Here is a 57,048-nt window from a genome sequence, read left to right as displayed (position 1 = left end):
ATGCGTTCCTGGCCTTCACGGGTGGTGTAGTGCTGCAGGGTGATCGCCAATCCGTGTTCCACATCGCGGCGAGCCTGGCCGAGGCGGGTGCGGAAGTATTCGTAGCCGGCCGGGTCGATCCACGGGTAATGCTGCGGCCAGCTGTCGAGGCGTGACTGGTGGATCTGCGGCGCGAACAGTTCTGTCAGTGAGCTGCTGGCGGCTTCTTGCCAACTGGCGCGGCGGGCGAAGTTGACGTAGGCATCTACCGCGAATCGTACGCCGGGCAGCACCAATTCCTGCGAGCGCAGCTGGTCCGGGTCGAGGCCAACCGCCTGGCCCAGGCGCAGCCAGGCTTCGATACCGCCGTCTTCACCGGGGGCGCCATCGTGGTCGAGCAGGCGCTGAATCCACTCACGGCGGATCTCGCGGTCCGGGCAATTGGCCAGGATCGCAGCGTCTTTCAGGGGGATGTTCACCTGATAGTAGAAACGGTTGGCGACCCAGCCCTGGATCTGCTCACGGGTGGCGCGGCCTTCGTACATCGCCACGTGGTACGGGTGATGAATATGGTAGAAGGCGCCCTTGGCGCGCAGGGCGGCTTCGAATTCAACGGTGGTCAATGGCGTGTCAGTCATTTCGATCACTCCTACAATTCAATGCTCATGCCGTCGTAAGCCACTTCGACATTGCGCCGCACCAGCTCCGCTCGCTCGGGAGAGTCTTCATCGAGGATCGGGTTGGTGTTGTTGATGTGGATAAGTACCTTGCGCTGCTCGGGCAACTGTTCCAGCACTTCAAGCATGCCGCCGGTGCCGTTTTGCGCCAGATGGCCCATCTCGCGGCCGGTGCGGGTGCCGACGCCACGGCGTTGCATTTCATCGTCATCCCACATCGTGCCGTCCACCAGCAGGCAGTCGCTGCCGGCCATGATCTCCAGTAATGGCGCGTCGACCTTGCCCAGCCCCGGCGCGTAGAACAGTTTGCCGCCGGTGCGCAGGTCTTCGACGATCAGGCCGATGTTGTCGCCAGGGTGCGGGTCGAAGCGATGCGGCGAGTAGGGCGGCGCTGCACTGCGCAGTGGCAGTGGGGTGAAACGCAGGTTGGGGCAGGCCGGGATGGTGAAGCTGGCGTCCAGCTCGATGCGGTTCCAGGCCAGGCCGCCGTTCCAGTGGGTGAGCATGGTGAACAGTGGGAAGCCGGTGCTCAGGTCTTCATGGACCATGTCGGTGCACCACACTTGGTGTGGGCAGCCTTCGCGCAGGCTCAACAGGCCGGTGGTGTGGTCGATCTGGCTGTCCATCAGGATGATCGCGCTGATGCCGGTGTCCCGCAGGGCGCGGCCGGGTTGCATCGGTGCAAAGCCTTGGAGTTGCGCGCGGATATCCGGCGAGGCGTTGCACAGTACCCAGTTCACACCGTCGTCGGAGAGCGCGATGGACGACTGGGTACGCGCCTGGGCCCGCAGGCTGCCATCACGAAAACCTGCGCAGTTCACGCAGTTGCAGTTCCACTGCGGGAACCCACCGCCGGCGGCGGAACCTAGAATCTGGACAAACATGGCAGCTCCATCAAGCTCAAAACAAAAACGCCCCGGGCGAACCGAGGCGTTGTATTACCCAGCGGATTATCGGCTGGCGAAGTACATGGTGACTTCGAAACCGATGCGCAGATCAGTGTAAGCAGGTTTGGACCAGGTCATATTCTTACTCCTACGAAGGGATGGGACGTTTACTACCAAGTAATACATATAGTCCACCTCCAGTCGGAGATGTTCAGATGTGTGCGTAGGAATGTTACTCAATTCTTTTCAAGTTAGCGCTGTCTTGGTGGAAAAAGCTTTTTGCAAAGGCGGCAATGATCAGTCTGGCGCTTGCCAGATAGCCGAGCGGCGCGGGCCGTTGGCGACGCAGCGCCAGCCGCCTGTAGCGTCGTTCAATTGCTGGGCAGCAAGCTGCAACGCTTCGCGGGTACAGGTTTTAATGTGGAATTGCAGTTGATCCAGATAACCTGACGGATGGCCTGCCAGGTGGGCGTGCCATAGCAGTTCGGCGGCTTGGGCGTTGGACAGCGTCTGGGCCGAGAACTGTTGTGCCAGGGCCAGGTAGCCCGATTCGCTGCAATCGATCAGCTTAGGCAGTTGTTTCAGGAAGGTTTGCAGGTGGTCGGCAATGCCTTCCAGCGTCACACTGGGAGATTGCACGCCGAACAGCAGGCCGGTCTGGCCGTTTATCTGTCGGATGCTGCTGAACACGGCGTAGCCGATTTGTAACTCTACCCGCAGGCGATGGTAGAACGACCCCTGGAGCAAATGGCCGAGCAGTCGCCATGCGGCTTCATCGGCCAAAGACTGTCCGGGTGCAGGGCAAAACAGCAGCAGGGCGGCGTCGGTTGAGTCGGTTTCCACCTCATGCCAGATACGTTGGCCGCTTAGGGATGGCTCGACGTGAATAAGGTTTGCGGGTTGCCCGGGCAGTCGTGCTGCTGCGGTTTTGATCGCGGCTTCGTGCGCGGCGCAGAAGCCCAGCGCCAGGCCTTGCCAGCGCGCGGTGGCCCAGGATGTCGATTCGGGCAGAAGCGGCGTGCAGCAAGCGGGCAGCGCCTTGAGCAAGGTTCGGATGGCAATCATGGGCGGCGAGACAGTTCGGGCGGCTTGAGGCTCGCTCAGGCTTTGCGCCAATACGTCCAGCACCGCTGGAATGGGCTCCTGTAGCCCAACCATCTTCACCAGCGCGTTGTTGCCCAGGCTTTCGAACGACAAGTCGACGCCCGCCTGCCGGGCATTTTCGCGCAACGATTGCACGGCGCTTTCCAGATCGGACGGTGCAGACTGCCATTGCAGATACAGCGCACCTTCATCACTGTCACTCGCCACTGCCTGGCTGAAAGCCAGCGCCGACACATCCCGACGCCCGCGGGAGCGATCCTGGGCAAAAGTGCGCAACCCTCGGTGAGCGCTGGTCTGGCCGCGAATCAGGCCGGCGCGTTCTTCCTTGACCGGTGGGCGCAGGAAGGGATTGCTCAGCGGCAGTTGCCATGAGTGCTCGGAGGGCTGCAGGTTCAGCGAATCAAGCATGGCTTTGAGGGCGACGACGTCCTGTTCCGATAGGCCTTGGCTGTCGTTTTGGGCCAACGCAAGGGCACCTCGGACCTGCTGTTGACGAGCCGCCAACAGCGCGAATTCTTCCCGCAGAGAAGTCCAGTCGCTCTGTGCGAAAAAGCTCAGCCAGTCGTTCAGCAATGCCTCAATCCGCGTGGCTGGTTCGTCTTGGGTGGTGAAGTCGATATCCAACACCGCTTGCCCAGCGAAGTCGTAAAGCACCGACGCCTGCAGTGAACTGGCCAGCTTTTGTGCCTTCAGCTCAGCCAGCAACCCGCCGGGTGCCGAAGCCTTAAGCCAGGTGCAGAGAAACTCCAGCGCTTCCCGTGGCGCGCCACAGGTGATGACGTGGTGCAGGTGATTATCGGCGATGTGCCGATAGCTTTGCGCGGGTCCCTGCATCAATGCCGGTGGCGGGGATTGTGGGCGTAGAGACCCTGAGGCCAGTTGTTCACTGAACCGCTTTGCCAAGTCTTCCAGCGCTTCCAGCGGCTGAGGGCCAGCCAGGCTCAAGGTCATCTGCGCGCTCTGATAGAACTGCGCATGGAACTCCCGTAACGCCTGCTGAAATGCCTCCCGCTCGACCGGCAGGCTGTCGCGGTTGCCTGCGTGAAAACCCCGTAGCGGATGATCCGCCGCCAGGCCTTGCAGCAACGCAACCTGCTGCTGGGCCTTGGCATCCTGGGACCAGGCGACGAACTCCGCGTGCAGCACCTCGCGCTCGCGCAGTTGATCCTCCAGCGCCAGGCGCGGGTGGGTCAGCATGTCCGTCAACCGCTCCAGCCCACCGGCGAACGTTGCAGCCGGCAGTTCAAAGAAGAAGTCCGTGGTGCGCTCACGGGTGCTGGCATTGACCTGGCCTCCATGACGTTGCACGTAGGCCATCAACCCCTCGTCTGTGGGAAAACGCTCGGTACCGAGGAACAACAGATGTTCGAGGAAATGCGCTAACCCCGGCCACGCCAGCGGCACGTCATGGCTGCCTGCCGCCACCCGTAGAACGGCAGCGCACCGCTTCAAACGCGGCGCGTGCTGCAAGGAAACCCGCAAGCCATTGGCCAGGGTCAGATGGAGAGGATGAGGGTGGGCCGGCGCAGGCATGGGCACTTCCAAAACGTGGGATGTGCCTATGCTAACAAACCGGCTGGATCAGGGCTTGTGCAGCGCGCCGTACAACTCGGGGCGACGGTCTTGCAGGTAGTGATTGGCGGCACGGGCGTCCAGTATCGACTGGCGATCCAACTCCCCGACGATCAGTGCTTCGTCCAATCCGGCCTGGGCAATGCGCTGGCCATTCGGTGCGGCAATACTGCTTTGCCCGCAGTACTGGATCTCGCCTTCGTGCCCGCAGTAATTGGCGTAGGCCACGTAACATTGGTTCTCGAAGGCCCGCGCCCGCACAGTGACGTCGGCGACAAAGTCGAACGGCACCATATTGGCGGTAGGTACCATGATCAATTCGGCACCGGCCAGGGCCAGGCGTCGGGTGTTTTCCGGAAATTCCAGGTCGTAGCAGATCAGGAAGCCGAGCTTCCAGCCGTTGAGCTCCACCAGTGGGAAATCATCGTCGCCGGTGCTGAACATCGAGTGGTCCAGGTCACCAAACAGGTGAGTCTTGCGGTAGTTGCACAGCTGCTGGCCGTGGGCGTCGATCAACTGCACGGCGTTGTAGATCTGGCCATCCTCGGCCCGCTCCGGGTAACCGTACAGAATCGCCAGCCCAGCGCTTTTGGCCAATTCGCCAATCGCCTGCGCCGACGGCCCATCCTGCGCCTCGGCCAGTGCGCCAACAGCTTCGGCACCGATGTTGTAGCCGGTGAGGAACATCTCCGGCAGCACCAGCACATCGGCGCCGGACGCCTCGTGCGCCAATTGGTGTAATCGCTTGAGATTGCCGGCTACATCCAGCGGCAACGGTGGGCATTGGTACAGGGCGACGCGCATGTTCACCTCCTTAATCGGCCAGGGCGATTGGCCCGATTTGATCGAAGACATCACCCGGCCCTGGGTTCTCCGGGGGAGTGCTGCCACCGAAGTGGGTCATGATGCCCCACACCGCGTTCAGCGAGGTCTGCACCGCGCCTTCGACCCAGGCCGGGGTCCAGGACACATCATCACCGGCGATAAAAATCCCACGTTGTTCGGCGGGCATGTCCTTCTGCATGAAGTGCGCATACATCCGCTGGTTGTAGCGATAGTGGCCCGGCAGCGCGCCTTTGAAAGCCCCGAGGAAGTGTGGGTCAGCCTCCCACGACACGGTGATGGGGTCACCGATGATGCGCGCCTTGATATCAACCTTCGGGTAGATCTTTTTCAACGCGTCGAGGGCCAGTTTTACGCGCTTGTCGATGGGCTGCGGCAGCATCTTGAGCGCGTCGCTCATCCACGAGTACGACAGGCAGATCACACCTGGCTTGTCGTCGCCGTTATCGAAAAGATAGGTACCACGGGTCAGGCGGTCGGTGAGGGTCATGCTCATCAGGTCGCGGCCGGTTTCCGGGTCTTTGTCTTTCCAGAACGGGCGGTCGACCATCACGAAGGTTTTCGACGATTGCATGTAGCGCGTGCGGTCCAGGGCCATCCACATCTTTTGCGAGAACAGGGTTTCGTCGCATTCGATCTGGGTGGTCAGCAGCCAGCTTTGGCAGGTGGTCAGCACGGCGGCGTATTCGCGGGTGTCGCCGTAGTTGTCGGTGACGGCGAAACGACCATCGGCGGCATGGGCAATGCGCTTCACCCCGGCCCGTGGCGCACCGCGATGCAGCGAACTCAGACTGGTGCCCGACGGCCAGTGGGCGCAACGCTCCGGTACATGGCGCCAGATGCCCATCGGCACCTGGGCCACGCCGCCGACGACCAAGTGCTGATGGTCGTCGCAGTTGGTCATCACCACGCGGAAGATTTCCAGCATGGAGTTGGGGAAGTCCGAGTCCCAGCCGCCAGTGCCGAAACCCACTTGGCCGAACACTTCACGATGATGAAACGACAGCTTGGCGAACGCCTTGGAGGTGGCGACGAAGTCGTAGAAGGTACGGTCGTCCCACAGCGGTATCAGCTTGTTCCACAGCGCTTTGAGGCGCGGCACATCGCGGTCGCGAATGGCTTGCTGGATATCACCGAACTGCGACCCCGTTTCCAGCGCATCCGCCCAGGCGTCAGCGACTTCCTGGAAAAGCGCTGGCAAATCGGAGAGTTTTTCGGCGTAGTGGGTTTGGCCTTCGAGGTCGATCACCGTGCTGCCGGATGCCGGGGTCAGTGGGTTGGGAAAGGGTTTGGTTTCCAGCCCGAGCTTGTCGACATAGTGATAGAACGCAGTGGACGACACCGGGAAGCGCATGCCGCCCAGCTCGGCAATGATGCCATCGGCGCCTTCAAACGCTTGGGAGCGCAGGCGGCCACCCATTTTAGAGGCTTCGTACACCACGGGCTTGAGGCCCAGCTTCATCAGCTCATAGGCGGCCACCAGGCCCGCGATCCCGGCACCGACAATCGCCACTTCGGCACCGTGGTGGGCGGCGGGGATGCTGCCCAGGCCGGCGGGGTGCTCGATCCAGTCATCAAAGGCAAACGGGAAGTCCGGGCCAAAGATGGTGATGGGTTTCTTGCCGTCGGCGGGGTGGCGATTGGTCTTGCTGATGGTGCTGGACGGAATGCTCATGGCTGACCCTTACTGGCGACCTGGCGGCGTGACCCGCTGAGTATAGGAGAAGATGGCAGCCAGTTTAGGGAGCGTAGCGTTCGTTAATAAGACGCAAAGTGTCGTCGGATTGATCTGTTTTTAGTCGGAGTGACGAACATGTTGATCAGATTGGCTGTCCTCGATCCAATTTGTTACTCAGGATGATCGAAGTCGTGGTTTTTTCCACGCCGTCCACACTGCCGATCTGATCGAGCAATTGGTCCAACTGCTCCGGCGAGTCCGTGCGCAGCCAAGCGACGTAATCGAACTCACCACTCACCGCGCACAACTGCTGCACCTGGGCCATGGCACTCAACCTTCGCAACACGTCCTTGCCCGAGCGCGCTTGTACGGTGATCCCGACGTAAGCCTGCAACCCCCCATCGACCACTCGTTGCCCGAGGCGCACGCCATAACCGGTGATCACCTGGGTTTTCTCCAGGCGTGCCAGGCGTGACGTCACCGTAGTGCGTGCGATGCCCAACTGCCGGGCGAGCATGGCCACGCTTTCGCGGGCATTGATCTGCAGGGCGGCGATCAGTTGGCGATCAATTTCGTCTAGGGCGGGCAAGGCGAGGGCTCCGATACGGGGGGGCAATGTGCGTGCATCTTACAGGTTGGTGTCGGCGAGCAGGCAGCGGGTAAACCGTGGCCTGGCGCCCGGTACGGTCGAACAACTGCACGCCAAGCGCCTGCTCCAATTGACGAATCTGCGCACTGACCGCTGACTGCGTCAGCCCGATATGCATGCCCGCCGCAAACGTGCCGTGACGGGTTACCGCAATAAAGGTCTTCAGTTCGCGCAGCATGAGCGTCTCGACTGATCGAAATAATTTGAGCTCGGCGCAAAAACTATCGTTTTTTCATCGCCAGGAGCAAGGCTAAACTCGGGGGACTTAATGCCCACAGAGGTTTGACCTGATGACACGCGCACCTTTTCACCTGGCAATTCCGGTATACGACCTCGCCGCTGCGCGGCATTTCTACGGTGAAGTCTTTGGCCTTGAAGAGGGACGTTCCAGCGAGCACTGGGTAGATTTCAACTTCTTCGGGCATCAGTTGGTCATTCACGAACACCCGAAAACCGCCTCCCAGACATCAGCCCACACCAACGCGGTAGACGGCCACGACGTGCCCGTGCCGCATTTTGGCGTAGTGCTGGGCTGGGAAGATTGGCATGCCTTGGCGGAACGTCTGCAGGCCAGGGAAACCCGTTTTGTGCTGGAACCGCACATTCGCTTCAAGGGGCAGGTGGGGGAGCAGGCGACGTTGTTTCTGTTTGATCCGTGCGGGAACGCGCTGGAGTTCAAGGCATTCCGGGATATTGGGCAGTTGTTTGCGAAGTGAGGCTGCCAGACACACAAAAGCCGCGCAATGCGCGGCTTTCTTGTTTGGTGGGCCCACACGGACTTGAACCGTGGACCAAAGGATTATGAGTCCTCTGCTCTGACCAACTGAGCTATAGGCCCTGTAACAGGTCGCGGATTATAACGATGGTTTCCCCGCTGTGCCATCCGAATAATCCTCAATGCTCATACGAAGAAACGTCGCGGCAAAAAGCTCGGGCGGTAGTGGCAGGCTGACGATGTAGCCTTGCATCTGTTCGCAGCCTTCGGCGGCCAGGAAAGCTTGCTGTGCGGGGTTCTCTACGCCTTCGGCGATGATGGTGAATTGCATGCTGTGGCCCAGGGCGATGATGGCGCGCACGATGGCGGCGTCGTGGGGATCGTCGGGCAGGCCGCGGACGAAGGATTGATCGATCTTGAGGAAGTCCAGCGGCAGGCGTTTGAGGTAGCTGAGGGATGAGTAGCCGGTGCCAAAGTCGTCAATGGCGAGCTGTACGCCGAGCTCTTTGAGTTGGTGCAACACCTCCAGTGCTTCTTCGGCCTGGCTCATGATGAAGTTTTCGGTGATTTCCAGTTGCAGGCGGCCGGGGTTGAGTTGGTAGTCATGCAGCAGCTGTTCGATGCGGCCCAATAAGCCGGGGTGGCGCAGCTGGGCGCCGGCCAGGTTGACCGACAGCGGGCCGAAATCGTCGAAGTGTTCTTGCCAGGCGTCCATTTGCCGGCAGGCCTGCTCCAGCACCCAGTCGCCAATCTGCAGGATCATGCCGTTCTCTTCGGCCAGAGCGATGAAGTGTTCAGGTGGCACGTCGCCAAAGGTGGGGTGGCGCCAGCGAATCAATGCTTCGGCACCGATCAGTTCGTGGGTCGCGAGGCTCAGTTTGGGCTGGTAATACAGGCTCAATTCATCACGCTCGATGGCGCGGCGCAGCTCGTGTTCGAGTGCCACGCGTTCGTTGGCCTGGGCGGTAAGGTCGCGAGTATAGCTTTCGACGCGGTTGCGTCCTTTGGCCTTGGAGCGGTACATCGCGGCGTCGGCATTTTTGACCAAGGTGGCGACATCGGTGCCGTCCTCTGGGTATAGGCTGGTGCCGATGCTGGCGCTGATAAAGAACTCGTGCTCACCCGCCTGAAACGGCGGTGTGAAGCAGGCCAGCAGTTTATTGGCCAGGTACTCGGCATCGCTGGCGTGCTGCAGGCCGGGGAGCAGGATGATGAATTCGTCACCGCCCAAGCGAGCCACGGTGTCGATGTCGCGCAATTGTTCCTTGAGACGCACGGCAATGTCTTTGAGCAGCAGGTCGCCGATCGGGTGACCGAGGCTGTCGTTGATGTGTTTGAAACGGTCCAGGTCGAGAAACAGCACGGCACCTTGTTTACCGGTTTCCTGATGCCCATTGAGGGCAGCCTGCAATCGGCTTTCGAATAGTGTGCGATTGGGCAGGCCGGTCAATGGGTCGTGGTGCGCCTGGTAGTCGAGGCGGGCCTGGGCCAGCTTGAGGCTGGAGATGTCAGCGAACACCGCGACGAAATGGGTGATCAACTGCTCGCGGTTGCGCACGGCACTGATCGTCAACCAGCTTGGGTACAGCTCGCCGTTCTTGCGTCGGTTGGAGATCTCGCCCTGCCAGTGACCCTGGGCAGTCAATTGGTGCCACATGGCAGCGTAGAAGGCGCTGTCATGCAGGCCGGAGGCGAGCAGGCGTGGAGTCTGGCCGAGGGCCTCGGCCTCGCTGTAGCCGGTGATCTCACTGAAGGCGCGGTTGACGGCGCTGATGTTCTGCCGGGTGTCGGTGATCAATACGCCTTCGGCTGTGCTCTCAAACACAGTGGCGGCCTGTTGCAGTTTTTCCTGCATCAGTTGGCGTTCGGTGATATCTCGGGCGATGGTCAGCATGCAGTCTTCATCGCCGATCGGCAGTGGGCGGCTGGAAAGCTCGCACAAGCGGATCTGTCCGTCATTGCGGCGTATATGGCAGATGTAGTCACGCACAAAGCCATCGCGCTGCATCAGCTCCAGCATGTGCTTGCGTTCGTTGAGGTCGACCCAGATGCCCAGGTCCAACGTCGATTGGTCGAGGGACGTGGCGCTGGTGAAGCCTGTGATCCGGCTGAAACCATCATTGACTTCAATCAGCAGGCCATCGCGCTGTCGGCTCAGCAGCAAACCGTCAGGGGAGGCGTGAAAGGCCTTGGCGAACTTCTCTTCGGAGGTCTGCAGCTGTTGCTGGGTTTCTTTGAGCTGGGTGATGTCACGCACCACCACCACAATGGCTTCAATGGTATCGAGTTGAAACGGCTCGGCGGAAATCAGTCCGGTGAAGGCCTGGCCATTGCTGCGCAAAAAGGGCATTTCCAGGTTGCGGATGCTGGTGGTCTGCACCCGTTGTAGCAGGTCGGGGCTGACGTCTTTTATGTCCCAGATATTCAGATCGGTGGCGGTTTTACCGACAACCTGCTCGGCTGTCAGGCCAATTTGATCCTCGAACGCCTTGTTCACTTCCAACAGGCGGCCATCCGACAGTCGCGCGATCACCAGCATGTCCGGGCATTGCTGGAATACCGAAGCAAATTTTTGCTCGGAAAGCTGCAAGGCTTCTTCTGTTCGCTTGGCTTCGCTGATATCGATCATCAAGCCACGCAGTACAGGCTCATGGCCGTGCTCGATAAGGCTGACGATGTCGCGCACCCACAGGCAGCGTCCGTCGGCTGTGATCACGCGGTAATCAATGCTGTGATCACGATTGGCGCGGGTCTCGCGCAAGCAATAGGCTTCGGTGCGTGTCAGATCAGCGGGATGAATAATGTTGCGCCAGAAGCCCGGAATCAGCCAATGAGCTCGGGGATAACCGAGTAACTCCTCGGCATGCGGCGACACATAGCTGTAGGTAAAGTCGGTGATACTGGCTTCCCATGCGATGGCGGACAGGCTCTCTACCAAGCCGCGATAGTGGTACTCGCTGCTGCGCAGTTCCTGTTCGAGGGCGACGCGTCGGGAAATTTCCGAGCTGAGCCGGCGATTGATTCGAATCACCACGGCCAGGACGCTGATCAGTAACAGCACTGCGGGCAGGCCGTATATCAGCAGGTCCGTCCAGAAGGTGCGGTGGTCGGTAAAGCTGCCGACCCAGTGTTGCTGGATGGCGTCGGTTTCTTGTGGGCTGAGGTCGGCGAGCACCTTGTCGAGGATGCCTACCAGCATTTTGTTATCGCGCGGTACGCCCATCGCCAATTGGTAGCGGTAAGGTGTTTCGCCGCTGACGTACAAGCCGTCGAGCTTGAGTTGGCGCAGGCTCCAGACGCTTGAGGCCAGGTCGCCGACCACGGCATCCACCTCATCGGTGGCCAGGGCCTGCAGCGTTGAGCTGACATTCGGCATGGCAACCAGGTTGAGGTCGGGATGGTGCGTACGCAGTAACTCATGGGGAGCGTAATTTTCCACCACGGCAATCTTCAACCCATAAAGGTCCTTCAGGGTGCGCGGCTTGGCGCCGCCTTCGTGGGCCAGGATGACGATGGGAAAGTCCAGGTAGGGGCGGGTGAACGCTATGTAGCTTTGGCGTTCCGGCGTGGACATGATGCCGGGCAGCAGGTCGAGCTGGTTATTGCGGGCCTGCTCCAGCACCGCGCTCCAGTTCACTGGCTCGATCTGTTTGACGCGTACGCCCAGGCGATCCTGGATCAGGCGCACGTAATCTGCCGCCAACCCCTGGTAGCGGCCCTCTTCGTCACGGTATTCAAAGGGCGGCCATGAGGCGTCCACCCCCAAGCGCAACTCCTGATGGTCCGCCAGCCAGCCACGCTCATCATCGCTAAGAGTCAACGCGCCAGCCGTTGCGGTCCAGGTCAGCAGCCACAGCAAAAACACAGCTGGCAATCTGGGCATAACGGTCTCGTTATGGCACGGGGAATGTTTCGAGTGTAGACGGGCATTGCAGGGGAGGGGGATTGCGCGAGGTTTTATCGATACAAAACAAAACCCCCGGCCTGGGCCGGGGGTTTTGGTGTCACTCGTCGAGGAAGGAGCGTAGATGCTCGCTTCGCGTCGGGTGGCGCAGCTTGCGCAGTGCCTTGGCTTCGATCTGACGGATCCGTTCACGGGTCACGTCAAACTGCTTACCGACTTCCTCAAGGGTGTGGTCGGTATTCATGTCGATGCCGAAACGCATGCGCAGTACCTTGGCTTCACGGGCAGTGAGGCCGGACAGTACGTCGCGAGTCGCTTCTTTCAAGCTCTCAACGGTGGCGACATCGATTGGCGACTGCATGGTCGAGTCTTCGATGAAGTCACCCAGGTGGGAGTCTTCGTCATCACCAATCGGGGTTTCCATGGAGATCGGCTCTTTAGCGATCTTCAATACCTTGCGGATTTTATCCTCAGGCATTTCCATGCGTTCGCCCAGCTCTTCCGGGGTCGGTTCGCGACCCATTTCCTGCAACATCTGCCGGGAAATACGGTTGAGCTTGTTGATCGTCTCGATCATGTGCACCGGAATACGGATGGTGCGGGCCTGGTCGGCGATCGAGCGAGTGATCGCCTGACGGATCCACCAGGTGGCATAAGTCGAGAACTTGTAACCACGACGGTATTCGAACTTGTCCACAGCCTTCATCAAGCCGATGTTGCCTTCCTGGATCAGATCGAGGAATTGCAGGCCACGGTTGGTGTACTTCTTGGCGATGGAGATCACCAGACGCAAGTTGGCTTCGACCATCTCTTTCTTCGCGCGGCGGGCCTTGGCCTCACCGATCGACATGCGACGGTTGATGTCCTTGATCTCGGCAATCGTCAGACCGGTTTCGGTCTCCAATGCTTGCAGCTTCTGCTGGCAACGGATGATGTCCGGCTGCAGGCGACCAATGGCTTCGGCGTACTTCGCCTTGCCCTTGGCCAGTGCGTCGGTCCAGCTTTCGTCGACTTCATTGCCTGGGAACTGGCGCAGGAAGTCGGCGCGCGGCATGCGCGCATCACGGACGCAGAGCTGCATGATCGCACGCTCTTGTGCACGCAGACGCTCAAGGGCACTTCGAACACGCTCAACCAGACCTTCGAATTGCTTCGGTACCAGCTTGATCGGCATGAATAGCTCAGCCAGGGCCAACAGTTCGGCAATTGCCTGCTTGTTGGAGCGACCGTGCTTTTTCAGGGCCTTACGGGTGATTTCCATTTGATCGGAAACCGCGCCGAAACGCTGGGCAGCAACGACCGGGTCTGGGCCGCTTTCAACTTCATCTTCTTCGTCGCCGCTGGCTTCAGCGTCGTCGTCTTCGGAGTCGTCGTCGGCTTTCGCAGCCTTGGCGTCGACAGGTGGTGGCACTTCGGCGGCAGGCGGCGCGATGCCGTCGTCCGGATCGATGTAGCCGCTCAGCACGTCGGACAGGCGGCCACCTTCGGTGGTGACGCGGGTGTACTCGGAGAGAATATGGTCAACCGTGCCAGGGAAGTGCGCAATTGCGCCCATCACTTCACGAATACCCTCTTCGATACGCTTGGCGATTTCGATCTCGCCTTCGCGTGTCAGCAGCTCGACGGTACCCATTTCACGCATATACATGCGCACAGGGTCGGTGGTACGACCGATATCGGTCTCCACAGCAGCCAGCGCGGCAGCAGCTTCTTCAGCGGCAGCCTCGTCGGTATCGGCGTCCGCCAGCATAAGGGAATCCTTATCTGGCGCAGCTTCGAATACGTTGATCCCCATGTCGTTAATCATGCGGATGATGTCTTCCACCTGCTCTGGATCTGAAATATCCTCAGGCAGGTGGTCGTTGACCTCTGCGTAAGTCAGGTAACCCTGCTCACGACCGAGAACGATCAACTCTTTGATACGAGACTGCTGTTGCGCTTTTCCGGACATAACACCCTATCCACTGAAGGTCTTGGCGGGCAAAAAACAAGCCGAGGATTATACCCGAGCTATGACCTCACACGCCAGCTGAGGTCGGGTTTGATGTGCAAACGTTCTGTTTTAAGAGGTCGCGCATCTGTTTTGCTATCTGAATCTGCTCTTCAGCCGACAATCCCGGCTGTTTTGCTCTCTTGATGAGCTCGTCGAGGGTTTGCGTGTGCTGACCCGCGGATAACCTAGTAATGGTGTCTAAAAACTGTTGTTCAAGGTTATCGCCGTCAATTAGCCACTCCTTTTCCGCGAGGGCTTTCAACAGGCGGCCTTGTTCAGTGCCATGCCAGCGCGCCATCAACTGGATTGAGTTTAGCTTAGGATTTTTCTGTACCGCCTCGATCAAGGCGATCAGTACCTGGGCGTAAGTATTGCTCGCGTTGGCAAAGTGATCGGCGCTCTCGACCTTTTCCGCCAATTGTGGATGGTGGATGAGCGTGCGTAGGGCAATGAGCGTTGGTGCTTCCACGGCGACAGGCGTGCGCGGGGCATAAGCCTCATCGCGATCGCCGCGCTTGCCGTTCTTGCTCCAGGGTTTCTTTTCCCATTTCTTGCCGTCGTTGCCAGACTTTTTCGGTATCCACTCCTGCTGGGGCGCGTAGGCCTCCTGCGGTTGATGGAAGTCGGAATAGTCCGGCATGGCGTCGTAATCCATGCCTGGGTCGTAGGCCGGTGGCGGCGCATCCTGCGGCGCGTTGTGCACCAGTTGGCTGACGGCTTCGCCGCTTAACCCGGTGATTTCCTGCAGGCGCATGCGCATCAGTGATTTCAGGTTGGCGCCGGGAACCTTGTCGATCAGCGGCGCCGCGAGGGTGGCCATGTGGGCCTTGCCTTCGAGGGAGCGCGGGTCGGCTTCTTCGGTCAGCTGCTGGAAGAAGTAGTCGGCCAGCGGCTGTGCATGCTGGTTAATGCGCGCGCGGAAGGCGTCGGTGCCTTCGGAGCGGATCAGGGTGTCCGGGTCTTCGCCTTCGGGCAGGAACAGGAAGCGCGCGCGACGCCCGTCCTGCAGGCTCGACAGCGTGGCTTCAAGTGCGCGCCAGGCAGCATTACGGCCGGCCTGGTCGCCGTCGAAGCAGAACAACACGCTGGGCACCACGCGAAACAGGCGCTTCATGTGTTCTTCGCTGGTGGCTGTACCCAGGGTGGCAACAGCGTTGCGCAGGCCCTGTTGGGCGAGCGCGATCACGTCCATATAGCCTTCAACCACGATGATTTCGTCGAGGTTGCGGTTGTTCTTGCGCGCCTCGAATAGGCCGTAGAGTTCCTGGCCTTTGTGGAACACCGGAGTTTCCGGGGAGTTCAGGTACTTGGGCTTGTCGTCCCCCAGCACGCGGCCACCAAAGGCGATGATGCGGCCTCGGCTGTCGCGGATTGGGAACATCACGCGGTCGCGGAAGCGGTCGTAGCGCTTGCCGGTTTCGGCGTTTTCCACCAGCAGGCCGGCATCGATCATGGCTTTTTGCTGGAGGGCGTCGCTGCTCAGGTGTTTGTACAGGTTGTCCCAGCCGGGCGGGGCGAAACCGAGGCCGAAGTCGCGGGCGATTTCACCGGTAAGGCCGCGACCTTTCAGGTAGTCGACGGCGGCTTTACGCTGCGGATGGCTTTTAAGCGCCTGACGGTAAAACTCGGCCGCAGCCGTCAACAGCGGGTACAGCGGCGAATCGGTGGGTTGGCGCGGTTTGTGCGGACGGCCACTTTCTTCGCGGGGGACTTCCATGCCGGCGGCTTTTGCCAGGTCCTCGATAGCCTGGGGGAAATCCAGGTTGTCGTGGTCCATGAGAAAGCCCAGGGCATTACCACCTGCGCCGCAACCAAAGCAGTAGTAAAACTGCTTGTCGGGGCTGACGCTGAACGAGGGGGTCTTCTCTTTATGGAACGGGCAGCAGGCGGTGTAGTTCTTGCCGGCTTTTTTCAATTGCACGCGCGAGCTGACAACATCGACGATGTCGGTGCGGTTCAGAAGGTCGTCAATAAAGCTCTGGGGAATCAGCCCGGCCATGGCGTTCTCGTCATCACTGCGTGTAAATGAGGGCCCATCAAGTGCTCAAGCGCAGGAGTCCGCGGCTCGATTCTCAATTATCTGCTTGGGCTTTCAGGAAGTGTATCTGCCGTTCATTCACTGACGTTAATTTCAATCAGGTTTTCGGCATTGAAATGTTGCCCCGGGCTCCGGTCTTGGCCAATGGCAGGCCTCGGAAGCTTATGGTTGGGCGCAGTCGATACAGTTGATCGCCTGATTGAAGAATAAGTGTGCTCGTCAGTAGCCTTGTTAGGCTCGTCAGAAGAGACGTGCACCGCTGGCAGAAGAGCCAGTCCTGACGTGTGAAGCAGTTGTTTCGGTCGCATGTGCGGCGTCAACAGTGAAGCATCAAGCGATATCCGCAAATGCCATTAGCCCGGCTGAGGGCCGGGCTTGGCAGAAGCTTGCTACAGACGTCTGTGTATTAGTACAGACGAACGGCGCGGCGCTGTTCGCGCTGAACTTTCTTGGCGTGACGCTTAACAGCGGCTGCTGCTTTGCGCTTACGCTCAGAAGTTGGCTTCTCGTAAAATTCGCGGCTACGAACTTCAGCCAGTACACCGGCTTTTTCGCAGGAGCGCTTGAAACGACGCAGAGCTACGTCGAAGGGTTCGTTCTCTTTAACTTTGACGGCTGGCATCCAGAGCTACCTTCTTTCATTACCGGGATCAACGTTCTCGTCGCAAAAAATTCGCGGCTGAGGTCGTCGGTTTTTAAGGGTTGCGGATGTTAACCCCTCATTGCCCGGAATGCAAAGCCTCTGATCGAAAACCGCTAGTCGGGAGGGGGAGTGGCGACTATTATGCGCGCCTTCGAATTCAGCCTCTACAAGGCGCAAACCCATGCTAGTACTGGGACTTGAAACCTCCTGCGACGAAACCGGTGTCGCACTTTACGACAGTGAACGCGGGCTCTTGTCCGATGCGCTGTTCAGTCAGATCGACCTGCACCGTGCCTATGGTGGCGTGGTGCCGGAGCTGGCCAGCCGTGATCACGTCAAACGCATGCTGCCCCTGATCCGTCAGGTGCTGGATGAGGCCGGCTGCGTGCCGACCGAGATTGACGCCATCGCTTACACCGCTGGCCCCGGATTGGTCGGAGCCCTGTTGGTTGGGGCCTCTTGCGCCCAGGCCCTGGCCTTTGCGTGGGGCATTCCGGCCCTTGGCGTGCACCATATGGAAGGCCATTTACTGGCGCCGATGCTGGAAAAAACACCACCAGAGTTTCCGTTCGTCGCTTTGTTGGTTTCGGGGGGGCATACGCAGTTGGTTCAGGTGGATGGCATCGGCCAATACACCCTTTTGGGTGAATCCCTGGATGATGCTGCCGGTGAAGCTTTCGACAAGACCGCGAAGATGATGGGCCTCAACTACCCTGGTGGCCCGGAAATCGCCCGTCTCGCCGAAAAAGGCGTTGCTGGCCGCTATACCTTCCCGCGCCCGATGTGCGATCGCCCGGGCCTGATGTTCAGCTTCAGTGGTTTGAAAACCTCTGCGTTGAATACTTGGCAGCAGAGCGTCAGCGCCGGAGACGACAGCGAGCAAGCCCGTTGCGACATCGCGCTGGCGTTCCAGCAGGCTGTGGTGGAAACTTTGACCATCAAGTGCAAGCGCGCCCTTAAGCAGGCGGGCATGAAGCGCCTGGTGATCGCAGGTGGCGTCAGTGCCAACAAGGCCTTGCGCGCTTCGCTGGAAAAAATGCTCGGCGATATGAAGGGCGATGTGTTCTACGCTCGACCGGAGTTCTGTACCGACAATGGCGCGATGATCGCCTATGCCGGTTGCCAGCGCTTGCAGGCTGGGCAGCACGAAAGCCTGGCGATCAGCGTACAGGCGCGCTGGCCGATGGAGCAGTTGTCGCCGTTGTAAGGCCGCAAGATGGGCCGGGGCCATCGACGGTATTTAAAAATGCCGTTCGCGCCCGGCAAACAGGTCGCGTAAATTGCCCCGGTGACGCCAGACGATCAGCAGTGTCAGCGCGCTCATCGGCAGCAGTGCCGCCGGTTCTTGCCAGGCCAGTAGCGGCAGGGTGAGTGGGGTGGCGATCAGCGCGGCGAGTGAGCTGGTGCGGGTCAGGTAGAACGTCAGCAGCCAGGCGAGTACGGCCAGCAAGGCGGCCGGAGGGTAGATCCCCAGCAACATGCCGGCTGCCGTGGCGACGCCCTTGCCACCGCGAAAGCGGAAGTACAGGGGAAACAGATGGCCGAGGACGGCGCATACGCCGATCCAGGCCTGCTGTTGCAGGGGCAGGCCGACGAGGCTGGCGATCAGCACGGGCAACAGGCCCTTGCACAGGTCGCCCAGCAGCGTGAGTACGGCGAGTTTCTTGCCGGCCAGGCGCAACATATTGGTGGCGCCGGCATTGCCTGAGCCACTCATTCGCGGGTCGGGATTTCCCGTCAGGCGGCTGAGCAAAATGGCGAAGGACAGCGAGCCGAGCAGGTAGGCGAAAATCGCCAGTGACCAAAACATGCTAACTATTCCGGGCGAGGATGCCCTGATTCTAACGGGGCATCGCGCCCTTGTCGTGCTGCGGAGAAAAGTGCTTGGACAGAGTGTTTATCGAAGGCCTGGAAGTCGACACCGTTATCGGGGCCTACGACTGGGAGCGCGGAATCCGCCAATGCCTGCGCCTGGACCTGAGCTTCGCCTGGGATAATCGCCCGGCTGCGGCCGGTGATGATCTGACGTTGGCGCTGGATTACGCCAGTGTGTCCGCGCGTATCCAGCTCTTTGCCGAGCAATCCCAGTACCAATTGGTGGAAACCTTTGCCGAGCGCTTGGCCGAAGTGTTGATGAGTGAATTCCAGATTCCCTGGCTGCACCTCAAATTGACCAAGCCAGGCGCCGTGCCGGCTGCCAGGGGCGTGGGCGTGGAGATTGAGCGCGGATGTCGCTAACTCAGGTTTACCTTGGTCTAGGCAGCAATACCGAGCGTGAGTCTCATCTTTGCGCCGGTCTGGATGCGCTGGCGAGCTTCTTGATCGATCTGCGCTGTTCGGCGGTTTTCGAAAGTCAGCCGGTGGGCATCAAAAGCGGCCCGTTCTTCAATCTGGTGGTATCGGCCTACACCGACTTGCCGTTGATGGAGCTGGACCGTCGGTTGAAATTCATCGAGGCCGACAATGGTCGTTATGCACCGGATCGCAAGGGCCTGCCGCTGGATATCGATGTGCTGTTGTATGGTGATCTGGTGGGCAACTTCGATGGTTTGATCCTGCCGCGTGCGGAAATCCTCAAGAACGCCTTTGTGCTGTGGCCGCTGTCGCTGATGGCGCCGGAGCGTGTGCATCCTGAGGTGGGCAAGACCCTGGCCGAGTTGTGGCGCGAGGCGCAGATCGACCAGGTGTTGGCGCCTGTCGGGTTTGAGTGGCAGGGCCGGCAGCTGACACCGGGCACGCTCCTATAGGGAGTGCTGTTCCTTGTAGGCCTTCAGGGCCCTGAGCCGTTCGCGCTTGAGTGCCTCGCCCAGCTCCGGGCCTTTGAAACCTTTCTCCAATAAGGGCGCAACGGCCACTTCGCGAGCCGCCTTTGCCGCCCCACGCAAGTAATCCGCTTGTGGATAACTTCTCTGTTCCAAGCCTTTGCGGCCACGCGCATCCATCTCGCACGCGACCACGAACTCCTCAAAGCGCTGCGGCCGACGGTAAACGTCGAAACTTTGCAGCAGTTCCAGCAATGTCGAGGCTTTCAGTTCCAGCGCACGATGACCGTGGGTGTGATACTGGCCCACCAGTAACGCCAGTTCCTGGCAATCCCTTGGTACCTTGAAGCGGTCATTGACGGTCTTGATCAGCTTCAAGCCCCGGTGTTCATGAGCGATGTGTTGCGGCAGCTTATCCACAGGCGTCGTGCCTTTGCCCAGGTCGTGCAGTAGACAGGCCCAGCGCACCGTCAGTGGTTGCTGGTGCAAGGCGGCTTGTTCCAACACGCTTAATGTGTGTACGCCGGTGTCGATTTCGGGGTGATGGGTTTCAGGTTGCGGAACGCCGAACAGCGCATTCACCTCTGGCATCAAGGTTTTCAGCGCGTCGCAGTCGCGCAGTACCTGGATAAACACTTGGGGTTGGTTTTCCATCAGCGCTCGGGAGATTTCTTTCCAGCTGCGCTCCGGCGTCAGCGCTTCCAGTTCGCCGGATTCGCTGAGCTGGCGCATCAGTTCAAGTGTTTCTGGCGCGACGGTAAAACCCAGTGATGCATAGCGTGCGGCGAAGCGCGCAACACGCAACACACGCAGGGGATCTTCGGCGAACGCCGGAGAAACATGGCGAAGAATGCGCTCTTCAAGATCACGCTGGCCGTGATAAGGGTCGATCAAGTTGCCGTGATCGTCTTCCGCCATGGCGTTGATGGTCAGGTCGCGACGGATCAGATCTTCTTCCAGCGTCACCTCGGGGCTGGCATGAAACACAAAGCCGCCATAACCCCGGCCGCTTTTGCGTTCGGTACGGGCCAGCGCGTACTCGTCACCGTTCTTTGGGTCCAGGAACACCGGGAAGTCAGCGCCCACGGGCTTGTAGCCCCTGGCAAGCATCTCTTCAGCAGTTGCGCCCACGACAACGCGGTCGATATCGGTGACCGCAATACCCAAGAGGCGATCCCGTACTGCGCCGCCGACTTTGTAGATTTTCATGAAAAAGCCTCCATTAGCGCCACAGGATACCGTCTGTGCCAGGCCAATGGAGGCTTTGCTGTTTCAGAGATGAACGACGGCCAGGTCCAGGCGGCCGTAGTCGTTATCGCTGTGATCGGTGCGAGGTGGCACGTGGTGGGTTTTCATCACCTGGTCGCCCTGTAAGGTTTCCAGGTGAATATCGAAGCCCCACAACCGGTGCAGGTGTTTGAGCACTTCTTCGGTGGATTCGCCCAGGGGTTTGCGATCGTGCTGCTGGTGACGCAAGGTCAGCGAGCGGTCGCCACGCACATCAATGCTGTAGATCTGCACGTTGGGCTCCCGGTTGCCCAGGTTGTACTGCGCGGCCAGGGTTTCGCGGATGGTGCGGTAGCCGGATTCATCGTGGATGGCCGGAACCAACAGATCATCCTTGAGGTCGTCATCGAGAATGCTGAACAGCTTGAGGTCGCGGATTACCTGAGGCGACAGGTACTGCAGGATGAAGCTCTCATCCTTGAAGCTGCTCATGGCGAACTTGATCGTGGACAGCCAATCGCTCCCGGCGATTTCCGGGAACCAGCGGCGGTCCTCCTCTGTAGGGTGCTCGCACATGCGCCGGATATCACGGTACATGGCGAAGCCCAACGCATAGGGGTTGATGCCGCTGTAATACGGGCTATCGAACCCAGGCTGGAACACTACGCTGGTGTGGGACGTAAGGAACTCCATCATGAAGCCGTCAGTGACCAGGCCTTCGTCATACAAATCGTTCATCAGCGTGTAATGCCAGAACGTTGCCCAACCTTCGTTCATTACCTGGGTCTGGCGTTGTGGATAAAAGTATTGGGCAATCTTGCGCACGATACGCACGATTTCCCGTTGCCAGGGTTCCAGTAACGGCGCGTGCTTTTCCAGGAAATAGAGGATGTTCTCTTGAGGTTCGGCGGGGAAGCGCGCATCGTCCTTGTCGCTGTTCTTTCCGACTTTTTTCGGAATGGTGCGCCACAGGTCGTTGATCTGTTTCTGCAGGTGCTCCTCGCGCTCCTTCTGGCGCAGGCGTTCCTCCTCGGCGGAGATCGGATACGGTCGTTTGTAACGGTCCACCCCGTAGTTCATCAGCGCATGGCAGGAATCAAGCAGATCCTCGACCGCATCGATGCCGTGGCGCTCCTCGCATTGCATGATGTACTGCTTGGCGAACACCAGGTAATCGATGATCGAACTGGCGTCGGTCCAGGTGCGGAACAGGTAATTGCCCTTGAAGAAGCTGTTATGCCCGTAGCAGGCATGCGCCACCACCAACGCCTGCATGCAGATGGTGTTCTCCTCCATCAGGTAGGCGATGCACGGGTCGGAGTTGATCACGATCTCGTAGGCCAGGCCCATCTGGCCACGGGTATAGGACTTCTCGGTGCTGAGAAAGTGTTTACCGTAGGACCAATGGTGATAACCCAGTGGCATGCCCACCGACGCATAGGCATCCATCATCTGTTCGGCGGTGATCACCTCGATCTGGTTGGGATAGGTATCCAGGGCATAGCCCGCCGCAATACGGCTGATTTCCCGGTCATAGGCCTGGATCAGTTCAAAGGTCCACTCAGACCCCGTGGATATGGGTTGGCGTTTTTGCTCTTTTTTGGCGGTCATGTCACTAACCTGCGCTGGAAGAGTTCACGGAAGACCGGGTAGATATCGCCGGCCGAGACCAGTTGCTGCTGGGCGAACGTGTCGGCAAAGGCTTCGCCGATGCGCTCGTATTCGAACCACAGGGCCTGGTGCTCACGGGGGGTGATTTCAACATAAGTGTAGTACTGCACGAACGGCATGATCTGGTTGACCAGGATGTCGCGGCAGATTGGGGAGTCGTCGTTCCAGTTGTCACCGTCCGAGGCCTGGGCGGCGTAGATGTTCCACTCATTGGCCGGGTAGCGTTCGGCCATGATCTCCTGCATCAGCTTCAACGCGCTGGAAACAATGGTGCCGCCGGTTTCCCGCGAGTAAAAGAACTCTTCTTCATCCACTTCCCGGGCACTGGTGTGATGGCGGATGAACACTACGTCGATCTTGTCGTAGTTCCGCTTCAGGAACAGGTACAGCAGGATGAAGAAGCGTTTGGCGATGTCCTTGGTGGCCTGGGTCATGGAGCCGGATACGTCCATCAGGCAGAACATCACCGCCTTGGAGCTGGGGTTGGGTTGCTTGACCAGCAGGTTGTATTTCAGGTCGAAGGTGTCGAGGAAGGGCACGCGATGAATGCGCGCGCTGAGCTTCTCGATTTCCGCCTCGATTTCCTGGATATCGCCGAAATTGTCCGGTTCCTCGCGCTTCAAGCGTGCCAACTCTTCCTTGGCCTCCTTCAGCTTGGCGCGACTGCTGCCCGACAGGGCAATACGCCGGGCGTGGGCCGAGCGCAGGGTGCGAATGATGTTAATGCGTGACGGGTTGCCTTCGTTGCTGATCCCGGCGCGCACGGTCTTGAAGGTGTCGGTGCCGGTCAGGTTGCGTTTGACCAGGTTAGGCAACTCCAGATCTTCGAACATGAACTCGAGGAATTCTTCTTGGGTGATCTGGAACACGAACTCATCCATGCCTTCGCCGGAATTGCCCGCCTTGCCCGGTCCTTTGCCGCCGCCCCCCCCTTGGGGGCGCTGGATATGTTCGCCAGTAGTGAATTCCTTGTTACCAGGGTGAACGACAGTTTGTTTGCCGCCCCGCCCGTGGTGCAGCACCGGTTCGTCAATGTCCCGTCCGGGAATGCTGATTTGCTCGCCATGCTCCATGTCTGTAATGGAGCGGCGGCTGACGGCCTCTTCGACGGCCTTTTTGATGTGGTCACGGTAACGCCGCAGGAAACGCTGGCGGTTTACCGTGCTCTTGTTCTTGCCATTGAGGCGTCGGTCGATCACATAGCTCATGGGCCCCTCCGGGGAGCTTCAAGTCGTAAGCATCAAGCTGCAAGCAAGAGCGGGAAGGCTTTTACTTGCAGCTTGTAGCTAGAAGCTTGCAGCTGCTCTCTTACTGCGATTTCCGGACCCGTAGGTACCATTCCGAAAGAAGTCGTACCTGTTTGTCGGTGTAGCCGCGCTCGACCATGCGTGTGACGAAGTCGTTGTGTTTTTGCTGATCCTCCTTGCTGGCCTTGGCATTGAAGCTGATGACCGGCAGCAGATCCTCGGTGTTGGAGAACATTTTCTTCTCGATGACCACCCGCAGCTTCTCGTAGCTGAGCCAGGTCGGGTTCTTGCCATTGTTGTTGGCGCGGGCGCGCAGCACGAAGTTGACGATTTCGTTGCGGAAATCCTTCGGATTGCTGATGCCAGCCGGCTTCTCGATTTTTTCCAGTTCCTCGTTGAGGGCCACGCGGTTGAGGATCTCGCCGGTTTCCGGGTCGCGGTATTCCTGGTCCTGGATCCAGAAGTCGGCGTACAGCACATAGCGGTCGAAGATGTTCTGGCCGTATTCGCTGTAGGACTCCAGGTACGCGGTCTGGATTTCCTTGCCGATGAACTCGATGTAGCGTGGCGCCAGGTACTCCTTGAGGAAGCGCAGGTAGCGTTCGCGGGTTTCCGCCTGGAACTGCTCCTGTTCGATCTGCTGTTCCAGCACGTAGAGCAGGTGCACCGGGTTGGCCGCAATTTCGTGAGGGTCGAAGTTGAAGACCTTGGACAGGATCTTGAACGCGAAGCGCGTCGACAGGCCATTCATCCCTTCATCCACACCGGCGGTGTCGCGGTACTCCTGGATCGACTTGGCCTTGGGATCTGTGTCCTTGAGGTTTTCACCGTCGTACACGCGCATCTTCGAATAAATGTTCGAGTTCTCCGGCTCCTTGAGGCGAGACAGCACGGTGAACTGGGCGAGCATCTTGAGGGTGTCGGGTGCGCAATGGGCCTTGGCCAGGGAACTGTTGAACAGCAACTTGTCGTAGATCTTGATTTCGTCGCTGACCCGCAGGCAGTACGGCACCTTGACGATGTAGATCCGGTCAATGAAGGCTTCGTTGTTTTTGTTGTTGCGGAAGGTGTGCCACTCCGATTCGTTGGAGTGGGCCAGCAGGATCCCGGTGAACGGGATCGCCCCCAGGCCTTCGGTGCTGTTGTAGTTGCCTTCCTGGGTCGCGGTGAGCAGTGGGTGCAGCACCTTGATCGGCGCCTTGAACATCTCCACGAACTCCATCAGGCCCTGGTTGGCACGGCACAGCGCACCCGAATAGCTGTAGGCGTCGGCGTCGTTCTGTGGGAATTCTTCGAGCTTGCGGATATCGACCTTGCCCACCAGCGCCGAGATGTCCTGGTTGTTCTCGTCGCCCGGTTCGGTCTTGGCCACGCCGATCTGGTTGAGGATGGACGGGTAAAGCTTCACAACGCGGAACTGGCTGATGTCACCGCCGAACTCGGCCAGGCGTTTGGTGGCCCAAGGCGACATGATGGTGTTGAGGTAGCGACGCGGGATGCTGAAGTCTTCTTCGAGGATTGCGCCATCTTCCGTGGCGTTGAACAGGCCCAGGGGCGACTCGAACACCGGTGAACCCTTGATGGCGTAGAAGGGCACCTTCTCGATCAGTTGTTTGAGCTTTTCAGCCAGGGACGATTTACCGCCGCCGACGGGGCCGAGCAGGTAGAGGATCTGTTTCTTCTCTTCCAGGCCTTGGGCGGCATGCCGGAAGTAGGACACGATCTGGTCAATGCATTCTTCCATGCCATGGAAGTCTTCAAAGGCCGGATAGCGCCGGATCACCTTATTGGAGAATATTCGCGACAGCCGGGAGTTGTTGGCGGTTTCCACCAGTTCCGGCTCGCCAATCGCCAATAGCAGGCGCTCTGCGGCAGACGCATAGGTGCTGCGATCCTGTTTGCACAGCTCAAGATACTCTTGCAGCGTGAGTTCTTCCTGCTGTGTGGATGCGAAGCGTTGTTGGAAGTGGCTAAAAATACTCATGACGTCGTCACCTCGCTCGATACGTGGAGCCGACGCCGGATCAATCAGTCGATGCTGGCAGACATTGGCTGACGCCAATGACCGTTTTCCCCCCAGAACACCCTGAAACGTTACCGATGACCCGCACGCCGGTGTACCGGCTCTCCCCTGATTCGGATGGCCTGCGCTTAAGGATAGTTCGGAATCGGAGAGGTCAAGGCGCGATGCGTAATTAGTTTGGATGCGCCGTTCGTCAGAAACGGCGCGAGCCCAAGCGTCACGCGGGGTAGCGGGGTTTGAAAAAAATTATTGCGAATTGCCGGAAGAAATTTCTGCAGGATAGGTCGTACGCCACAGTTCAAAGCCGCCATCCAGGCTATAGACGTCGGAGAAGCCCTGGCTGATCAGATAGGCGGCTGCGCTCTGGCTGGAGTTGCCGTGGTAACAAGCCACGATCACCGGTGCGTCGAGGTCGGCGGCGCGGATGAAATCGGCAATGTTGACGTTGTCCAGGTGCTGGGCACCGCTGATGTGGCCAGCCGCATACGTCGGCTGGTCACGGATATCGACCACCACGGCACCTTGCTCGCGCAGTGCCTGGGCTTGTTCAGGGGGGATGCGTTTGAATTCGCTCATGGCGGACTCCTATGTCTTGGCAGTAGCCGGCAGTGTAACGGGAAGGGGGGATTTGCACTGGCAGTTGTAACGCTCGCCCGTGTCGATGTTCATCAAGGTCATGGCACCACCCCACACGCAACCAGTGTCGAGTGCGAACACGCCGGGCTCATCGCACTTGCCTTCGAGGGCCGCCCAGTGACCGAAAACGATTTTGGTGTCACGGGTCTTGCGCTCTTTGTGAGCAAACCACGGTTTGTAGCCGGGCAGCGCGGTGTCGGCACCTTCCTTGCTCTTGAGGTCCAACTTGCCCTCGGCGGTGCAGAAGCGCATGCGCGTGAAATAATTGGTGATTACCCGCAGGCGCGCGACACCCGTCAGGTCGTTGTCCCATTTCACCGGTTCGTTGCCGTACATGCCATCAAGGTAGGCGGTGTACAGGTTGTCATCGGCCAGGGCGCTTTCGACTTCGGCGGCGCACTTGAGGGCTTTCTTCAGTGTCCACTGGGGCGGGATGCCCGCGTGGACCAGCGCCATGTTGCGGCCTTCGTCGTAATGCATGATTTTTTGCCGGCGCAGCCAGTCGAGCAATTCGGCGCGGTCTGGCGCTTCGAGGATTTCCCGCAGGGTGTCGCCCTTTTTCAAGCGCTCGATGTTATTGCCGGCGGCCAGCAAGTGCAGGTCATGGTTGCCCAGTACGCACACCAGGGATTCGCGCAGGCTATATAGGTAGCGCAGGGTATCCAAGGACTCAGGGCCGCGATTGACCAGATCACCGACCAGCCACAGGCGATCTTTTGCCGGGTCGAAGGCCACGCGTTCAAGGAGGCACTTGAGGGGTTCCAGACAGCCTTGCAGATCACCGACCGCGTAGGTTGCCATCAGTGCAGGGCTCCCGGCACCGCGAGACGGAAGGGCGCGATGATGGCGTCGAACAGTTGGCCGTCGGTGGCTTTCATCTGATACGAGCCTTGCATGGTGCCAACTTTGGAAGTCATCACCGTGCCGCTGCTGTAGGTATGGCTGGCACCGCTGTCGATCAACGGCTGCTGACCAACCACGCCGGAACCACGCACTTCTTCGACCTGGCCGTCGCCGTCAGTGATGACCCAATGGCGTGATAGCAGCTTGGCCGGTATCAGCCCGTTGTTTTTCAGCGTGATGGTGTAGGCAAAGGCGAAGCGGTTCTGTTCAGGTTGCGATTGGTCCGCCAGGAAGCGGGTGACGACGCTGACGTCGATCTGGTAGCGAGGATCAGACATGCAAGAGGCCTTAAAAGCGGAGGACAGCAGATGCGGGTCAGTCTAGGCCAAGAGGAGGGCACTAGGCCAGACATGTGTCTGGCCTTGCTCGGTGCTATCAGTCCGCGGTTGGCGCTGGCTGGATGGCCAATTGGTCGGCCAGGCGCACGAATGCGGCCAGGTCCAGTTGCTCGGGGCGCAGGCTGCCGTCGACGCCAGCGGCTTCGATCTCGGCAGTGCTCAGCAGGGCCTTGAGTGTATTGCGCAGGGTCTTGCGGCGTTGGTTGAACGCCTCCCGAACGACCCGCTCCAGCAGCTTATGGTCCTTGGCGGGGTGTGGCAGGACGGCGTGGGGCACGAGGCGAACGATGGCCGAGTCAACCTTGGGCGGCGGATTGAACGCACCAGGGCCGACGTTGAACAGATGCTCTACGCGGCAGTGGTACTGAACCATTATCGACAGACGGCCCCAATCGCCACCACCTGGGCCGGCGGCCAAACGTTCCACCACTTCCTTTTGCAGCATGAAGTGCATGTCGCGGATGATCCCGGCGTTATTCAGCAGGTGGAAAATCAGCGGCGTGGAAATGTTGTACGGCAGGTTACCCACCACGCGCAGGCTGTTGGGCGCGGCGTTGAGGGTGTTGAAGTCAAACTTCAGCGCATCACCCTGATGCAGGTTGAAGTTGGGCCTGCCGGCGAACTGCTGGTTGAGGATCGGGATCAGGTCCTTGTCCAACTCCACTACGTCCAGTTGGCCGCCACTGGCCAGCAGGCCCTGAGTCAGCGCGCCCTGGCCCGGGCCGATTTCCAGCAGACGGTCTTCAGGCTTGGCATGGATGGAGCGCAGGATGCGATCGATCACGCCAGCGTCGTGCAGGAAGTTTTGCCCGAAGCGCTTGCGCGCCCGGTGTTGGTAATGCTCAGTCATATACGGGTCTCGGCCATCTGATAGGCGGTTTCCAGGGCCACGTGCAGGCTGCCGGTATCGATCTTGCCGCTGCCCGCCAGGTCCAGGGCAGTGCCATGGTCGACGGAGGTGCGGATGATCGGCAGGCCCAGTGTCACGTTGACTGCGGCGCCGAAGCCTTTGTATTTAAGCACCGGCAGCCCCTGGTCGTGGTACATCGCCAGCACTGCGTCGCAGTGCTCCAGATATTTGGGGGTAAACAGAGTGTCCGCAGGCAGCGGGCCGCGCAGGTCCATGCCTTCTACGCGTAGACGCTCCAGGGTGGGTTCGATGATGTCGATTTCTTCATGGCCCAAATGGCCGCCTTCGCCGGCGTGGGGGTTGAGCCCACAGACCAGGATGCGTGGTTGGGCGATGCCGAATTTGTGTTGCAGGTCGGCGTGCAGGATGCGCGTCACACGTTCCAGCCGCTCGACGGTGATGGCATCGGCAATCTCGCGCAGCGGCAGGTGCGTGGTCACCAGGGCGACCCGCAGGCCGCGCGTAGCCAACATCATTACGACTTGCTCGGTGTGGGTCAGCTCGGCGAGGAATTCGGTGTGGCCGGAAAAGGCGATGCCGGATTCGTTGATCACACCTTTGTGCACCGGGGCGGTGATCATGCCGGCGAAGTCGCCGTCGATGCAGCCTTGTCCGGCACGTGTCAGGGTTTCCAGCACGAATGCCGCGTTGGCCTTGTTCAGTTGCCCGGCGACCACCTTGGCCTGCAGTGGGGTGTCCCACACATACAGGCTGCCGGCGGGGGCAGGTAGGTCAGGCCAACTGCCCGGGGCCACGTCCAATAAAGTGACAGCCACACCCAGCTGCGCGGCCCGCTCAAGGAGCAGGTCGTGGCTGGTAATGGCAATCAGGGGGTGTGGCTGGGGTTGCGAGGCGAGCAGCAGGCACAGGTCTGGACCAATGCCGGCCGGCTCGCCGGGTGTCACCGCGAAACGCTGGGGTTTCACTGAACTGCCTGGTCGGTGCCTGTCTGGGCGCCTGGCAGCTTGTTCTCAACGTAGGCTTCGTCGCGGATCTGACGCAGCCAGGTCTGCAGCTCTTCGTCGTATTTGCGGTTACGCAGTACGTTCAGCGCTTGTTGCTCGCGGGCTTGGTTGGTGTTGTCAGTGGCGCGACGGCCAAGGACTTCCAGCACATGCCAGCCATATTGGGTCTTGAACGGCTTGGACAATACGCCTTGCGGAGTGTCGGCCATCACTTGCTGGAACTCCGGCACCAGGGCTTTCGGGTCGATCCAGTTCAGGTCGCCGCCGTTGAGGGCAGAACCCGGGTCTTCCGAGAAGCTTTTGGCCAAGGTGGCGAAGTCTTCACCGCTTTCGATGCGGTCATAGATCTTCTGGGCCAGTTCCTTGGTTTGGGCTTCGGTACGGATTTCGCTTGGTTTGACCAGGATGTGGCGAACGTGCACCTCATCCTTGAGCGATGTTTCGCCGCCGCGTTTTTCCAGGAGCTTCAGGATGATGAAGCCACCCGGTGTACGAGCGGGTTGGGTGATGCCACCGACTTCCATTGCGCTCAGCTCACGGTCGAACGGAGGAGGCAATTGAGCCGCTTTACGCCAGCCCATGTCGCCGCCTTCCAGGGCGTTGTCGCTGCCGGACTGGGCGATCGCCATTTGGGCGAAGTCGGCACCCGCCTTCAAGCGATCATAGATAGCCTGGGTCTTGGCGGCGGCTGCATTGAGCTGCTCGGAGTTGGCGCTGTCCGGTGTCGGGATCAGGATGTTGGCCAGGTGCAGTTCTTCGGAAAGCTGCATCTTGCCCAGGTCCGATGCCAGGAAGTTCTTCACTTCCTGCTCGGATACCTGAACCCGCTCGGCCACGCGGCGCTGACGTACACGGCTGATGATCATTTCACGGCGGATCTGGTCACGGGCGTCCTCATAGGACAAACCATCGTGGGCCAAGGCTGCACGGAACTGGTCGATGCTCATGTTGTTGCGCTGGGCAATGGTGCCCACGGCCTGGTTCAGTTCTTCGTCCGAAATACGGATGCCGGAACGATCGCCGATCTGTAGTTGCAGGTTCTCGACGATCAAACGCTCGAGTACCTGCTGGTCCAGAACGCTGGTCGGTGGCACGCCACCGCCACGCTTGGCGATGGTTTGCTGGACTTCCTTGACGCGCTGGTCCAGTTGGCTTTGCATGATCACGTCGTTATCGACGATGGCCACTACCTTATCCAGTTCTTGAACCGCAGCGTGCGCCGATGCGGTACCCAGGAACAGTGCGCCCAGCACTAGCGGGCGCAGACAATCAGAAAGCTTGGTCTTCACGTTCACGATAACCTTCAATGCCTTTGTCGAGGAAGCTCTCTACCTTGGCGCCGGTCAGGCCGCCGAGTCCTTTGAGGACGATCTGGAAGAAGAGCCCGTGGTCACCCTTTTCGTTAAGCGGGGCGATCTGGCTGTATTCGTCGTTGGAAACCCAGTAACGGTTGATGACGCGCAGTTTCCAGCAGCAGTTGTCGTACTCGAAACCACCGAAGGCTTCCAGGGTACGGTTGCGAGCGTAGTCATATTGCCAGCGGGTGATCAGGTTCCACTGGGGAATGATCGGCCACATCATCGAGAAGTCGTGCTGCTGGATTTTGTAGTAATCCTTCACGAAATTCGGATCGCCTGGCTGACCGTAGTCGCCACCGAACTGCCATTTGCCGGTCAGCTGGTTGTAGACGACCTGGTCATTACGATAGCGATAACCAACGTTGATGATCTTGTTCGGGTTGTCTTCCGGCTGGTAGTGAAGCATCGCGCTGCCGGAACGAGGGCTGTGTTCCTCGGTGTCCCAGTTGTAGTCGGCAGTGGCGCGCCAGTCGCGGTTGAAGCGGAACTCGTAGTCCAGGGCAATCGGAGAAACATCCGACTGTGCGTCGGCTCGGTCAGCCGCCAGGATGCCCGGCAGTTGAACCTCACGATCCTTGAAGTAAACCGCTTGGCCTACGGACACACGCTGACGCTCAAAGCCGTTGTCTTCGATCCAGCGGCTGGTCAAGCCCAGGGAGAGCTTGTTCTCGTCACCGATCCGATCAGACCCACTGAAACGGTTATCGCGGAACAGCGACGCGTAGCTGAACGAGTATTCGCTGGTGTCGAAGACCGGGATATCAGCCTGGTCCTTGTTCGGTACGTAGAGGTAGAACGCACGCGGCTCAAGGGTCTGGCGATAATCTTTGCCGAACCAGTTGGTGTTGCGATCGAAGTACAGGCCGCTGTCGATGCTGGCCACTGGAACTGCACGGTCCTGAGAGCTTTTGAATGTGCCGCCGGCGTATTGGGTCCCGTTTGCTACTGACGCAGCTTGATCAGCAATGATCTGGTTCTTGCCGATGTTGTCCAGGTCCAGGTCGTACTTGGTGTACACGTACTTGAGCTTCGGCGTGATGAAGCCGTAGGTCCAGTTCATCGGGTATTCGACGGCTGGCGCTACGTTCAAGCGCGTACCGTTGGCACGGGTCAGGCCGCGGACGTAGGTGTCCAGGCGAGGCGACACAAGTCCGTCCTGATCGGTAAACGTGCCTTTTTCAAGGCTGCGTTCAAAGCGAACAGCTTCCGTCTCATAGGTAAAGTTCAGCCCACCCGGATGGTACGGCAGCGCACCATTGAAGGTGATTTGCGGCAACCGGTCATACGGCGTGATCTGGGAAATCGTCGCCAGCTGGTAAGCCTGGAGGTTCAGGCGCGCCTGATAAGAGTCGCCCCGGTAGGTCACGGAACCCTGTTGATTGAGGGCATCCCGGCTTTCAACGCCTTCCTGGAACGACTTCAGATCCTGGAAGTAGTAAGGATCGCTGATCCGGGTGTAGTCCACCTGGGTCGCTACACGAGAATCCAACCCGCCCTTATGCTGCCAATTGAGCATGTACCGCGTTTTTTCGTAATCGGTCTGCTTCTTGCGTTCGTCGCTGTCATCGTTCAGGTACGCGCCGCCGAACTGCCCTTCGCTGGATTTGGTGAGGTAGCGGAATTCGCCTTCCATCAACAAACCGCGCTTGGTCATGTATTGCGGGTACAACGTGGCGTCGTAGTTGGGCGCCAGGTTGAAGTAGTACGGCGTCACCAGGGTGAAGCCCGTTTCGCTGCCGGTGCTGAAGCTTGGCGGCAGGAAGCCGGATTGACGACGGTCGTCGATCGGGAAATAGATGTACGGGGTATAGAGGATCGGAATGTTCTTGATCCGCAACGTCGCGTTGGTGGCCGTACCGAAACCGGTGGCCGGGTTCAACGTGATGTTGTTGCCCTTGAGCTGCCAGGCGTTGCTGTCTGGCTCGCAGGTTGTGTACGTACCGTCCTTGAGACGGATGATCGCGTTTTCGGCACGTTTGGCGTACAGCGCGTTACCGCGGATACGCGACTTGTGCAGCACGTATTCGGCGTTGTCGATCTGGGCCGCGCCGGTATCGAGTTGCACTTCGGCATGGTCGCCCACGATCAGTGCGCCGTTGTCGCGCAGACGAACGTTGCCGTTCAGCTCGCCACGGTTCTCGGCCTGGTACAGGCTGGCTTCCTGGGATTCAAGCTGCATGCTGCCCTGGCGCATGACGACGTCACCGGCCAGGGTCGCGACTTGTTGCTCCTGCTCGTAACGAGAGGCTTTGGCGCCGATGAAGGTGGGCGCGTCGCTCTTGCTCGTCTTGTCGTTCATGCCAGGACGAGACGGCTCGATGTACGCACCGCCACAGTAAGGGCCGGTTTCGGCCAACTGCGCCGCGGTCAGCTTCTCGCGCGGTACCCAGTCCAGGTGGCTGTAGTCGGCGCTGCGCGAACGCAGGCCACGGCCCTTGGACTCTGTGACCAGTGCGGTCTTGGGCTCGGCCTCGGCGTTGCCGCCAGCATCGGCTTGCGCCGTGCTGTTGGCGGAGCTGATGGCTGCGCCGTCATGCACCGGACGAGGTGGCAACGGGGCTGCGGCGGTTTTCGGCGCGCAATCCCAGGCACCCGAAGCAGAGACTGAGCAGTCATACTGTTCCGCGGCGACCACGAATGAAGTGGCGAAGGGTTGCAAGACCAGCAGACTGCCGGTTACCAGCAACGGAAATTTTCTACGAAACGCGGGGGATTTCAATGCCATCTTATTAGTCCGGGCTTCCTGCGTGCCATCTGCCCGCGGTTTGGGCCGCACGCCTCTCGATGGTCTGAAAAAGATGCGTGATAATAAAGCATGCCCCGCTTGACGGCTAGCGCCGTCGGAGACCCTTGTAATGCCCGAGCAAGATCTACGTTTACAACAGCTGGAAGTCTGGCTGGATGAGCAGTTGCCGATCCTTTTCAACGCTCAAGGCTGGGGTGCCGTACCCCCGGCCACATTGACCGCGGCCAGCAGCGACGCGAGTTTCAGGCGCTATTTCCGTTGGGAGGGTGGTGGCCGGACCTTCGTGGTCATGGATGCGCCACCCCCCCAGGAAAACTGCAAACCTTTCGTCGATATCGCGCATTTGCTGGCGAAGTCGGGAATAAATGTTCCAAAAATTTACGCAGAAGATTTGCCGCGAGGCTTTCTTTTGCTCAATGACCTGGGCAGAAAAACCTATCTGGACGTGATTGACGACAAAAACGCCGATCCATTGTTTGCCGAGGCCATTGACGCCTTGCTGGCTTTCCAGCAATTGCCAATGGACGCGCCACTGCCCAGCTATGACGTCGCCTTGTTGCGTCGCGAACTGGAATTGTTTCCGGAGTGGTACGTGCGTCGGCACCTGGGTATCGAATTCGATACGCAGCAGCAAGCGCTGTGGCAGCGCGTCAGTGACCACCTCATCGACAGCGCCCTGGCGCAGCCGAAAGTGTTGGTGCATCGCGACTATATGCCGCGCAACCTGATGATCAGCGAGCCCAACCCTGGCGTGCTGGATTTCCAGGATGCGGTCTACGGGCCGGTCACCTATGACATTACTTGTCTGTTCAAGGACGCCTTCCTCAGTTGGCCCAAGGCCCGTGTGCGGGAGTGGCAGCGCGGCTATTGGGAGCGTGCCGGGAAACTGGGCATCCCGGTGCAGGCGGATTTCGAAGACTTCCTACGCGCCAGCGACCTGATGGGTGTACAGCGTCACCTCAAGGTCATTGGTATTTTTGCGCGTATCTGCCATCGCGACGGCAAACCGCGCTACCTGGCTGACGTGCCGCGCTTCTTTGCTTATATAGAAGAGGTTTTGGCGGACCGCCCGGCGTTGAGTGAGCTGGGTGATCTGCTGGCCAGCCTGCGCCAACCCGCCGAGGCGAGCGTATGAAGGCCATGATCCTGGCCGCCGGCAAGGGCGAGCGGATGCGTCCGCTCACCTTGCACACGCCCAAGCCGCTGGTGCAGGCCGGCGGCAAGCGCCTGATCGAGTATCACCTGGAGGCCCTGGCCAAGGCGGGTTTCACCGATATCGTGATCAACCATGCCTGGCTCGGCCAGCAGATCGAAAGCTATTTGGGTGACGGCGCGCAGTTCGGTTTGCGCATCCGTTACTCGCCCGAAGGCGAACCGCTGGAAACCGGCGGTGGCATTTTCAAGGCATTACCGCTGCTGGGGGATGAACCCTTCCTGGTGGTCAATGGCGATATCTGGACCGACTACGACTTCACCCGACTCAGGCAGCCGCTCAAGGGCCTGGCCCATCTGGTGATGGTCGACAACCCGGCCCATCACCCCTCGGGCGGGGATTTCTACCTTGATCAAGGTTTGCTTCATGATGCTGCGGCCGGTGCCGATAACCTGACCTTCAGTGGCATTTCAGTGCTCGACCCCAAGTTGTTCGCGGGTTGCAGTGCGGGTGCCTTCAAGCTGGCGCCGCTGCTGCGGGCAGCCATGGCCAAAGGTCTGGTAACGGGGGAACACATGGCGGGACGCTGGATTGATGTCGGCACGCTGGAGCGCTTGGCGCAAGTCGAAACCCTGCTGACAGCGGGGCAGTAACATGTTGTGGCCAGGGACGCTGATCGGCGCCGGGGTTGGCTATGCCATTGCCAGTATTCCGGGGGCCATGTTGGGCGCACTGTTGGGGCAGGCGCTGGACCGTCGTCTGCAACTGCAGAGTTGGGCGCAGTTGCGCGAGCGCTTGGGTGGTCGCCCGGCGTTGCGCAATGACGAGCTGTTATTTGTATTGCTGGGGCGTTTGGCCAAAAGCAATGGGCGGGTGGTGGATGGGCACATCCAGCAGGCCCGCCAGGAAATGCGCTCGTTGGACATGACCGACTCAGCCCAACGCCGTGCGATTGCCGCCTTTAACCGCGGCAAATCCGGCTCCGACCGGGTGCGCAGTTATCTGCGTGTGCTCAAGGCTCAACCCCATGCGGCGGAAGGCGTATTGCGCGCCTGTTGGCGCATGGTCTGGGCGGACGGCCGGGCGGATGACGCCGAGCGTGACCTGATCGACCTGTGGGGCAAATGGCTGGGGTGGACGCCACAACAGCTGCAGGCATTGGCCGCCGACTACACACCGGAGCGAAAGCCGCTGGTCAGTCGGGGCCCCACTTATCAGGATGCGTTGCGCTTGCTGGGCGTGACGGCCACCACTGAGCCGTCAGTGATCAAACGGGCTTATCGCCGCTTGCTCAGCCGCCACCACCCGGACAAGATCGCCGGCTCTGGTGCGACTCCTGCGCAAGTGCATGAAGCCACCGAACGTACTCGCGAGTTGCACAGTGCCTATGCATTGATTCGCGAGCGCCGGGACTTCCGGTAGCTTTCACTTCTTCACGTTGATAACCCGCTCCCACAGGGGAGCTGCGGTGTTCCCTCAATCGGCGCTTGCTTGTGGGCTCAACCAACCGCGAATGCGCCGATACAACTGCTCCTGGCCGGCATCACTGTTGCCGGGCAAGGCTTTCAACGACACTTGCTTGTAGCCATCATTCTTCAAGCGCTTAGCAGCCTGGGCTCGGGCCAGGGCGTTTTTGCGTGATTGGGCGTTGTCCTGATAGAAGACATCAGCGGTCGGCAGTTTCAGGCCAGGGGCCAGTTGCTGCACATCCGGATGCCGTCCATTGGGCGTCTGCGCCGCGACCATCACGAATTTCTGCACCTGGGACGGTTGCTTCTCGCTCAAATACCGGGCGGCCCACCAGGCACCGGTGCCATGGCCGAGCAGCACCACGCTGCGTGCGTTTTGCGTTTGGGCGAACGCCACGGCGGCGTCGATGCGGTCGAAGATGCGCGAGGCGTCGGTCTTGTCCTGCTCATCGGCACCGGGCACCACTGCCGGGTCGGTGCCTTCAGCTTCGGCGCTGGCGGCTTGCTCGATGGGTTTGTCGGCCGTACTGGCTTCCTTGCTGCTGGTGTCGACCGTCGCCTTGGGCGCTTCCATCACGCGCGGTGGCAGCGTATCCACGCTCACATCCGGCAACGACAGGCTGAGGCTGCCCCAATTGGCATCCGGGAATTTGTGCCGCAATGGGCTGATTGCTTGCGGCCAGTCAGCATTCTCGCCGGCGCCAGGGACGATAATCACCACACCTTCGGGCTCGGCGCTGTTGGCCGGTTTCCACAGGGCGAGGAATGAATCGCTGCCGGCCTGTAATTGTTGCTGTTCCTGTTGCGGGATTTTGCGTTCCAGGGCACTGGCTTCTTCCTGACTGCGCTCGGGCAAGGGGTGGCGCTCGACGGGTTTTTCGGCGGCAGGTGCGGGCGCGTCAGCGGCCTGTACAGAAAAGGCACTGGTAAAAAGCAGCGACAGGCACAATGCTGGCAGTGCCGAACGGTGGAAAAAGGACATCGTTAATTCCCGGCCAGAAGTGATTCCAGCAGCCTAATGGGTTGGTCGGTATTTGTCAGTGATGTGAGACGTGGATCATGGGTTTTCGCTGTCTGCTGGTTATCGGCTGTGTGTGCCTTGCCTTGATGGCAAATGCCGCCCCTGCGTCCGGCGCGCCTCAGGCGCAGCTCAATGCGCAGCAACGCGAATGGCTGGCTCAGCACCCGGAGCTGCGGGTCGGACTGGTATTGCAAGCGCCCTATGCGCAATACGATCGGCGACTGCAGCGGCTATCCGGGGCGAATGTCGAGTTGATGCAATGGCTGGCCAAGGCTCTGAATATCGAGCTGACCTGGCGTAACTTCCCCAATCAGGAACAGCTGGAAGCCGCCGTGCGTGAGGGCGAAGTGGACATCGCCCCCGGCCTGCAGCAAACCCCGGCCGGTTTGCGCCTTTGGCTGTTCACCGACCCTTATATGCGCGTGCCGCAACACATTGTTGGTATCCGCGATGGCGGCGGCGCCGTGGAGTTGGAAAAACTCGATGAGCAGTCCCGGGTCGCCGTGCGCATGCCTAGCGCCGTGGCCGATTACCTGCGCAGTACCTATCCCGGCCTCAACCTGCAAGGCGTGCCGATGGAGCGCCAGGCCCTGCAATTATTGGTGAGCCAGCAGGCGCGTTATGCGGTGGTGGATGAAGCGCAATTGAGCCGGTTGTCCGGCGAGGCAGAGTTCGCCGGGTTGGCGGTGGTCGGCGATATCGGCCTGCCGCAATTGCTGCGGGTGGCCACGCGGCGGGAATGGCCGGAACTGGCGGGCATCATGGAAAGTGCCTTGCGCGCCGTCCCCGCTCGCGATCTGGACCAACTGCACAACCGCTGGCTGCAACCTAAATACCCACGACCGACAGAGTCCCCGGGCCTGTGGCAAAACCTCAGCCTGTTGCTGGGCCTGCTTCTGCTCGCCAGCCTGGCCGTCGTGTTCTGGCTGCGCCGTCAGCAACGGGTGCTGGAACACGGCCTGCTGGCCGCGCGTGAAGAAAGCGCCGCCCGCGCCGCCGGTGCCGAAGCCTTGCGGTTGACGCAATTTTCCATTGATCAAAGCACCGTCGGCATCCTCTGGGTCAACTGGGACAGCCACGTGCGCTATGCCAATCGTGCCGCCGAAAGCATGCTCGGCTACGGCCCCGGCGCGCTGATCGAGCGGCCGCTGGCGGACCTTGATCCGAGCCTGGACATGGACCGTTGGCTCAACCTGTGGAAGCGCGCACGGGCCAGCGAAGAAGGGCCGCAGAACTTTGCCACCGATTGCCTGCGCGCCGATGGCAGCATCCTGCCGACCAATGTGTCCTTGAGCTTCTTGCGGTTTGCCGAGGCCGAATACCTGGTGGTCTACCTCAATGACGTCAGCGAGCTGAGGCGGACGTTGGCCGCGTTGCTGCAAAGTGAGGCGCAACTGCGTGAACTGTCCGCCCACCTGGAGTCAGTACGCGAAGAAGAAAAAGCCCGTATCGCCCGCGAGGTGCATGATGAACTCGGGCAAATGCTCACGGTGCTCAAGCTCGAAACATCCATGTGCGAGCTGGCCTACGCGCAACTTGACCCCGGCTTGCACGAGCGCTTGAACAGCATGAAGCGTCTGATCGCCCAACTGTTCCAACTGGTGCGGGACGTAGCGACGGCGTTGCGCCCGCCGATTCTGGATGCCGGCATCGCCTCGGCCATCGAATGGCAGGCGCGACGCTTTGAAGCGCGTACGCAAATTCCCTGTCTGGTGCAGGTCCCGGATAACCTGCCGACCCTGAGCGATGCCAAAGCCATCGGCCTTTTCCGGATCCTGCAGGAGGCGCTGACCAATGTGATGCGTCATGCCCAGGCGCATACTGTCGAATTGACCCTTGCTCTGGAGGGCACGGATTTGCGGTTGACCATCAGCGATGATGGCGTTGGTTTCGTCCAGGCCCAGGGCCGCCCGGTGTCGTTCGGCCTGGTGGGCATGCGCGAGCGCGTGCTGAGCATGGGCGGGCAATTGAGCCTGGACAGCGAGTTGGGGGAGGGCACCACCCTGAGTGTCACGGTGCCGTTGGATGCATAACACCAAGAGGAAGTCCCTGTGATCCGCGTACTGGTAGCCGAAGACCACACCATCGTTCGTGAAGGCATCAAGCAATTGATCGGCCTGGCCAAAGACCTGTTGGTGGTGGGGGAGGCCAGCAATGGTGAGCAATTGCTGGAGACCCTGCGATACGTGGCTTGTGAGGTAGTGTTGCTGGACATTTCGATGCCCGGCGTCAACGGCCTGGAAGCGATTGCGCGGATCCGTGCGCTGAACAATCCGCCGGCGATCCTGGTGCTGTCGATGCATGACGAAGCGCAAATGGCCGCCCGCGCCTTGAAGGTCGGCGCCGCCGGTTACGCCACCAAGGACAGCGACCCCGCGCTGTTGCTCACGGCGATTCGCAAGGTGGCGGCGGGTGGACGTTACATCGACCCGGACCTGGCCGACCGGATGGTCTTCGAAGTTGGCCTCACCGATGCGCGCCCGTTGCATTCATTACTGTCGGAGCGTGAGTTCTCGGTGTTCGAGCGCCTGGCCCAGGGCGCCAACGTCAACGACATCGCCCAGCAACTGGCGCTGAGCAGCAAGACCATCAGCACCCACAAGGCGCGACTGATGCAAAAGCTCAATATCACGTCCCTGGCGGAGTTGGTGAAGTACGCCATGGAACACAAGCTGCTCTGACCACATACCTGATAACGACACCGCGAAAACCACGCCGAGCCCATTCTTGCCGCTTGCAGCTCGCCACTGATCGCTGCACCGTCTCGTGCGCGCCATCCGTGTAGGGCGATCCCTACCCCAAACCTTCCATCCGGCTGATGCCATTCTCTCCTGGGCCCCGATTTCCGGGGGCTCGCGCCTGGACTACGCTTATTTCACAGCAGTCCAAAACAAAAAGGTGCGGGTATGAGCGAGGTGGATTCAAATGATGTGCTGGTCAGCTTTCGTGGCGTGCAGAAGAGTTACGACGGCGAGAACCTGATCGTCAAAGACCTCAACCTGGAGATTCGCAAGGGCGAGTTCCTCACCCTGCTCGGCCCTTCCGGGTCCGGCAAGACCACCAGCCTGATGATGCTCGCCGGTTTTGAAACGCCGACCGCCGGCGAAATCCAGCTGGCCGGGCGTTCCATCAACAATGTGCCGCCGCACAAACGCGATATCGGCATGGTGTTCCAGAACTACGCGCTGTTCCCGCACATGACCGTGGCCGAAAACCTGGCGTTCCCGCTGTCGGTGCGCGGCTTGAGCAAGACCGATATCAGCGAACGGGTCAAACGCGTGCTGAGCATGGTCCAGCTTGACGCCTTCGCTCAACGCTACCCTGCGCAGCTCTCCGGCGGCCAGCAACAGCGTGTGGCCTTGGCCCGTGCGCTGGTGTTCGAACCGCAGCTGGTGCTGATGGACGAACCCCTCGGCGCTCTCGACAAGCAACTGCGTGAACACATGCAGATGGAGATCAAGCACCTGCACCAGCGCCTTGGCGTGACCGTGGTGTACGTGACCCACGATCAGGGCGAAGCACTGACCATGTCTGACCGCGTGGCGGTGTTCCATCAGGGCGAGATCCAGCAGATTGCCGCACCGCGCACCCTCTATGAAGAACCGAAAAACACCTTCGTCGCCAACTTCATCGGCGAGAACAACCGCCTCAATGGCCGTTTGCACAGCCACACCGGCGAACGCTGTGTGGTGGAGTTGGCACGGGGTGAAAAGGTCGAGGCGTTGGCCGTGAATGTCGGCCAGATCGGCGGCCCGGTGACCCTGTCGGTGCGCCCGGAACGCGTCAGCCTCAATGGCTCCAGCGAAAGCTGTGTCAACCGTTTCTCCGGGCGTGTGGCCGAATTCATCTACCTGGGCGACCACGTGCGCGTGCGCCTGGAAGTCTGCGGCAAGGCCGATTTTTTTGTGAAACAACCGATTGCCGAGCTGGACCCAGCCTTGGCGGTCGGCGACGTGGTACCGATTGGCTGGCAAGTCGAGCACGTTCGCGCACTCGACCCACTTCTAGAGGCGAATTGATCGCCCCCTGGCTTCACCAACCCTGCACGTGGAGAGAACAACAATGTTGAGATCCCTTAAGTATTCCGCCCTGGCTTTGGGCTTGATGGGCACGACACAGGCCATGGCAGGCCCGGACCTGACGGTCGTGTCCTTTGGCGGCGCGAATAAGGCGGCCCAGGTCAAGGCCTTCTATGCACCGTGGGAAAGCGCGGGCAACGGCAAGATCGTCGCCGGCGAGTACAACGGTGAAATGGCTAAGGTGAAAGCCATGGTCGACACCAAGAGCGTGTCCTGGGACCTGGTGGAAGTGGAGTCGCCGGAGCTGTCCCGTGGCTGCGACGAAGACATGTTCGAGCCACTGGACCCGAAACTGTTCGGTAACACGGCCGACTATGTGAAGGGGGCGATCCAGCCGTGTGGCGTGGGCTTCTTCGTGTGGTCGACCGTGCTGGCCTATAACGCCGACAAGTTGGCTTCCGCGCCAACCAGCTGGGCGGATTTCTGGGACACCAAGAAATTCCCCGGCAAGCGCGGCCTGCGTAAAGGCGCCAAGTACACCCTGGAATTCGCACTGATGGCCGACGGCGTCGCGCCGAAGGACGTGTACAAAGTGCTGGCCGGTAAAGATGGCCAGGACCGTGCGTTCAAGAAGCTCGACGAACTCAAGCCATCGATCCAATGGTGGGAAGCCGGCGCACAGCCGCCGCAGTACCTGGCTTCGGGTGACGTGGTGATGAGTTCGGCCTACAACGGCCGCATCGCCGCCGTGCAGAAAGAAAGCAACCTGAAAGTGGTGTGGAACGGCGGTATCTACGACTTCGACGCGTGGGCGATTCCTAAAGGCCTGGCGAAAGACCGTGCCGAAGCGGCGAAGAAATTCATCGCCTTCTCGGTACAGCCGCAGCAGCAGAAGACTTACTCGGAAAACATCGCCTACGGGCCGGCCAACACCCAAGCCGTGCCGTTGCTGGCCAAGGACTTGCTGAAGGACATGCCGACCACCCCGGAAAACATCGCCAACCAGGTGCAGATCGATGTGAGCTTCTGGGCGGATAACGGTGAGCAATTGGAGCAGCGTTTCAACTCCTGGGCTGCCAAGTAACCAGCCACACCGCTAAATCCGCGTGGGAACCGGTAAGTGTGGGAGCGGGCTTGCTCGCGAATGCAGTGTGACAGTCAACACATGAGGAGGCTGATCCACCGCCTTCGCGAGCAAGCCCGCTAACACACAAGCCCGCTCCACATGGGATCTGCTGTGTCGGGCAGATTGCATTCATTTTCACAATCGGAGTTTGCCATGGCTATCGCCATTCCTGGCCCCACCCTCAAGCAGCGCCTGGCGCGTGCCGAGCGGCTCAATCGCTGGAAAGCCCAGGCCTTGATCGCGCCGCTGGTGCTGTTCTTGCTGCTGGTGTTCCTGGTGCCGATCGTTGCGCTGCTATTCAAAAGCGTCGGTAACCCGGAAGTGGTCGGCGGCTTGCCGCGTACCGTGGTGGCGGTGACGGCCTGGGATGGTCGAGGCCTGCCGGGTGAGCCGGTGTACCAGGCCCTCAGTGAGGACTTGGGCGAAGCCCGCCAAAACCAGACGTTGGGCGATCTGTCCAAGCGCTTGAACATGGAGTTGGCCGGCTACCGCAGCCTGTTGACCAAAACCGCGCGGGCGCTGCCGTTCAGCGAAGCGCCTGCCTCTTATAAAGAAGCGCTGGAAAACCTCGATGAACGCTGGGGCGACCCGGCGTACTGGCAGGCGATCCGGCGCAATACCAGCAGCCTGACCCCGTTCTATCTGCTGGCGGCCGTCGATCACCGCATCGACGACCTCGGCGAAGTGGCCCCCGCCACGCCGGACCAGGCGATCTACCTGGATATTTTCGCCCGGACCTTCTGGATGGGCCTGGTGATCACGGCGGTCTGCCTGCTGTTGGCCTATCCGCTGGCGTACCTGCTGGCCAACCTGCCAGCACGCAAAAGCAACCTGCTGATGATCCTGGTGTTGCTGCCATTCTGGACCTCGATCCTGGTGCGAGTCGCCGCGTGGATTGTGTTGCTGCAGTCCGGCGGCTTGATCAACAGCGCTCTGATGGGCATGGGCCTGATCGATAAGCCGCTGGAGCTGGTGTTCAACCGCACTGGGGTCTACATCTCCATGGTGCACATTTTGTTGCCGTTCATGATTCTGCCGATCTACAGCGTGATGAAGGGCATCTCGCCCACCTACATGCGCGCGGCGATTTCCCTGGGCTGCCATCCATTCACCAGCTTCTGGCGCGTGTACTTCCCGCAGACCTATGCCGGTGTCGGCGCCGGGTGCCTACTGGTGTTCATCTTGGCGATTGGTTACTACATCACCCCGGCGTTGCTGGGCAGCCCGAACGACCAGATGGTCAGCTACTTCGTGGCGTTCTACACCAACACCAGCATCAACTGGGGCATGGCCACGGCGTTGGGCGGCTTGCTGCTGCTGGCCACCGTGGTGTTGTACCTGATCTACAACCGGCTGGTGGGCGCCAGCCGCCTGCGCCTGAGCTGAGGAGACCTTGCGATGCCGAGCCCTTATATGTCGCCCGTCGAACGGGTGTGGTTCTACAGCTTGCGGATCCTCTGCGGCTTGATCCTGTTGTTTTTGATCTTGCCGGTGCTGGTGATCATCCCGCTGTCATTCAATAGCGGTAGTTTCCTGGTGTACCCGTTGCAGGGGTTTTCGCTGCACTGGTACCAGGACTTCTTCGCCTCGGCCGAGTGGATGCGTGCGTTGAAGAACAGCATCATCGTCGCTCCGGCGGCCACGCTGCTCGCCATGATATTCGGCACCCTGGCGGCGATTGGCCTGACTCGCGGCAACTTCCCCGGCAAGGCGCTGGTCATGGCGCTGGTGATTTCGCCGATGGTGGTGCCGGTGGTGATCATTGGCGTGGCCAGTTACCTGTTCTTTGCACCGCTGGGCCTGGGCAACAGCTTCTTCTCGCTGATCGTGGTGCATGCGGTGCTGGGTGTGCCGTTTGTGATCATCACCGTGTCGGCGACGTTGCAGGGTTTCAACCACAATCTGGTGCGTGCGGCGGCCAGCCTGGGGGCTTCGCCATTGACCGCATTCCGTCGGGTGACTTTGCCGTTGATTGCGCCAGGGGTGATTTCCGGGGCGCTGTTTGCCTTCGCCACCTCGTTCGATGAAGTGGTGGTGACACTGTTTCTTGCCGGCCCCGAGCAAGCCACGCTGCCGCGTCAGATGTTCAGCGGCATCCGCGAAAACCTCAGCCCGACGATTGCGGCGGCGGCGACTCTGTTGATTGCGTTCTCGGTGCTGCTGTTGCTGACCCTGGAATGGCTGCGTGGCCGTAGCGAAAAGCTGCGCACCGTCCAGGTTTAGAGCCCGTTGGCGATCAAAATGTGGGAGCGGCTTGTGTTCATTCATAAGATAGCCATTCAGCCGCTGAATGGCAGACAACGCCTTTGACTCAGCTACTCTTGTGCCAACCCATCACTTAATAAGAGGCCGCGCACATGAGTACCTCCTCATTCAAGATCGCCCACAAACTGCTCACCGGCGCTGGCGCCATCGAGCAACTGGCCTTTGAACTCACCCGCCTGGATGTGGATAACCCACTGATCGTCACTGACGCCGCATTGGTCAAATCCGGCACAGTGGCGCTGGCCCTCGAACACCTGGGCGAACGCACTTATGAAATTTTTGACCGCGTGCTGCCCGACCCGGAAATCGCCATCGTCGAAGACTGCATGCGCGTCTACCGCGAAGGTGGGCATGACGGGCTGATTGGCGTGGGTGGCGGCAGCGCCATCGATATCGCCAAAAGCGTTGCCGCCTATGCCGGCTATCACGGTGCGCTGGCGGATCTGTTCGGCGTCGACCAGGTGCCGCGCAAGGGCCCGCCGCTGATCGCGATCCCCACCACCGCCGGCACCGGCTCGGAAGTGACCAATGTGGCGATTCTCTCCGACAAGGCCGCGCAGCTGAAAAAAGGCATCGTCAGCGACTACCTGCTGCCGGACGTCGCGCTGATCAGCCCACCGATGACCCTGACCTGCCCGCGCAGCGTCACCGCCGCCAGTGGCGTGGACGCGTTGGTGCATGCCATCGAATCCTACCTGTCGCTGAACGCCTCGCCGATCACCGATGCGTTGGCCATCGGCGCCATCAAGCTGATCGCCAATGCCTTGCCCAAGGCCTACGCCAACCCAGCCAACCTGCGGGCCCGTGACGACATGGCCACTGCCAGCCTGATGGCCGGTATGGCGTTCGGCAATGCTGGGGTCGGCGCGGTGCATGCGTTGGCGTACCCACTGGGTGGGCGCTTCAATATCGCCCATGGCGTGAGCAACGCGCTGTTGCTGCCGTATGTGATGCACTGGAACAAGCTCGCCTGCGTGGAGCGCATGCAGGAGATTGCCCAGGCCATGGGCGTCAACGTCGCCGGCTTGAGCGTCAACGACGCCGCTGACCAGGCCGTGGAGGCGATGACGCGGCTGTGTGCCGCCGTCGAGATTCCGAAGGGACTGCACAGTTTCGGAGTGCCCGAGGATGCCATCCCGGCCATGGCCGTTGAGGCGGCGGGCATCGAGCGGCTGATGCGCAACAATCCGCGCGCGCTCAGCGCGGCCGATATCGAGAAAATCTACCGGGCCGCTTACTAACCATTGAGTTAGGTCACGGTGCGCGCGGCAAAGCATGAGGTATACAATGCGCGCCATCGTGATTTAGCTCAAAAAAGGTGCGTCATGCAGCCCTTCGTTATTGCTCCATCGATTCTCTCCGCCGATTTCGCCCGCCTGGGTGAGGAAGTGGACAAGGTATTGGCCGCTGGTGCCGACTTCGTGCACTTCGATGTCATGGACAACCACTACGTACCCAACCTGACCATCGGGCCGATGGTCTGCGCCGCGCTGCGCAAGTACGGCATCACTGCGCCGATCGATGCGCACCTGATGGTCAGCCCGGTGGATCGCATCATCGGCGACTTCGTCGACGCCGGCGCCACTTATATCAGCTTCCACCCGGAAGCCTCGCTGCACGTCGACCGCACCCTGCAGTTGATCCACGAAGGCGGCTGCAAGGCGGGCCTGGTATTCAACCCGGCCACACCGCTGAGCGTGCTTGAGTACGTGATGGACAAGGTCGACATGATCCTGCTGATGAGCGTCAACCCAGGTTTCGGTGGGCAGAAGTTCATCCCCGGCACGCTGAACAAGCTGCGCGAAGCCCGTGCGCTGATCGACGCGTCCGGCCGCGATATCCGCCTGGAAATCGACGGTGGGGTCAACGTCAGCAATATCCGTGAAATCGCCGCCGCTGGCGCCGACACCTTCGTGGCCGGCTCGGCGATCTTCAATGCGCCGGACTACCAGGCCGTCATCGACAAGATGCGCGCCGAATTGGCGCTGGCGCGTCCATGAGCGGCTTTGAGCAGCTGTTCCCCGGCAAACTGCCACGGCTGGTGATGTTCGATCTGGACGGTACGTTGATCGACTCGGTGCCTGACCTGGCGGCGGCGGTGGACGACATGCTGCTCAAGCTGGGGCGCAAGCCGGCCGGGATCGAGTCGGTGCGCGAGTGGGTGGGTAATGGCGTACAGATGCTGGTGCGCCGGGCATTGGCCAACAACATCGATGCCGAAGGTGTCGATGAAGTCGAGGCTGAGCACGCCCTGGAGCTGTTCAATGCCGCCTATGAAGACGGCCATGACCTGACCGTGGTCTACCCCGGCGTGCGCGACACCCTCAAATGGCTGAGCAAGCAGGGCGTGGAAATGGCCCTGATCACCAACAAGCCGGAGCGCTTCGTCGCCCCGCTGCTGGACCAGATGAAAATCGGCCGGTATTTCCGCTGGATCATCGGTGGCGATACCTTGCCGCAGAAAAAACCTGACCCTGCTGCGCTGTTTTTCGTGATGAAAATGGCCAATATCCCGGCCTCGCAATCGTTGTTTGTCGGTGATTCGCGCAGTGATGTACAGGCAGCAAAGGCCGCGGGCGTGCAGTGCGTGGCCCTCAGTTACGGCTATAACCATGGTCGACCGATCGCCGAAGAGTCGCCTTCACTGGTGATTGATGACCTGCGCCTGTTAATCCCCGGTTGCTTGGGAGCTGGCGCTGAGATAACGTTGCCCGATACCGATCCGTCCCCTTCTGGAAACTCCATCGTGGTGGTCACTCGCAAACTCTGGATGAAAGTCATCAAGGCCCTGGCCCGCTGGCGTTGGCGCGCCTGACTGATCCTGGCCGCGTTCTGCGGCGCGTTTGCATACCTGACTGTTAGATCCTCAAGCCACGAGGCATATCATGACCCGCGAAGAATTCCTGCGTTTGGCCGCTGCCGGCTATAACCGCATCCCCCTGGCCTGCGAAACCCTGGTCGACTTCGACACGCCGCTGTCGATCTACTTGAAACTGGCCGACAAGCCCAATTCCTACTTGCTGGAGTCCGTACAGGGCGGCGAGAAGTGGGGGCGTTACTCGATCATCGGTTTGCCGTGCCGCACCGTCCTGCGCGTTCACGACCACCATGTCAGCATCACCCATGATGGCGTTGAGATCGAAAGCCACGACGTAGAAGACCCATTGGCCTTCGTCGAGTCGTTCAAGGCGCGTTACAACGTACCGACCATCCCGGGCCTGCCGCGTTTCAATGGCGGTCTAGTGGGTTACTTCGGTTATGACTGCGTGCGTTATGTGGAAAAACGCTTGGGTAAATGCCCGAACCCCGATCCGCTGGGCGTGCCGGATATTCTGCTGATGGTTTCCGATGCGGTGGTGGTGTTCGACAACCTCGCCGGCAAGATGCACGCGATCGTGCTGGCCGACCCCTCCCAATCCGATGCGTTCGAGCAAGGCCGCGCCAGCCTCGAAGCCCTGCTGGAAAAACTGCGTCAGCCGATCACTCCGCGTCGCGGCCTGGACCTCAGCCGTCCGCCGGCCGCCGATCCGGTCTTTCGTTCAAGCTTTACCCAGGATGATTACGAGCGAGCCGTCGATACCATCAAGGAATACATCCTTGCCGGTGACTGCATGCAGGTGGTGCCGTCGCAGCGTATGTCCATCGACTTCAAGGCCGCGCCGATCGATCTGTACCGTGCGCTGCGTTGCTTCAACCCGACGCCGTACATGTACTTCTTCAATTTTGGCGACTTCCACGTGGTGGGCAGTTCGCCGGAAGTGCTCGTGCGTGTCGAAGACAACCTGATCACCGTGCGCCCGATCGCCGGTACTCGCCCGCGTGGCGCGACCGAAGAGGCTGACCTGGCGCTCGAAGAAGACCTGCTGAGCGACGACAAGGAAATCGCCGAGCACCTGATGCTCATCGACTTGGGTCGCAATGACACCGGGCGTGTTTCGGCAATCGGTTCGGTGAAGCTCACCGAGAAGATGGTGATCGAGCGTTATTCGAATGTGATGCACATTGTTTCCAACGTCACCGGCGAGCTGAAAGCCGGCCTGACGGCGATGGATGCACTGCGCGCGATTCTGCCGGCGGGCACCTTGTCCGGCGCGCCGAAGATCCGCGCGATGGAAATCATCGACGAGCTGGAGCCGGTCAAGCGCGGTGTCTACGGTGGCGCCGTGGGTTATTTCGCCTGGAACGGCAACATGGACACGGCCATTGCGATCCGCACGGCCGTGATCAAGGACGGGGAGCTGCACGTGCAGGCCGGTGGCGGGATTGTTGCCGACTCGGTGCCGGCCCTCGAATGGGAAGAAACCCTGAACAAGCGCCGCGCGATGTTCCGCGCCGTTGCGCTGGCTGAACAGACCCCCAATTCCTGAGGTTTCCCCCCATGTTGCTGATGATTGATAACTACGACTCCTTTACCTACAACGTTGTGCAGTACTTGGGCGAGCTGGGTGCCGAGGTCAAGGTGGTACGCAACGATGAATTGACCGTGGCTGAAATCGCCGCGCTGAACCCCGAGCGCATCGTGGTTTCGCCAGGCCCGTGCACGCCGACCGAAGCGGGTATTTCCCTGGAGGCTATCAAGTATTTCGCCGGCAAATTGCCTATCCTGGGTGTGTGCCTGGGCCACCAGTCCATCGGCCAGGCCTTTGGCGGTGACGTGGTGCGGGCGCGCCAGGTGATGCACGGCAAGACCAGCCCGGTATTCCATCATGATCTGGGCGTATTCCATGGGCTTAACTTGCCGGTGACCGTGACCCGCTACCACTCGTTGGTGGTCAAGCGCGAAACCCTGCCGGAATGCCTGGAGCTGACCGCCTGGACCCAGTTGGAAGACGGCTCGGTCGACGAGATCATGGGCCTGCGCCACAAGACACTGAATATCGAAGGGGTGCAATTTCACCCTGAATCGATCCTGACCGAGCAGGGTTACGAGCTGTTCGCCAACTTTCTCAAGCAGAGCGGCGGCACGCGCTAAGGACTTTCCATGGATATCAAGACTGCCCTGAGCCGTATCGTCGGCCACCTGGACCTGAGCACCGCTGAAATGAACGATGTGATGCGCCAGATCATGACCGGTCAATGCACCGACGCGCAGATCGGCGCGTTCATGATGGCGATGCGCATGAAGAGCGAGAGCATCGATGAGATCGTTGGCGCCGTGTCGGTGATGCGCGAGTTGGCGGACAAGGTCGAGCTCAAGACCCTCGACGGTGTGGTGGATGTGGTCGGCACCGGCGGTGACGGTGCGAATATTTTCAACGTATCGACGGCTTCTTCTTTTGTGGTCGCGGCAGCGGGTTGCACCGTGGCCAAGCACGGTAACCGTGCGGTGTCCGGCAAGAGCGGCAGCGCCGATTTGCTGGAAGCGGCCGGGATCTATCTGAACCTGACGCCGGTACAAGTGGCGCGGTGCATTGACAGCGTTGGCATCGGTTTCATGTTTGCCCAATCCCACCATGGTGCGATGAAGCACGCCGCCGGCCCGCGCAAGGATCTCGGCCTGCGCACCCTGTTCAACATGCTCGGCCCGCTTACGAATCCGGCCGGTGTGAAGCACCAGGTGGTGGGTGTGTTCAGCCAGGCGCTTTGCCGGCCGTTGGCCGAGGTACTGCAACGCCTGGGCAGCAAGCATGTACTGGTGGTGCACTCCAAGGACGGCCTGGACGAATTCAGCCTGGCGGCACCGACCTTCGTGGCGGAGCTGAAGAATGACCAGGTGACCGAGTATTGGGTCGAGCCGGAAGACCTGGGCATGAAGAGCCAGAGCCTGCACGGCCTGGCGGTGGAAAGCCCGGCGGCCTCACTGGAGTTGATTCGCGATGCCTTGGGGCGTCGCAAGACCGAGAACGGTCAAAAAGCCGCTGAGATGATTGTTTTGAATGCGGGCGCGGCGCTTTACGCAGCCGATCACGCCTATAGTCTTAAAGAGGGTGTCGCCTTGGCCCATGACGCGCTGCATACCGGTCTGGCTCGCGAAAAGCTCGAAGAGCTGGGAGCATTCACCGCAGTATTCAAGATGGAGAATGAAGGATGAGTGTGCCGACCGTTCTGGAAAAGATCCTGGCTCGCAAGGCCGAAGAAGTGGCTGAGCGTCGTGCCCGCGTGAGCCTGGCCGAGTTGGAAGCGCAAGCGAAAACCGCCGATGCACCGCGCGGCTTCGCCAATGCGCTGATCAAGCAGGCCAAGGAAAAGCAGCCCGCCGTCATTGCTGAAATCAAGAAGGCTTCGCCTAGCAAGGGCGTGATTCGTGAAATCTTCATTCCCGAAGAGATCGCCAAAAGCTATGAGAAGGGCGGGGCGACCTGCCTGTCCGTGCTGACCGATATCGACTACTTCCAGGGCTCCGACCTTTTCCTGCAGCAGGCCCGCGCCGCGTGCAAGTTGCCGGTGATCCGCAAGGATTTCATGGTCGACCCTTACCAGATCGTCGAAGCCCGCGCCCTGGGGGCCGACTGTGTGCTGTTGATCGTCTCTGCCTTGGATGACGTGAAAATGGCCGAGCTGGCGGCCGTGGCCAAAAGTGTCGGCCTGGATGTGCTGGTGGAAGTGCACGACGGCGATGAACTGGAGCGTGCCCTGAAAACCCTCGACACACCATTGGTGGGAGTCAACAACCGTAACCTGCATACCTTCGAAGTCAGCCTGGAAAATACCCTCGACCTTCTGCCGCGCATCCCGCGCGACCGTCTGGTGATTACCGAGAGTGGCATCGTCAACCGTGCCGATGTGGAGCTGATGGAGATCAGTGGGGTGTATTCGTTCCTGGTGGGCGAAACCTTCATGCGCGCCGAGAACCCAGGGGCTGAATTGCAGCGCCTGTTCTTCCCGGAGCGGGGCGTGGCGGTCAGCGGTTCGACATTGGATTGATGATGACGCAGCCGGTTGCGATGACCGTCGAAGCAGGGCTTGCCGCCGAACAAGACCTGCTGGCTGCTGTTTGCGCAGGTGAGCAGGAGTATGGGTTGTTGTTCTGGCAACCCAGCGACCAGGCCTTGGTCATGCCGCGTCGGTTGAGCCGCCTGCCGGCCTTCGAGTCCGCCAGCCGAGTCTGCGCCGACGCCGGTTGGCCGGTGCTGCTGCGTGAAACCGGCGGCGAGCCGGTGCCGCAGTCGAGTGCCACCGTCAACATCGCCCTGGTCTACGCCCCGCCGCGCAGTGAAGGCGACCAGAATCGTATTGAAACCGGTTACCTGCGTTTGTGCCAACCGATCTGCGATCTGTTGATCGAGTTGGGTGGCGACGCGTCCGTCGGTGAAATCGACGGCGCGTTTTGCGACGGTCGCTACAACGTCAACCTCAACGGCCGCAAAATGGTCGGCACCGCCCAGCGTTGGCGACAAAGTGGTGGCCGCCCGGTGGGCTTGGTGCATGGTGCGCTGTTGCTGGAAAACGACCGCGAAGAGTTGATCGCTGCGGTCAACCGCTTCAACCAAGCCTGCGGCCTTGACCAAAGGGTGAGGGCCGATAGTCATATCGCCCTGCACGAAGCCTTCCCCGCGCCGGATGCGATCAATCGGCTGGATACCCTGTACCGTCAAATGCTGGTCAGTTTCCTGCCGGTTTAGCGGGTCCCGAACACCACCATCGTCTTGCCCTTGACGTGAACCAGGTTGCGCTCTTCCAGGTCCTTGAGCACGCGACCGACCATCTCCCGTGAACAGCCGACAATGCGCCCGATTTCCTGGCGTGTGACCTTGATCTGCATGCCGTCGGGGTGCGTCATGGCGTCGGGCTGCTTGCACAGGTCCAGCAGGCAACGCGCGACCCGGCCGGTGACGTCAAAGAATGCCAGGTCGCCGACCTTACGCGTGGTGTCGCGCAGACGCTGAGCAATCTGGCCGCTCAGGGAGTAAAGAATGTCGGGATCGTGCTGGGACAGCTCGCGGAACTTGGCATAGCTGATCTCGGCCACTTCGCATTCGACCTTGGCGCGCACCCATGCGCTGCGTTCTTGTTCCTTACCGGCTTGTTCGAACAGCCCCAACTCCCCAAAAAAATCCCCGGTGTTCAGGTAGGCGATGATCATTTCACGACCGTCTTCATCCTCGATCAGGATCGTTACCGAGCCTTTGATAATGAAGAACAGCGTTTCGGAGCGTTCGCCCGCGCAGATGATGTTGTGCTTGGCCGGGTAGCGGCGGCGCTGGCAATGCATCAACAGTTTGTCGAGATTCTTGATCTTGGGTATGGGAGTAAGGGCAACCATGGTTGTATCCCGAAAAGACTGCGCTAAATAGTTTGAGTTGTTGTATTCATCGGGTATCGGCACTGATACACGGCGTATAAAGGGTGGCATTACGCCATCGATTTGGCGTCAGCTTAACAGACACATTCTGACTCGATTAGCCAATTTTCCGCGCAAACCCTGCTATTGATCGCTTTTGTTGGAAACGCTGACGCAATCGGGCCCTGTGCTAAGCTGGCGACCCTTTTTTTAGCAGTGGAGTCTGGGCGATGAAGGCACGCATCCAATGGGCGGGCGAAGCCATGTTCCTCGGTGAGTCGGGCAGTGGCCATGTGGTGGTCATGGACGGCCCCCCGGAAGCCGGTGGCCGCAACCTGGGCGTACGCCCGATGGAAATGCTCCTGCTGGGCGTAGGCGGTTGCAGCAATTTCGACGTAGTCAGCATCCTGAAGAAATCCCGCCAGGCCGTGGAAAGCTGCGAAGCCTTCCTGGAAGCCGAGCGCGCCACTGAGGACCCCAAGGTATTCACCAAGATCCACATGCATTTTGTGGTGAAGGGCCGAGCGTTGAAGGAAGCCCAGGTCAAGCGTGCCATCGAGCTGTCGGCTGAGAAGTATTGCTCGGCATCGATCATGCTCGGCGCGGCCGGTGTGGCCATCACCCATGATTACGAAATTATCGAACTGGGTTGATTGCTCAATCGTCGGGCAAAAAGAAAGGGCGCTGTGATAGCGCCCTTTTTTGCATCAGATTCGATGCATCTAGATTCTATAAGTGCTTTTGGTCATGACTTTGGCCAAGAGACTCATGCCGAATCGCACTGGCGCGGGGAAGCGGAAACCGCCCGCATCCAGTGCACTTTCCGCGTGGTGTTCTTCATCGATGCGCATCTGCTCAAGAATCGCCCGGGATTTTTCGTCTTCGGCCGGCAGTTGTTCCAGATGCTCATCCAGGTGTTTGCACACTTGATGCTCAGTCGCCGCGACAAACCCCAGGCTGACCTTGTCGCTGATCAGGCCGGCAGCTGCGCCGATCCCAAACGACATGCCATAAAACAGTGGGTTCAGCACGCTCGGGTGACTGCCCAATTGGCGAATACGTTGCTCGCACCAGGCCAGGTGGTCGATTTCTTCCTCTGCGGCATGTTCCATCGCGGCGCGTACCTGCGGCAGCTTGGCGGTCAGTGCCTGGCCCTGATACAGCGCCTGGGCACAGACTTCGCCGGTATGGTTGATGCGCATCAGGCCGGCGACGTGGCGGGTCTCGGTCTCGCTCATCTGGGCGTCGGGCTGCACAATCGCGGGCGAAGGCCGATACGGCTGGCCACTGAACGGCAGCAGTGTGCGCATGGCCATGTCGGCTTGCAGCAACAGACGGTCAATCGGCGAGTAGTGACGTTGGGTAGTCATGCTGACCTCCGGGAAGAATCTCGGCGGCCAGTTTACCGCAAGAGAGGGCGAAGCGTTTGCGCTGAGTCAATTTGCCCTTGGGCGAGGAAGCTTGCCGTGGTGAGGGCGCGTGCTCCCGTAAAACTACGTAGCAGTCGCAAACTCCTCCCAAGACTCAGCCCGGCGGCCAGTTCATCTGGCGCTGACCCAGCACATGCATATGGATGTGATAAACGGTCTGCCCTCCGTCTTCATTGCAGTTCATCACCACACGAAAACCTTTTTCGCAACCTTGCTCAACGGCCAGGCGCTGGGCGGTGAACAGGATATGGCCAGCGAGGGCTTTATCGTCTTCAGTCAGGTCGTTCAACGTGCGGATAGGTTTCTTCGGAATGACCAGGAAATGCACAGGTGCTTGCGGTGCAATATCGTGGAAGGCCAGGACCTGGTCATCCTCGTAGATAATCTTCGCGGGTATTTCCCTGTTGATGATCTTGGTGAACAGAGTATCCACAGCTGTTTCTCCATTATGAATGTGCAGGGTGAGTGTACTCAGCCAGTCAGCGCGGGCAATAGGCCTTATTGATGGCGCCAGCGATCCTGCGGGTCAGCCAGCGTGGGCTGAAGCGCGGGCTGAAGGCTATCCAGCGGTTGCGTCGACCGGGAATGATGATGGCTTTGTTTTTATCCAGAGCACGTACGGTGTAGAGCGCCACTTCCTCGGGGCTCATCAGTTGCTGGCTGCGATCAAGCTTGGCGGTGTCCATCTGCGCGGTGCCGAAGAAGGCGGTACGTGTCGGACCGGGGCAGAGCACTGAGACCTTGATACCGCAGGTTTTCAATTCTTCGCGCAGGCCTTCGGAGAAATGCAGCACATAGGCCTTACTGGCGTAATAGGTGCTCATCCACGGGCCAGGCTGGAACGCGGCGACGGAGGCCACATTGAGAATCTGCCCACCGCCGTGCAGCGCCATGCTGTTGCCAAGGGCGTGGCACATACGGGTCAGGGCAAGGATGTTGACCTCCATGAGGTCTTGCTCAGTCATCCAGTCCTGGGCCAGGAACGGCCCGCTGGTGCCGATGCCGGCGCAATTGACCAGCAGATCAATCTGCCGCTCGCCTTCTTCAAGCTCCAGCAGGAACCCGGACAACCGCAACGGCTCGCCCAGGTCGCAGGCCCGGAACAGCACCTCGACGCCAAAGCGTTGGGTCAATTCAATTGCAATGCTTTCCAACTGATCACGCTGGCGGGCCACCAGAATCAAGCTGCGGCCACGACGGGCCAGCGCTTCGGCCAAGGCTAGGCCGATGCCGCTGGAGGCGCCGGTGATCAGAGCGTAACGGGTCATGCCTTTCTCCATCGCAACGCCGCCGCGCCTGTGACAGAGGCATCACAGGCCGGGGGCGTTTCTTCACTGTTCTGGAGAGTCTACAGGTTCGCCCGCTTCGTCAGCACTCTGCGCTTCGTCTTCTTCGACGGTCGCGGCTTGGTCGGCATCTTCATCGGAGGTGATGGAGCTGCTTTCGTAGCTGCTGTCCATGTTGGCCTCGAGTTGATTCAGGTAACCGTTCATACCCAGGGTCACCACGATGGCAAGCATGACCGGGATAAACGCCAGCCACAGGGTAGCCAGGACTTTTACCGCCGTGGAGTTGCGTGGTGGTGGCGCGCCGTACTGGTTGGCGCCTGCATTGCCCGGCAGTACCAGCAGCAGGATCGGGAAGACGCTGTTCACCAGCGGAACCAGGTTGAGGAAGTACAGCCAGCCCGACCAACCCAGGTCGTGCAGGCGCTGCACACCGATTTGTACGCTGACCCAGACCAGCGCAACAAACAACGCGAGGCCCAGCAATATGCCGAGGATAGTGCCCGCGGTCGGCGAAGCGGTGGCGACGGCAAAGCTGACGGTGCTGATGATGCCGCCGGCAACCAACAGCGCCAGGGTCAAAACCAGGGTCCAGGCGAGGTATCGCAAGCGACCGATGCGCCCGTGGATGGTGAATACCTTCAGGGTGGCGTATTCCGGCAGGTCGTCACCCACGGCGGAACGTGGTGGTGCATAAGGCGATGCCGCAGGGCGCGAGAAACTGTCGGAATCCGTTTCGTGGGTCTCGGCCAGGCTGAAGGCGACGGGCTGTTCAGCTTCGATGCGCGCATCGACCCCGGCGTTTTTTAGTGCGGTGAGGTAGGTTTCCGCATCCGGGCGCGACAGGTCACGTTTGAGCGCGACCGGACGACCGGTGAAGAGCTTCTCGATGGCTTCGACGTCGCTCTTGAACAGCTCGGCCAGGTTCAACTTGGCCGTGGTGCTCTCGACACCCGGGAGCAAGGCTCCATCAAACACAATCTTGAAACGGTTGTCGCTCATGCCGGCTTCCTTGTCACTTGTTCAGGTAGGTAATGAAGGCTGGCTCAATCGGCGGGCCTTGCGGTTGGGTCAGCGCGGCCAGCGTAACTGAGCTGCTTGTTCGCGTGCCTTGCGGTATTCGGCATCCAGGCGAGCAACCAGTTCATCGACGCTGGGCAAATCATCAATCTCACCGACACCTTGGCCGGCGGACCATACAGTTTTCCATGCCTTGGCCTCGTCGCTCAACGGCTTGAGCTTGGAGCCGAAGTTGACTTCGCCTTTGCCTTGCAGGGCGGTGAGGTCGAAACCAGCGTTTTCCAGGCTTTGGCGCATAAAGCTTGCGGGCACGCCGGAGACAGCGGGAGTGTGCACGATGTCGGCGGCTCGCGATGTGAGCAGCATCTCTTTATACGCATCCGGGGCATGACTTTCGGTGGTGCCGATAAAGCGTGTGCCGAAATAGGCCAGGTCTGCGCCGAGTAGTTGAGCCGCCAGAATCTCATGTCCATGGTTGAGGCAGCCGGCCAGCAGCAAGGTTTTGTCAAAGAACTGTCGAATCTCGGCAATCAGTGAGAAAGGGCTCCAGGTACCGGCATGGCCACCGGC

Annotated in this window: 52 protein-coding genes, 1 tRNA gene and 1 pseudogene (2 of these 54 cut by a window edge); 22 read left to right on the top strand and 32 right to left on the bottom strand. The window is 60.1% G+C overall.

All coding sequences use genetic code 11. The features are described from left to right. From pqqC to LVW35_RS26090, 8 genes and pseudogenes are all read right to left on the bottom strand, one after another. Positions 1–617, bottom strand: partial view of a pyrroloquinoline-quinone synthase PqqC gene (gene pqqC / locus LVW35_RS26125; RefSeq protein WP_233892621.1) — the 5' portion only. Its footprint begins 136 nt before the window's first position; the window shows 617 of its 753 coding nt (coding positions 1–617); the start codon lies at positions 615–617; its stop codon lies off the left edge, out of view. Positions 618–628: 11 nt separating this feature from the next. Beyond that, positions 629–1,540, bottom strand: a complete 912-nt coding sequence (pqqB, locus tag LVW35_RS26120) for a pyrroloquinoline quinone biosynthesis protein PqqB (RefSeq protein ID WP_233892620.1) — start codon at positions 1,538–1,540, stop codon at positions 629–631. A 66-nt stretch (positions 1,541–1,606) separates the two neighbouring features. Beyond that, positions 1,607–1,681 (bottom strand): pyrroloquinoline quinone precursor peptide PqqA, encoded by a 75-nt coding sequence (pqqA, locus tag LVW35_RS26115; RefSeq protein ID WP_003194766.1) that lies wholly within the window; start codon positions 1,679–1,681, stop codon positions 1,607–1,609. 159 nt (positions 1,682–1,840) lie between these two features. Further along, complete coding sequence (pqqF, locus tag LVW35_RS26110; protein WP_233892619.1) at positions 1,841–4,180, bottom strand: pyrroloquinoline quinone biosynthesis protein PqqF; 2,340 nt, start codon at positions 4,178–4,180, stop codon at positions 1,841–1,843. A gap of 48 nt (positions 4,181–4,228) precedes the next feature. After that, positions 4,229–5,023, bottom strand: coding sequence for a carbon-nitrogen hydrolase family protein (locus LVW35_RS26105; RefSeq protein WP_233892618.1), 795 nt, complete (start codon positions 5,021–5,023; stop codon positions 4,229–4,231). A 10-nt stretch (positions 5,024–5,033) separates the two neighbouring features. Continuing rightward, entirely contained in the window at positions 5,034–6,716 is a 1,683-nt protein-coding gene (locus tag LVW35_RS26100; protein WP_233896550.1) for a flavin monoamine oxidase family protein, read from the bottom strand. 166 nt (positions 6,717–6,882) lie between these two features. Beyond that, positions 6,883–7,329 (bottom strand): Lrp/AsnC family transcriptional regulator, encoded by a 447-nt coding sequence (locus LVW35_RS26095; protein ID WP_233892617.1) that lies wholly within the window; start codon positions 7,327–7,329, stop codon positions 6,883–6,885. A gap of 79 nt (positions 7,330–7,408) precedes the next feature. Continuing rightward, positions 7,409–7,567 (bottom strand): annotated as a pseudogene (locus LVW35_RS26090) (LysR family transcriptional regulator); the annotation flags it as partial. 112 nt (positions 7,568–7,679) lie between these two features. On the opposite strand from LVW35_RS26090, the gene LVW35_RS26085 reads away from it, so the two are divergent. After that, entirely contained in the window at positions 7,680–8,105 is a 426-nt protein-coding gene (locus LVW35_RS26085) for a VOC family protein (RefSeq protein WP_233892616.1), read from the top strand. A gap of 45 nt (positions 8,106–8,150) precedes the next feature. Here the strand turns inward: LVW35_RS26085 and LVW35_RS26080 are convergent. The 5 genes from LVW35_RS26080 to rpsU form a co-directional block, all read right to left on the bottom strand. Next, positions 8,151–8,227: transfer RNA gene (locus LVW35_RS26080), tRNA-Ile, on the bottom strand. Positions 8,228–8,243: 16 nt separating this feature from the next. After that, on the bottom strand, positions 8,244–11,987 hold the full coding sequence (locus tag LVW35_RS26075) for an EAL domain-containing protein (RefSeq protein WP_233892615.1): 3,744 nt from the start codon (positions 11,985–11,987) through the stop codon (positions 8,244–8,246). A gap of 121 nt (positions 11,988–12,108) precedes the next feature. Next, positions 12,109–13,959 carry an RNA polymerase sigma factor RpoD gene (gene rpoD / locus LVW35_RS26070; protein WP_233892614.1) on the bottom strand — a complete coding sequence of 617 codons (1,851 nt, stop codon included), beginning with the start codon at positions 13,957–13,959 and terminating at the stop codon, positions 12,109–12,111. Positions 13,960–14,026: 67 nt separating this feature from the next. Then, positions 14,027–16,000, bottom strand: coding sequence for a DNA primase (gene dnaG / locus LVW35_RS26065; RefSeq protein ID WP_233892613.1), 1,974 nt, complete (start codon positions 15,998–16,000; stop codon positions 14,027–14,029). Positions 16,001–16,445: 445 nt separating this feature from the next. Then, complete coding sequence (rpsU, locus tag LVW35_RS26060; RefSeq protein WP_002551877.1) at positions 16,446–16,661, bottom strand: 30S ribosomal protein S21; 216 nt, start codon at positions 16,659–16,661, stop codon at positions 16,446–16,448. A gap of 202 nt (positions 16,662–16,863) precedes the next feature. Between rpsU and tsaD the strand changes: the two genes are divergently transcribed. Then, on the top strand, positions 16,864–17,889 hold the full coding sequence (tsaD, locus tag LVW35_RS26055) for a tRNA (adenosine(37)-N6)-threonylcarbamoyltransferase complex transferase subunit TsaD (RefSeq protein WP_233892612.1): 1,026 nt from the start codon (positions 16,864–16,866) through the stop codon (positions 17,887–17,889). A 33-nt stretch (positions 17,890–17,922) separates the two neighbouring features. Here the strand turns inward: tsaD and plsY are convergent, their stop codons facing one another. After that, a complete protein-coding gene (gene plsY, locus LVW35_RS26050; protein ID WP_233892611.1) occupies positions 17,923–18,492 on the bottom strand; it encodes a glycerol-3-phosphate 1-O-acyltransferase PlsY in 570 nt (189 codons plus the stop codon). A 74-nt stretch (positions 18,493–18,566) separates the two neighbouring features. On the opposite strand from plsY, the gene folB reads away from it, so the two are divergent. Together folB and folK are read left to right on the top strand one after the other, a co-directional pair. Continuing rightward, positions 18,567–18,920, top strand: a complete 354-nt coding sequence (gene folB, locus LVW35_RS26045; RefSeq protein ID WP_233892610.1) for a dihydroneopterin aldolase — start codon at positions 18,567–18,569, stop codon at positions 18,918–18,920. Next, positions 18,911–19,429 (top strand): 2-amino-4-hydroxy-6-hydroxymethyldihydropteridine diphosphokinase, encoded by a 519-nt coding sequence (gene folK, locus LVW35_RS26040; protein WP_233892608.1) that lies wholly within the window; start codon positions 18,911–18,913, stop codon positions 19,427–19,429. The genes folB and folK overlap by 10 nt, the downstream gene beginning before the upstream one ends. Here the strand turns inward: folK and LVW35_RS26035 are convergent. From LVW35_RS26035 to LVW35_RS25985, 11 genes are all read right to left on the bottom strand, one after another. Next, positions 19,424–20,653, bottom strand: a complete 1,230-nt coding sequence (locus tag LVW35_RS26035) for a multifunctional CCA addition/repair protein (RefSeq protein ID WP_233892607.1) — start codon at positions 20,651–20,653, stop codon at positions 19,424–19,426. The genes folK and LVW35_RS26035 overlap by 6 nt on opposite strands. Before the next feature lie 63 nt (positions 20,654–20,716). Further along, positions 20,717–22,282, bottom strand: a complete 1,566-nt coding sequence (locus LVW35_RS26030; RefSeq protein WP_233892606.1) for a SpoVR family protein — start codon at positions 22,280–22,282, stop codon at positions 20,717–20,719. Next, positions 22,279–23,550, bottom strand: coding sequence for a YeaH/YhbH family protein (locus LVW35_RS26025; RefSeq protein ID WP_029296821.1), 1,272 nt, complete (start codon positions 23,548–23,550; stop codon positions 22,279–22,281). The genes LVW35_RS26030 and LVW35_RS26025 overlap by 4 nt, the downstream gene beginning before the upstream one ends. A 100-nt stretch (positions 23,551–23,650) precedes the next feature. After that, positions 23,651–25,573, bottom strand: coding sequence for a PrkA family serine protein kinase (locus tag LVW35_RS26020; protein WP_233892605.1), 1,923 nt, complete (start codon positions 25,571–25,573; stop codon positions 23,651–23,653). A gap of 285 nt (positions 25,574–25,858) precedes the next feature. Then, on the bottom strand, positions 25,859–26,188 hold the full coding sequence (glpE, locus tag LVW35_RS26015; RefSeq protein WP_233892604.1) for a thiosulfate sulfurtransferase GlpE: 330 nt from the start codon (positions 26,186–26,188) through the stop codon (positions 25,859–25,861). A 9-nt stretch (positions 26,189–26,197) separates the two neighbouring features. Then, positions 26,198–27,049: a symmetrical bis(5'-nucleosyl)-tetraphosphatase gene (locus LVW35_RS26010; RefSeq protein ID WP_233892603.1), complete on the bottom strand. Its 852-nt coding sequence runs from the start codon at positions 27,047–27,049 to the stop codon at positions 26,198–26,200. After that, complete coding sequence (apaG, locus tag LVW35_RS26005; protein WP_233892602.1) at positions 27,049–27,429, bottom strand: Co2+/Mg2+ efflux protein ApaG; 381 nt, start codon at positions 27,427–27,429, stop codon at positions 27,049–27,051. Before apaG ends, LVW35_RS26010 begins: the two co-directional genes overlap by 1 nt. 97 nt (positions 27,430–27,526) lie before the next feature. Then, positions 27,527–28,339, bottom strand: a complete 813-nt coding sequence (gene rsmA / locus LVW35_RS26000) for a 16S rRNA (adenine(1518)-N(6)/adenine(1519)-N(6))-dimethyltransferase RsmA (RefSeq protein ID WP_233892601.1) — start codon at positions 28,337–28,339, stop codon at positions 27,527–27,529. After that, positions 28,336–29,325 (bottom strand): 4-hydroxythreonine-4-phosphate dehydrogenase PdxA, encoded by a 990-nt coding sequence (gene pdxA, locus LVW35_RS25995; protein WP_233892600.1) that lies wholly within the window; start codon positions 29,323–29,325, stop codon positions 28,336–28,338. The genes rsmA and pdxA overlap by 4 nt, the downstream gene beginning before the upstream one ends. Continuing rightward, entirely contained in the window at positions 29,322–30,659 is a 1,338-nt protein-coding gene (locus LVW35_RS25990; protein WP_069078408.1) for a peptidylprolyl isomerase, read from the bottom strand. Before LVW35_RS25990 ends, pdxA begins: the two co-directional genes overlap by 4 nt. Next, entirely contained in the window at positions 30,634–33,447 is a 2,814-nt protein-coding gene (locus LVW35_RS25985) for an LPS-assembly protein LptD (RefSeq protein WP_233892599.1), read from the bottom strand. Before LVW35_RS25985 ends, LVW35_RS25990 begins: the two co-directional genes overlap by 26 nt. Before the next feature lie 130 nt (positions 33,448–33,577). On the opposite strand from LVW35_RS25985, the gene LVW35_RS25980 reads away from it, so the two are divergent. Genes LVW35_RS25980 through LVW35_RS25970 form a run of 3 tightly spaced genes read left to right on the top strand, consistent with a single transcriptional unit; the run spans position 33,578 to position 36,043 of the window. Continuing rightward, entirely contained in the window at positions 33,578–34,603 is a 1,026-nt protein-coding gene (locus LVW35_RS25980) for an aminoglycoside phosphotransferase family protein (RefSeq protein ID WP_233892598.1), read from the top strand. After that, positions 34,600–35,274 carry an N-acetylmuramate alpha-1-phosphate uridylyltransferase MurU gene (gene murU / locus LVW35_RS25975; RefSeq protein WP_233892597.1) on the top strand — a complete coding sequence of 225 codons (675 nt, stop codon included), beginning with the start codon at positions 34,600–34,602 and terminating at the stop codon, positions 35,272–35,274. The genes LVW35_RS25980 and murU overlap by 4 nt, the downstream gene beginning before the upstream one ends. Before the next feature lies 1 nt (position 35,275). Further along, complete coding sequence (locus LVW35_RS25970) at positions 35,276–36,043, top strand: TerB family tellurite resistance protein (RefSeq protein WP_233892595.1); 768 nt, start codon at positions 35,276–35,278, stop codon at positions 36,041–36,043. Between the two features lie 54 nt (positions 36,044–36,097). Here LVW35_RS25970 and LVW35_RS25965 read toward each other — a convergent pair whose 3' ends face one another. After that, positions 36,098–37,072, bottom strand: coding sequence for an alpha/beta hydrolase family protein (locus tag LVW35_RS25965; protein WP_233892593.1), 975 nt, complete (start codon positions 37,070–37,072; stop codon positions 36,098–36,100). Between the two features lie 77 nt (positions 37,073–37,149). Here LVW35_RS25965 and LVW35_RS25960 point away from each other — a divergent pair, with 77 nt between their 5' ends. The 14 genes from LVW35_RS25960 (at position 37,150) to LVW35_RS25895 (ending at position 52,083) form a co-directional block, all read left to right on the top strand. After that, on the top strand, positions 37,150–39,144 hold the full coding sequence (locus LVW35_RS25960) for a PAS domain-containing sensor histidine kinase (protein ID WP_233892592.1): 1,995 nt from the start codon (positions 37,150–37,152) through the stop codon (positions 39,142–39,144). Positions 39,145–39,162: 18 nt separating this feature from the next. Then, on the top strand, positions 39,163–39,792 hold the full coding sequence (locus LVW35_RS25955; RefSeq protein WP_233892590.1) for a response regulator: 630 nt from the start codon (positions 39,163–39,165) through the stop codon (positions 39,790–39,792). Positions 39,793–40,017: 225 nt separating this feature from the next. Beyond that, complete coding sequence (locus LVW35_RS25950) at positions 40,018–41,130, top strand: ABC transporter ATP-binding protein (protein ID WP_065871779.1); 1,113 nt, start codon at positions 40,018–40,020, stop codon at positions 41,128–41,130. 43 nt (positions 41,131–41,173) lie between these two features. Continuing rightward, the gene (locus LVW35_RS25945) at positions 41,174–42,214 is read left to right on the top strand and encodes an ABC transporter substrate-binding protein (RefSeq protein WP_233892588.1); all 1,041 of its coding nucleotides are present in this window, start codon (positions 41,174–41,176) and stop codon (positions 42,212–42,214) included. A gap of 195 nt (positions 42,215–42,409) precedes the next feature. After that, the gene (locus tag LVW35_RS25940; RefSeq protein ID WP_233892587.1) at positions 42,410–43,642 is read left to right on the top strand and encodes an ABC transporter permease; all 1,233 of its coding nucleotides are present in this window, start codon (positions 42,410–42,412) and stop codon (positions 43,640–43,642) included. Between the two features lie 12 nt (positions 43,643–43,654). Beyond that, on the top strand, positions 43,655–44,479 hold the full coding sequence (locus LVW35_RS25935) for an ABC transporter permease (protein ID WP_233892586.1): 825 nt from the start codon (positions 43,655–43,657) through the stop codon (positions 44,477–44,479). Between the two features lie 134 nt (positions 44,480–44,613). Continuing rightward, positions 44,614–45,762: an iron-containing alcohol dehydrogenase gene (locus LVW35_RS25930; protein WP_233892585.1), complete on the top strand. Its 1,149-nt coding sequence runs from the start codon at positions 44,614–44,616 to the stop codon at positions 45,760–45,762. Positions 45,763–45,846: 84 nt separating this feature from the next. Beyond that, on the top strand, positions 45,847–46,521 hold the full coding sequence (gene rpe / locus LVW35_RS25925; RefSeq protein ID WP_233892584.1) for a ribulose-phosphate 3-epimerase: 675 nt from the start codon (positions 45,847–45,849) through the stop codon (positions 46,519–46,521). Further along, complete coding sequence (locus tag LVW35_RS25920) at positions 46,518–47,336, top strand: phosphoglycolate phosphatase (RefSeq protein ID WP_233892583.1); 819 nt, start codon at positions 46,518–46,520, stop codon at positions 47,334–47,336. The genes rpe and LVW35_RS25920 overlap by 4 nt, the downstream gene beginning before the upstream one ends. Positions 47,337–47,406: 70 nt before the next feature. Continuing rightward, positions 47,407–48,888 carry an anthranilate synthase component I gene (trpE, locus tag LVW35_RS25915; RefSeq protein ID WP_233892582.1) on the top strand — a complete coding sequence of 494 codons (1,482 nt, stop codon included), beginning with the start codon at positions 47,407–47,409 and terminating at the stop codon, positions 48,886–48,888. Positions 48,889–48,899: 11 nt separating this feature from the next. After that, positions 48,900–49,493 carry an aminodeoxychorismate/anthranilate synthase component II gene (locus LVW35_RS25910; RefSeq protein ID WP_078050412.1) on the top strand — a complete coding sequence of 198 codons (594 nt, stop codon included), beginning with the start codon at positions 48,900–48,902 and terminating at the stop codon, positions 49,491–49,493. 9 nt (positions 49,494–49,502) lie between these two features. Continuing rightward, positions 49,503–50,552, top strand: coding sequence for an anthranilate phosphoribosyltransferase (gene trpD, locus LVW35_RS25905; protein ID WP_233892581.1), 1,050 nt, complete (start codon positions 49,503–49,505; stop codon positions 50,550–50,552). Continuing rightward, entirely contained in the window at positions 50,549–51,385 is an 837-nt protein-coding gene (trpC, locus tag LVW35_RS25900; protein WP_233892580.1) for an indole-3-glycerol phosphate synthase TrpC, read from the top strand. The genes trpD and trpC overlap by 4 nt, the downstream gene beginning before the upstream one ends. A gap of 2 nt (positions 51,386–51,387) precedes the next feature. Then, positions 51,388–52,083 carry a lipoate--protein ligase family protein gene (locus tag LVW35_RS25895; protein WP_233892579.1) on the top strand — a complete coding sequence of 232 codons (696 nt, stop codon included), beginning with the start codon at positions 51,388–51,390 and terminating at the stop codon, positions 52,081–52,083. Here LVW35_RS25895 and crp read toward each other — a convergent pair. Further along, the gene (gene crp, locus LVW35_RS25890) at positions 52,080–52,724 is read right to left on the bottom strand and encodes a cAMP-activated global transcriptional regulator CRP (protein ID WP_233892578.1); all 645 of its coding nucleotides are present in this window, start codon (positions 52,722–52,724) and stop codon (positions 52,080–52,082) included. The two genes, LVW35_RS25895 and crp, sit on opposite strands and share 4 nt — an antisense overlap. Before the next feature lie 248 nt (positions 52,725–52,972). Here crp and LVW35_RS25885 point away from each other — a divergent pair, with 248 nt between their 5' ends. Further along, the gene (locus LVW35_RS25885; protein ID WP_005792019.1) at positions 52,973–53,395 is read left to right on the top strand and encodes an OsmC family protein; all 423 of its coding nucleotides are present in this window, start codon (positions 52,973–52,975) and stop codon (positions 53,393–53,395) included. A 69-nt stretch (positions 53,396–53,464) separates the two neighbouring features. Here LVW35_RS25885 and coq7 read toward each other — a convergent pair whose 3' ends face one another. The 5 genes from coq7 to LVW35_RS25860 all read right to left on the bottom strand — a co-directional run. After that, complete coding sequence (gene coq7, locus LVW35_RS25880; RefSeq protein ID WP_233892577.1) at positions 53,465–54,112, bottom strand: 2-polyprenyl-3-methyl-6-methoxy-1,4-benzoquinone monooxygenase; 648 nt, start codon at positions 54,110–54,112, stop codon at positions 53,465–53,467. 154 nt (positions 54,113–54,266) lie between these two features. Next, complete coding sequence (locus tag LVW35_RS25875) at positions 54,267–54,605, bottom strand: histidine triad nucleotide-binding protein (RefSeq protein ID WP_003194682.1); 339 nt, start codon at positions 54,603–54,605, stop codon at positions 54,267–54,269. Between the two features lie 46 nt (positions 54,606–54,651). After that, positions 54,652–55,440 carry an SDR family NAD(P)-dependent oxidoreductase gene (locus LVW35_RS25870; RefSeq protein ID WP_233892576.1) on the bottom strand — a complete coding sequence of 263 codons (789 nt, stop codon included), beginning with the start codon at positions 55,438–55,440 and terminating at the stop codon, positions 54,652–54,654. A 63-nt stretch (positions 55,441–55,503) separates the two neighbouring features. After that, positions 55,504–56,460 carry a DUF805 domain-containing protein gene (locus tag LVW35_RS25865; protein ID WP_233892575.1) on the bottom strand — a complete coding sequence of 319 codons (957 nt, stop codon included), beginning with the start codon at positions 56,458–56,460 and terminating at the stop codon, positions 55,504–55,506. A 69-nt stretch (positions 56,461–56,529) separates the two neighbouring features. After that, positions 56,530–57,048, bottom strand: partial view of an NAD(P)H-dependent flavin oxidoreductase gene (locus LVW35_RS25860; RefSeq protein ID WP_233892574.1) — the 3' portion only. 444 nt of this gene lie beyond the right edge of the window; 519 of the gene's 963 nt are visible here — the last part of the coding sequence; its start codon lies off the right edge, out of view; the stop codon is at positions 56,530–56,532.

The sequence above is a fragment of the Pseudomonas sp. HN11 genome (assembly GCF_021390155.1).
GTDB lineage: Bacteria > Pseudomonadota > Gammaproteobacteria > Pseudomonadales > Pseudomonadaceae > Aquipseudomonas.
The sequence above is the reverse complement of the archived record's forward strand: the minus strand, read 5'-3'. Positions and strand labels throughout refer to the sequence as shown.

Excerpts from the sequence above, each read along its gene's own strand:
- pqqB (WP_233892620.1), bottom strand. The coding sequence starts at position 1,540 with ATGTTTGTCCAGATTCTAGGTTCCGCCGCCGGCGGTGGGTTCCCGCAG.
- pqqF (WP_233892619.1), bottom strand. The coding sequence starts at position 4,180 with ATGCCTGCGCCGGCCCACCCTCATCCTCTCCATCTGACCCTGGCCAAT.
- LVW35_RS26105 (WP_233892618.1), bottom strand. The coding sequence starts at position 5,023 with ATGCGCGTCGCCCTGTACCAATGCCCACCGTTGCCGCTGGATGTAGCC.
- LVW35_RS26085 (WP_233892616.1), top strand. The coding sequence starts at position 7,680 with ATGACACGCGCACCTTTTCACCTGGCAATTCCGGTATACGACCTCGCC.
- LVW35_RS26075 (WP_233892615.1), bottom strand. The coding sequence starts at position 11,987 with ATGCCCAGATTGCCAGCTGTGTTTTTGCTGTGGCTGCTGACCTGGACC.
- rpoD (WP_233892614.1), bottom strand. The coding sequence starts at position 13,959 with ATGTCCGGAAAAGCGCAACAGCAGTCTCGTATCAAAGAGTTGATCGTT.
- dnaG (WP_233892613.1), bottom strand. The coding sequence starts at position 16,000 with ATGGCCGGGCTGATTCCCCAGAGCTTTATTGACGACCTTCTGAACCGC.
- rpsU (WP_002551877.1), bottom strand. The coding sequence starts at position 16,661 with ATGCCAGCCGTCAAAGTTAAAGAGAACGAACCCTTCGACGTAGCTCTG.
- tsaD (WP_233892612.1), top strand. The coding sequence starts at position 16,864 with ATGCTAGTACTGGGACTTGAAACCTCCTGCGACGAAACCGGTGTCGCA.
- plsY (WP_233892611.1), bottom strand. The coding sequence starts at position 18,492 with ATGTTTTGGTCACTGGCGATTTTCGCCTACCTGCTCGGCTCGCTGTCC.
- folK (WP_233892608.1), top strand. The coding sequence starts at position 18,911 with ATGTCGCTAACTCAGGTTTACCTTGGTCTAGGCAGCAATACCGAGCGT.
- LVW35_RS26035 (WP_233892607.1), bottom strand. The coding sequence starts at position 20,653 with ATGAAAATCTACAAAGTCGGCGGCGCAGTACGGGATCGCCTCTTGGGT.
- LVW35_RS26030 (WP_233892606.1), bottom strand. The coding sequence starts at position 22,282 with ATGACCGCCAAAAAAGAGCAAAAACGCCAACCCATATCCACGGGGTCT.
- LVW35_RS26025 (WP_029296821.1), bottom strand. The coding sequence starts at position 23,550 with ATGAGCTATGTGATCGACCGACGCCTCAATGGCAAGAACAAGAGCACG.
- LVW35_RS26020 (WP_233892605.1), bottom strand. The coding sequence starts at position 25,573 with ATGAGTATTTTTAGCCACTTCCAACAACGCTTCGCATCCACACAGCAG.
- glpE (WP_233892604.1), bottom strand. The coding sequence starts at position 26,188 with ATGAGCGAATTCAAACGCATCCCCCCTGAACAAGCCCAGGCACTGCGC.
- LVW35_RS26010 (WP_233892603.1), bottom strand. The coding sequence starts at position 27,049 with ATGGCAACCTACGCGGTCGGTGATCTGCAAGGCTGTCTGGAACCCCTC.
- apaG (WP_233892602.1), bottom strand. The coding sequence starts at position 27,429 with ATGTCTGATCCTCGCTACCAGATCGACGTCAGCGTCGTCACCCGCTTC.
- rsmA (WP_233892601.1), bottom strand. The coding sequence starts at position 28,339 with ATGACTGAGCATTACCAACACCGGGCGCGCAAGCGCTTCGGGCAAAAC.
- LVW35_RS25985 (WP_233892599.1), bottom strand. The coding sequence starts at position 33,447 with ATGGCATTGAAATCCCCCGCGTTTCGTAGAAAATTTCCGTTGCTGGTA.
- LVW35_RS25980 (WP_233892598.1), top strand. The coding sequence starts at position 33,578 with ATGCCCGAGCAAGATCTACGTTTACAACAGCTGGAAGTCTGGCTGGAT.
- murU (WP_233892597.1), top strand. The coding sequence starts at position 34,600 with ATGAAGGCCATGATCCTGGCCGCCGGCAAGGGCGAGCGGATGCGTCCG.
- LVW35_RS25970 (WP_233892595.1), top strand. The coding sequence starts at position 35,276 with ATGTTGTGGCCAGGGACGCTGATCGGCGCCGGGGTTGGCTATGCCATT.
- LVW35_RS25965 (WP_233892593.1), bottom strand. The coding sequence starts at position 37,072 with ATGTCCTTTTTCCACCGTTCGGCACTGCCAGCATTGTGCCTGTCGCTG.
- LVW35_RS25960 (WP_233892592.1), top strand. The coding sequence starts at position 37,150 with ATGGGTTTTCGCTGTCTGCTGGTTATCGGCTGTGTGTGCCTTGCCTTG.
- LVW35_RS25950 (WP_065871779.1), top strand. The coding sequence starts at position 40,018 with ATGAGCGAGGTGGATTCAAATGATGTGCTGGTCAGCTTTCGTGGCGTG.
- LVW35_RS25945 (WP_233892588.1), top strand. The coding sequence starts at position 41,174 with ATGTTGAGATCCCTTAAGTATTCCGCCCTGGCTTTGGGCTTGATGGGC.
- LVW35_RS25940 (WP_233892587.1), top strand. The coding sequence starts at position 42,410 with ATGGCTATCGCCATTCCTGGCCCCACCCTCAAGCAGCGCCTGGCGCGT.
- LVW35_RS25935 (WP_233892586.1), top strand. The coding sequence starts at position 43,655 with ATGCCGAGCCCTTATATGTCGCCCGTCGAACGGGTGTGGTTCTACAGC.
- LVW35_RS25930 (WP_233892585.1), top strand. The coding sequence starts at position 44,614 with ATGAGTACCTCCTCATTCAAGATCGCCCACAAACTGCTCACCGGCGCT.
- rpe (WP_233892584.1), top strand. The coding sequence starts at position 45,847 with ATGCAGCCCTTCGTTATTGCTCCATCGATTCTCTCCGCCGATTTCGCC.
- LVW35_RS25920 (WP_233892583.1), top strand. The coding sequence starts at position 46,518 with ATGAGCGGCTTTGAGCAGCTGTTCCCCGGCAAACTGCCACGGCTGGTG.
- trpE (WP_233892582.1), top strand. The coding sequence starts at position 47,407 with ATGACCCGCGAAGAATTCCTGCGTTTGGCCGCTGCCGGCTATAACCGC.
- LVW35_RS25910 (WP_078050412.1), top strand. The coding sequence starts at position 48,900 with ATGTTGCTGATGATTGATAACTACGACTCCTTTACCTACAACGTTGTG.
- trpD (WP_233892581.1), top strand. The coding sequence starts at position 49,503 with ATGGATATCAAGACTGCCCTGAGCCGTATCGTCGGCCACCTGGACCTG.
- trpC (WP_233892580.1), top strand. The coding sequence starts at position 50,549 with ATGAGTGTGCCGACCGTTCTGGAAAAGATCCTGGCTCGCAAGGCCGAA.
- LVW35_RS25895 (WP_233892579.1), top strand. The coding sequence starts at position 51,388 with ATGACGCAGCCGGTTGCGATGACCGTCGAAGCAGGGCTTGCCGCCGAA.
- crp (WP_233892578.1), bottom strand. The coding sequence starts at position 52,724 with ATGGTTGCCCTTACTCCCATACCCAAGATCAAGAATCTCGACAAACTG.
- LVW35_RS25885 (WP_005792019.1), top strand. The coding sequence starts at position 52,973 with ATGAAGGCACGCATCCAATGGGCGGGCGAAGCCATGTTCCTCGGTGAG.
- coq7 (WP_233892577.1), bottom strand. The coding sequence starts at position 54,112 with ATGACTACCCAACGTCACTACTCGCCGATTGACCGTCTGTTGCTGCAA.
- LVW35_RS25870 (WP_233892576.1), bottom strand. The coding sequence starts at position 55,440 with ATGACCCGTTACGCTCTGATCACCGGCGCCTCCAGCGGCATCGGCCTA.
- LVW35_RS25865 (WP_233892575.1), bottom strand. The coding sequence starts at position 56,460 with ATGAGCGACAACCGTTTCAAGATTGTGTTTGATGGAGCCTTGCTCCCG.